A 55,707-nucleotide genomic window follows, 5' to 3' on the forward strand; every position below is an offset into this window, starting at 1 on the left:
GGCCTCATTGCAGGCTGCCGCCAGCAATAGATTGCGCTCGGTACGGCCCTGAAATAGCAGCGAACGCTGCTCGAACTGCAGCGCCAGGGTGCGGAAGTACTGCAGATCCGCGTCTACCTGTGGCGAGCGCGGCGCCGCCACCGGCAGCGGCTGGTGCGGCAAGAAGCCTGTCAGGCGCTTGATAACCAGCCACGCCTGTGCCTCCACCAGCGCAGGCGCGGTATCGTTTAGCTGGCTCATCTCGGCCACCAGCCGGTTGAAGTCGGTCAGCGGCACCTCGCGGCCACTTTCCAGCTCGCTGATCACCAACTCCAGGCGGTCCATGGCCAGCAACAACAGCTGCTCCAGCGCGGCATCAAATGGCAGGCTGCCACTGCGCACGCGGGACAGCAGGTCTTCTGCCGCGTGCACCATGGGTTCCACAAACCCCAGGCGACACAGCCCGGCATCACCCTTGATAGTGTGAAAAAGCCGCATCAATTCTGCCAGCATGCCTGCATCCTGCGGGCTTTGCCGCAAAGCGGCCAGCAAATTGGCTATGCGCGGGGCGTAGTCGTCCAGCGCGTACTGAAAGTCGGAAAAACTTTCTTCATCTTCAATGCGGTAACGATCCATGACGGTCTCCAGAAGCAACGGTCTATAAGCTGCCAGCGTGAATCTACTATAGTGTTTACCCGGCAAAGCCTGATAGCAAATACTGCCAATACTTGGACGCATGTCATGGCACCCCTATCGCCAATGCATTTTTTTTACGCCGGCGCGCAAAAAACACTTGCCGAGGCAATGAAGCACAGGCAGACTGCGTGCTGCAGTTTTTCAAGTCGTGATCTGTCAGTTGTTGTAGTGGCGTTGCCCGTACCACAGTTTGTCATTTCCCTTGATTGACATGCGCTTTTCTCATACTCAACGCTATTCTCATAAGGGAACAGAACATGGCAACCGGTACCGTTAAATGGTTTAACGACTCCAAGGGCTTCGGCTTCATCACTCCGGACAACGGCGGTGACGACGTATTCGCTCACTTCTCCCAGATCAACGCTAAAGGCTTCCGCACTCTGGCTGAAAACCAGCGCGTTAGCTTCGACATCGTTGACGGCCCTAAGGGCAAACAAGCTTCCAACATTCAGCCTCTGTAATTCAGACGCTGGCTGTTACTAGCCTGTAAAAGAAACCCGGATGATCTCATCCGGGTTTTTTGTATTAGCGCATTAGCCGCGGCGACTTATACGCCGCAGGAGCCACCACGTGGAACTCTCACACGACGATATCATCGCCGCCACCCGCAACTGGCTGGAAAAAGCCGTTATCGGCCTGAATCTGTGCCCATTTGCCAAGTCGGTATATGTAAAAGACCAGGTACGCATTGTCATCAGCGACGCCAAAGACCCGGCCACACTGCTGGAACACCTGATGGTCGAACTGCGCCTGCTGGCAGATAGCGAGCCCGAAGAAGTCGATACCACCTTGCTGGTACACCCCTACGTACTGCAGCGTTTTCTGGACTTTAATGACTTCCTGGAGATCGCCGACGCTGCGCTGGCAGACATGGGCCTGGAGGGCACGCTACAGGTTGCCGACTTCCACCCCAAATTCCAGTTTGCCGGCACCACCATCAACGATGTCAGCAACAACACCAACCGCTCGCCATTCCCTACCCTGCACCTGATACGCGAAAGCAGTATCGAGCGCGCCGTAGAGGCGTTCCCGGATGCCGCCACTATCTATGAACGCAATATTGCGCTCATGCAGGAAATGGGCCGCGATGGCTGGGAAGCCTTGAATGTCGGCGCCCCGAAAAGTAAATAAGCCATCAGGACACCATCACGTTTGCGCCTTGGCGCAGAGAATAAAAAAGCCAGCGTATGCTGGCTTTTTTATTCTCTGCCTTACTGGCAGCGGCGTGAATAACCCGATAGAAACTTATTGATTCTGCGGGCACTTGCCGGTGACATTCTGGTATTGAGCCCGAATAAGCGGCATGTCGCGGGCAATATCGCCGCTAGGCTGAAACATACCCATGACACCACCCTGCTTCTTGGCAAAATCCAGATAACCCAGCGCGATCGGCACACCCGCACCACAGGCGATGTGATAAAAGCCGGTCTTCCATTCTGCCACTTTGGCACGGGTTCCCTCCGGCGGAATCGCCACCGCCAGCTGATGGCTGCGATGAAATACCTCGACCATTTGCTCCACCAGCGAATTCTTCTGGCGGCGATCCACCGGAATCCCGCCCAGCCAGCGCATGATCGGGCCCTTCGCACCGGTAAACAGTGTGTGCTTACCCATCCAGTACAGCTTGGCCCCGCCGGCAAAACAGAACATCAGCGTATACGGAAAGTCCCAGTTGCTGGTATGCGGCGCACCGATCAGCACGTACTTCTTGTCGGCGGGGAAAGCACCATGCAGGCGCCAACCCAGCAATCGCAGCATGATCAGGGAAAACCAGCGCAACAGGGTACGCAAGATTGGTGTATCGAATATGGTGGAATGCATTAAAAGCTACCGCAAAGCCAAACGGCGCACTCTATAGCAGCCCGTGCACGTGGTAAATCAGTCATAGAAAAGAATACTCAAACCACCACATTCGATAGATTTTGCCAGACGAATACAACACTTATCCGCTAGATGCCGCGCACAAGTTACGCAACACACAAATGATACTTGCACACTACGCCAGCTCGGCGTAATAAAGCAGTAACGCTAAGCGGTCAGATTGCTAGATAGAGCAGCATCCCTTCAAAGGAGAAGCCGTCATGTCGCAGTATCAGTCCAAGTCTTCGTACTATGAAGTTCGCGCCGAAGTGCGCAGTAACGCACTGGCCGGCAAGCCCATGCCACGCAGCCGCCCTTGTGATATCCGCAACGCAGCCGCCCGCCGCGAGATAGAGCGGCGGCGCATAGAGCGCGAAGCCCGCGAATAAGCTCACCCGCCTCCACCCACACCCTGCTGCACGACCCAATGCAGCAGCAGGTAGTTGTCAACCGTATTGCACGCCATCTGATCGACCATAAAAAAGCGCCCTAAGGGGCGCTTTTTGCTGTCATTTCCTACTCAAAACCTATAAGTCACGGGCTACCTCTTCCGGGCTGGCCAAGGCCGGCTCGCAGGGCAGCCACACGCGAAATGCCGCGCCACCGGCCGCCAGGTTGGCCGCATGAATATCCCCGCCGTAGCGCTCCACCAGGCCGTGGCATACCCACAAACCCAAGCCACTACCTTCCGCCTTGCGCGTAAAGAACGGCGTAAACAGCTGCGCCATATCCCCCGGCGCAATGCCAGGGCCGCTGTCCGACACGGTCAGCAGCACGCCAGCCTGGCCGTCCACACCGGGGCAATCCCGCGTAGCCAGCGATAACATGCCACCTTCCGGCATGGCCTGCAGTGCGTTGAGCAACAGATTGATCAACACCTGCTGAAGCTCGTAACGGTTTACCAGCAAAGCGCCCGCAGCCTGCCAATCCTTGCTGACGGCAACGTGGCTGCGCCCCAGCTGATGGCTGACTAGCACCAGGCTATCCTGGAACACCTCCTCGGGACGCACCTGCTGCAGGTAGCCCGAGTACTCGCTTGGGCGAGCGTACTGCAGTAGCTTGGCCACAATCAGCCGGATGCGCTGCACCTGCTCGTTCAGCAGACGGAACTCCTCCGCCACTGGCAGCCCAGCCTCGCCCAGCAGCTCGCGCATCAGCTCGAGATTGCCCTGCATGACCGCTACCGGGTTATTCACCTCGTGCGCAATGCCCGCCGCCAGCTGGCCAATGGCCGCCAGCTTTTCCGATTTGAACAGTTGCTGCTGCGCCGTCAGCAGGGTCTGGTTGGCCGCAGCCAGTTCGCGCGTGCGCTCGGCCACCTTGTCATCCAGCTCGGCAGCCCAGCGCGTCAGCGCCTGGTTTTGCGACTGGATACGGTCCAGCAGGTGGTCAAAATGGCTGGCCAGCATGGCCAGCTCGTCGTCCTGCGGCAAGCTGCCCACGCGGGCATCCAGCTGCCCCGCTTCCACCTGGCGCATGGTGGCGCGCAGCCGCCCTACCGGGTGGATAACCGACTGGGCAAAACGCCAGCTCACCCAGGCCGCTACCGCCATGGTGATGGCAAACAGCACAAACAACACGGCCAGCGCCATCCATTTGGCCAGCACAAAAGGCTGCTCCAGAAAGCCCACATACAGCATGCCCACCCGCTCGCCACGACTATCCTGCAAGGGCTGATAGCCAGAGACATACCAGTCACCCACTACCAGCGCCCGATCCAGCCATAGCTGGCCATGCTCCAGCACACGGTCGGCTACCGCACCAGACACCCTGGTGCCGGTAGCCCGCCCGCCCTGGGGCAAGGCCACGGTGGTGGCGATACGCACATCACCCAGAAACAGCGTAGTCGAGCCACGGCTACGCTGCGGCAACGAGCCCGGCGGGTAAACCAGATGCTGGATGCGGTCGACAAAGTCCACATTGCGATTCAGCAGCAGCCCCCCCACCAGCGCCAGGCGCCGCCCGGGCACCGCAGCGGCAGCGTGCAGCACCAGCCCGGACAGGCTCTGCTGCTGCAGGCTGGGCCGGGCACCCCGCGTAGGGCGCAGCTCGATGCGCGCCCGCTGCGCCAATGCCGGAGACAGTGCAGCCAACTGCGCCGGGCTGAACGTATCCAGCGCGACACGATTCTGCCCGGCCAGGCCGGCAGCCAGCACGCTGCCATCCGGGTAGACCGGGTGCGGCGTGCCGCGCAGGGAGCTCGCCAACACCTGTTGGCGCTCATCTACCAGCAGCAGGTAATCCAGCGCCAGCGACTGCGCCCGCGACTGCAACAGCGCATCCAGCCCGGCACCGGGGCGACGCCAGGCATCGGCCAGCGCTTCGGAGTTGGCCAGGGCTTCGATATTGCGGCCAACATCACCCTGCACCCGCTCAAAGTACGTGGTTGCCACCGCCAGGTCGCTACGCACCTTGAACACCAGCAGCTCCTGAAAAGCCGCCCCGCCCCAGCCGGCCAGCAACAGCAACAGCACGGGGAACCCCACCACCAGCGGGAACAGCGCCAACGCGACAAAGCGGTTGCGCACCGAGCGGTTCAGCGGCTGCATCAGCCGCTGCCACAGCCGCGCTACTCGCCCCAGGCCAGACATTTGCGCTCCAGCGTCTTGCGCGAGATCCCCAAGCGGCGTGCCGCCTCGGACTTGTTGCCACCACAGGCCGCCAGAATGGCGCGGATATGGCGACTTTCCACCTCAGCCAGGCACTCATCCGCACCGGCCAGGTTGGCCGCAGGCTCGCCAGCCGGGCTGGCACTCCCAGCAGCACGCGTGCACGGCAGGTCGCGCGGTACATAACCCAGAATCAGCGAGCGCTCTACCAGGTTCTTCAACTCGCGCACATTGCCCGGCCAGTCGTACGCAGCCATGGCCGCGAGAATGGCCGGCTCCACCTCTACCGGCTGCACCCCCAGCGCGGGGCTGAGCAGGTCCATAAAGTGCGCGGCCAACTCGGGCAGGTCTTCGGTACGCTCACGCAGCGGCGGCAAGTGCAGCTCCAGCACCTGCAGCCGGTAATATAAATCGGCGCGGAAGCGGCCTGCGGCCACCTCGTCCGCCAGCGGTTTGTTGGTTGCCGCGATCACGCGCACGTCCACCTTGATTTCCTGCTCCGAACCCACCGGGCGGATGCGGCGCTCCTCCAGCACACGCAGCAGCTTGGCCTGGATGGGCAAAGGCAGCTCGCCGATTTCATCCAGAAACAGCGTACCGCCGCGGGCGTAGTAAAACAGGCCATCACGGCTGCCGGTAGCGCCGGTATACGCCCCCTTCACATGGCCGAACAGCTCGCTTTCGATGAGTTCCTGCGCAATGGCAGCACAATTGACCGGCACAAAGCTGGCATTGGCGCGCGGGCTTTGCTGGTGCAGCGCGCGGGCCACCACTTCTTTGCCGGTACCGGACTCACCCTGTATCAGCACAGTAGAAGGCATGGGCGCAAAGCGCTGCAGCAGCGTGCGCAGCTCGGCGATGGCCGGCGAGTGGCCAATAAGGCCGTCGCGGCTGACATGGCTGCGGCTGGCGTGCGAGGCCACCTCGCGGCGCAACACCCAGTTTTCTGCCTCCAGCCGTGCGCGCTCGAAGGCGCGCCTTGCCGAGTTGATCAGCTGCGCCAGCGAAAACGGCTTCAGCAGAAAGTCCGAAGCGCCGGCGCGCAAGGCGTCGATAGCGGTTTCCACGTCCGCAAACGCCGTCATCAGGATGACTTCGCTGTTCACGCCGCGCTCGCGCAGCTGCTTGAGCCAATTCACCCCCGACATGCCGGGCAGGGAAATATCCAGCACGATCAAATCGAAACGCTGCTGCGCTACCAGTGGCTCGGCGTCCTCGACGCTACCGGCGGTATGCACGCTACCGCAGCGCACTTCCAGCGCGCGACGGATGAAGTTCACCATACCCGGCTCGTCATCCACCACCAGCACGCTATAGCTGCCCCATGGCTTGGCCGCATTCTCGGCGGCAGCCGCCAAGGTGTTTTCTTGCTGCAAGACCCTACTCCTTCTGCGGACAAATAGTCGCACCCGGCACAGGGGCATTGGGACTATTTGTCTGGCTTTTATTGCTACCGGCGGCAGGCCGGATAACGTAAAGCCTTGTTTATTCGTGACATAAGCAAAAACCCTATCCCGGGCACGGCAAATGCTATGCCAAGGCTATTGCGCAACCCGGCGTACGTCAAACGAATAGCGATAAAAAGGAGAGTCCGATGGAAGTGAACCGGCGGCAGTTTTTCAAACTCAGCGCGGCGCAAGTAGGCGCCTCCAGCCTGGTAGCCATGGGTTTCAGCCCGGCCGAGGCGCTGGCCGAGGTGCGCCAGTACAAGCTGCTGGGCGCCCGCGAAACGCGTAACACCTGTACCTACTGTTCGGTGGGCTGTGGCCTGATCCTGTACAGCCTGGGTGACGGTGCCAAGAACGCCAAAGCGGAAATCATGCACATCGAAGGCGACCCGGACCACCCGGTAAGCCGCGGCTCGCTCTGCCCCAAAGGCGCAGGCTTGCTGGACTTCATCCATAGCCCCAAACGCCTGAAATACCCGGAAGTACGCGAAGCCGGCAGCAATGAATGGAAGCGCATCAGCTGGCACGACGCGATCCACCGCATTGCCAAGCACATGAAGGCCGACCGCGACGCCAACGTACAAGACAAAAATGCCGACGGTGTGCCGCTTAACCGCTGGCTGACCACCGCCATGCTTACCGCCTCGGCGGGCTCCAACGAAACCGGCATCATCACGCAAAAATTCCTGCGCAGCCTGGGCATTATCGCTACCGATGCGCAGGCCCGCGTCTGCCACGGCCCTACCGTATCGGCGCTGGCGTCTACCTTTGGCCGTGGCGCCATGACCAATAGCTGGGTAGACATCAAGAACGCCGATTTCATCTTGGTGATGGGCGGCAACGCCGCCGAGGCACATCCGGTAGGCTTCAAATGGGCGATCGAAGCCAAGAAAACCCGCGGCACCAAGCTGATTGTGGTGGACCCGCGCTACAACCGCACCGCGGCGGTGTCTGACTTATACATGCCGATTCGCGCCGGTGCCGACATCCCGTTCCTGGGCGGCGTGATCAACTGGCTGATTGCCCACGACAAGATCCACTGGGACTACGTGAAAGCCTATACCAACGCCAGCTTTATCGTGAGCGAAGGCTTTGGCTTTGAAGAAGGCCTGTTCAGCGGCTACGACGAAGCCAAGGGCAAGTACGACCGCAGTAGCTGGGCTTACGAGCTGGACGCCGACGGCAACGCCAAGACCGACCCCACGCTGCAGCACCCGCGCTGCGTGTGGAACCTGATGAAGGCCCACTTTGCCCGCTATACCCCGGAAGTGGTCACCAACCTGTGCGGCACACCGGTAGAAGGCTTTCTGGAAGTGTGCAAACAGCTGGGCGAAACCGCCCGCCCGGATAAAGTGGGCACCATCCTGTACGCACTGGGCTGGACCCAGCACACCGTGGGCGCGCAGAACATCCGCACTATGGCCATGATCCAGCTGCTGCTGGGCAATATGGGCATGCCAGGCGGCGGCGTGAACGCGCTGCGCGGCCACTCCAACATCCAGGGCTTGTCCGACCTGGGCCTGCTGTCCACCTCGCTGCCGGGCTACCTGACGCTGCCCAACGAGAAAGACCACCCCGACTACGCCAGCTACATCGCCAAAACCACGCCCAAGGCGCTGCAGCCTAACCAGTTCAACTACTGGAGCAACACGCCCAAGTTCTTTGTCAGCCTGATGAAGTGGTTCTGGGGCGACAAGGCCAGCGCAGACAACAACTGGGGCTTTGACTGGCTGCCCAAGTGGGACAAGCTGTACGACGTGCTGCACATCGTGGAACTGATGCACCAGGGCAAGATGAATGGCTTCATCGTGCAGGGCTTCAACCCGCTGGCGTCGTTCCCGGACGCCACCAAGGTCACACAGGCGTTCAGCAAGCTCAAATACATGGTGATCATCGACCCGATCGCCACCGAAACATCTACCTTCTGGCAAAACCAGGGCGAGTCGCACGACGTGAACCCGGCCGACATCCAGACCGAGGTATTCCGCCTGCCGTCCACCTGCTTTGCCGAAGAAGACGGCGCCATTGTCAGCTCGGCACGCTGGCTGCAGTGGCACTGGAAAGGCGCTGACGCACCAGGCGAAGCCAAGGGCGACAACGAGATCATCGGCGAGCTGTTCAACACCCTGCGCCAGATGTACCTGCAGGAAGGCGGCAAGGTAGCCGAGCCTATCCTGAACGTGGCCTGGAACTACCGCGACCCGAACGCCCCGAGCCCGGAAGAACTGGCGCGCGAGATGAACGGCAAGGCGCTGGCCGACCTGCTCGACCCGAAAGAAGCCGGCAAATTCCTGGCCAAAAAAGGCGAGCAGCTGCCCGGCTTTGCCGCACTGCAGGACGATGGCAGCACCAGCTGCGCCTGCTGGATTTTCTCCGGCAGCTGGACACAGGCCGGCAACCAGATGGCTCGCCGCGACAACACCGACACCGGCCTGGGCAACACACCGGGCTGGGCATGGTCGTGGCCGGCCAACCGCCGCATCCTGTACAACCGTGCCAGCTGCAGCCCGGCCGGTGCTCCGTGGGACCCGAAACGCAAACTGATTGGCTGGAACGGCGAAAAATGGGCCGGGGCCGACATCCCCGACTTCAAGGCCGACGCCGGGCCGGATAGCGGCATGAACCCCTTCATCATGAACCCGGAAGGCGTAGCGCGGCTGTTCTGTACCGACAAGCTGGCAGATGGCCCCTTCCCCGAGCACTACGAGCCGATGGAAAGCCCGATCGGCACCAACCCGCTGCACCCCAAGGTAGTGAGCAGCCCGGCGGTGCGCATCTTCAAGACCGACCGCGAGCGCCTGGGCACGCACAAGGAGTTCCCGTACGTGGGCACCACCTACCGCCTGACCGAGCACTTCCAGTTCTGGACCAAGTCGGTACTGCTGAACGCCATTGCGCAGCCGGAGCAGTTTGTCGAGATCGGCGAAGCACTGGCAAAAGAAAAAGGCATCGTGCAAGGCGACACGGTGAAGGTCAGCTCCAAACGCGGCTTCATCAAGGCCAAGGCGGTAGTCACCAAGCGACTGATGGCGCTGCAGGTCAACGGCCAGACCGTACACCAGATCGGCATTCCGCTGCACTGGGGCTGGGAAGGCGTGGCGCAAAAAGGCTACCTGACCAACAGCCTGCCCCCTGCCGTGGGTGACTGCAATACACAGACGCCCGAGTACAAATCTTTCCTGGTAAACCTGGAAAAAGCCTGAGGAGCCCCGGAACATGGCACTGCAATCACTTGATATTACCCGCCGCTCCGCCAGCCCCACGGCCAGCCCGCAGGCGCGCAAGACCATCGAAATCGCCAAACTGATCGACGTTTCCACCTGTATCGGCTGCAAGGCCTGCCAGGTAGCCTGTTCGGAGTGGAACGACATCCGCGAGGAGGTTGGCCACAACATCGGCGTGTACGACAACCCTACCGACCTGAGTGCCGACGCCTGGACGGTGATGCGCTTTGCCGAAGAAGAAAGCAACGGCAAGCTGGAATGGCTGATCCGCAAAGACGGCTGCATGCACTGCGCCGACCCCGGCTGCCTGAAAGCCTGCCCGTCGCCGGGTGCCATCATCCAGTACAGCAACGGCATTGTGGATTTCCACCAGGAAAACTGCATCGGCTGTGGCTACTGCATTTCCGGCTGCCCGTTCAACGTGCCGCGCATCAGCAAGAAGGACAACAAGGCCTACAAATGCACCATGTGCTCGGACCGCGTATCGGTGGGCCAGGAGCCGGCCTGCGTGAAAACCTGCCCTACCGGCGCCATCCAGTTCGGTAGCAAGGAAGACATGAAAGACGTGGCCGCCACCCGCGTGGCCGACCTGAAAAACCGCGGCTACGCCAATGCCGGCCTGTACGACCCGCAAGGCGTGGGTGGCACCCACGTGATGTACGTACTGCACCACGCCGACAAGCCGGAGCAGTACTCGGGCCTGCCGAAAGACCCGGCCATCAGCACCACCGTGCAGCTGTGGAAAGGCTGGCTCAAACCGCTGGCCACCATCGGTATTGCCGCAGCCGGCCTGTTCGGTTTCTTCCACTACATCACCGTGGGCCCGAACCGCCCGGACGACGAAGATGAACACGCTGCGGCCAACCCTGCCGCCAAACAGGAGGACAAGGCATGAAAGAGCAACTGATCCAGCGCTATAGCGCGGCCGAACGCATCAACCACTGGATTGTGGCGGTGTGCTTCATCCTGCTGGCGATTTCTGGCCTGGCGTTTTTCTACCCGGCTTTCTTCTGGCTCACCGGCGTATTTGGCACCCCGCAGCTGGCGCGCATCATCCACCCCTTTGTGGGCGTGATCATGTTCGTGGCTTTTGCGCGGCAGTTTTTCCGCTACTGGCACCATAACCTGATCAACAGCGAAGACATCCGCTGGATGAAATCGGTCAAGACCGTGCTGTCCGGCCACGAGGTGGGCGATACCGGCAAGTACAACGGCGGCCAGAAGGGCATGTTCTGGCTGATGTGCGTGTGCATGGCCGTGATGCTGGTGTCGGGCTTCATCGCCTGGCGGCCTTACTTTGCCGGCTATTTCCCGATTCCGGTTATCCGCCTGGCGCTGCTGGCGCACGCCTGGGCCGCTACGGGGCTGATCGCCGGCATTATCGTGCACGTGTACGCCGCGTTCTGGGTAAAAGGCACCATCCGCGCCATGGTGGAAGGCGTGGTGACCCACGCCTGGGCCAAGAAACACCACCCGCGCTGGTACCGTGAAATGACAGGCAAGCAAAAATGAGCTGCGCGCTGCCCGTGCCTGCCGATGACACCCTGCCTGCCAGCCAGTGCCTGCCGGTACTGCGCCTGCAGGCGGGCAGCACGGTGGCCGCCACCGACCAGCTGATTGCCGAAGTGCCCGTGGCCATGGTGTACAACGGCGTCTCGCACGCGGTACTGCTGGCCAGCCCCGCCGACCTGCACGACTTCGCGCTGGGCTTTGCCCTGAGCGAAGGCATCCTGGCCCACGCCAGCGAGCTGTACGACTGCGAGGCCTGGCAAAGCGAGGCCGGCATAGAGCTGCGGCTCGATATAGCCAGCGCGCGCTTTAGCCAACTCAAAGCACGGCGGCGCAATATGGCCGGGCGCACCGGCTGCGGCCTGTGCGGCGTAGATAGCCTGGACGCCGTGGCGCAAACCATCGCGCCCCTGCCCGTGCGGCCAACCTTGCACGCCGACAGCATCGCCCGCGCCGTGGCCGCCCTGCCGGCGCAGCAGCCCCTGCACGCGGCCACCGGTGCCGCCCATGGGGCGGCGTACTGCCACGCCGACGGCAGCATCGTGCTGGTCCGCGAGGACGTAGGCCGCCACAACGCACTGGACAAGCTGATCGGTGCACTGCGCCGGCAGGGTACCGACACCCGCGACGGCTTTGTGCTGGTGTCCAGCCGCGCCAGCTACGAGATGGTGCAGAAAACCGCGCAAGCCGGCATCCCGGCGCTGATCGCCGTGTCTGCCCCCACCGCCTATGCGGCCAGGCTGGCCGGGCAATGCGGCCTGCTATTGGCAGGCTTTGCCCGCCCCGGCCGCCTGGTGGCCTACACCCATACCGAGCGGCTTATTACCGCCCACGCAACGGAAAACAACCATGTTTATTGACGATCTGGCCATTCAGGACACCGCTATTGCGCAGCCGCTACGCCCGCCAGGCCAGCAGGTATTTACCCGCCGTGCCGAGCGCCTGCTCACCCTGGCGCAGGGCCATGCCATGGCCGACTTCCTGCAATGCTGCGCCGCCATCGCACAAGCCCAGCAAGCTTGCCACGACAGCCTGGCAGAACAGGCCGTCAGCAGCACTGCCAGCCTGCGCGACATACTGACCCGTTTGCACCAGGCGCTAGGCCTGGCGCTGGGCGATAGCAGCCACAGCGCCATCCACTGCCTGCTGGCCATGGACGACGACGCCCTGCAAGCACTGGCGACCTCACTGCGTACCGGCACGGCTGCGGCCAACGCTGCCCTGCACGCCGGCCTGCCGCTACTGGGTGCGTCCCTGCAGGTGCAAGCCGTTATCAGCGCCCGCCAGCGGGACCTTGGCCGCCTGCAGCATATCGAGAGCGACCACTGCCCGGTATGCCACGCCCCGCCGGTGGCATCGCTGCTGCGCCGTGGCGACAGCGGCCACGCCGTGCGCTATGCCTGCTGCAGCCAGTGCGCCAGCGAATGGCACGTCACCCGCGTGAAATGCCTGGGCTGCGGCAATACCCGCCAGCTGCAATACCGCAGCCTGGCCCACCGCGACGCCGAGCCGGCCGCCCCCAACCACAAACAGCCGCACCAGCACCGTGCCGTGCAAGAGGCGGAATGCTGTGACAGCTGCCACGGCGAGCTGAAAATCGTGTCCACCTTGCTGGACCCGCTGGCCGAACCCTTTGCCGACGATCTGGCCAGCCTGATGCTGGACATGCTGGCCGGCGAAGCAGGTTACGGCCGCATCGGCGTGAACCCGTACTTTATTGCCGGCGAGGCATAGGTGCCGGTAGCCGCCAGCTAGCTGCACCAAGCAAATGGCCGCACACTATGCGGCCATTTTCATACCTTCCTGGCGGGCAAATACCGCCGGGCATCATCACTCGGCGGGCTTCGCCAGCTTGGCAGCAGCTTGCCAGCGGTAGTAGATATCCCATTCTTCTTCGTGCGTAGGCACAAAACCATGGCGCTGGTAGAAAAGGTTGGCCGCGCTGCCACGCAGGGCGCCCAGGCACAGCGGCAAGCCGGCTGCCGCCGCCTCGGCCTGCAAGTGCTGCAGCACCGCACCGCCTACGCCCTGCCCCTGTAAGCCTGGCAGCACGTACAGGTGGTCCAGATAGTGGCAGTCGGCCAGCTGGCGACGCGCCAGAAAGCCGATGCGCTTACCGGCGCGCGCGATCCAGCGGGTATCCGCTGGCTGAAAGCTGGCGGCCAACCGCGCACGCGCACGCTCGGGGTCGAAGCGGCCGATAGCTTGCAGGCTAGGCCGCATGGCTGCCAGGCGCAGCGTCAGCAGCGCCTCGAAATCGTCAGCAACGCACGGCTGCAGCTGGTAGCCCGCTGGCACGGCATCGTCAGCCAGTGGCTTGCGCATGAACACGCTCAGCGGGTGGTCGGGGTAGTCGCCAAAGGCGGTGCAGCGCGCAAAACCCTGCGCCGTGTAAAAAGCCAGTGCCGCCGGCTGCAACGGGCCGGTTTCCAGCATCAGCGCCAGGCAGCCTGCCGCCCGCGCCTCAGCTTCCAATTGCAACAGCAACTGGCCGGCTACGCCCTGCCCGCGCGCGGCCGGCTGCACGTACATGCGCTTGATCTCGCCGCAATCCGCACCCAATACGACGGCGGCGCAGCCACACGCTACCCCTGCCGCGTCACGCGCTACGGCAAAGCGCACCTGCGGCTGGGCCAGCCCGGTGATGTCCAGCGTATAGCAGGCCTCGGGCGGGTACAGGCCGCCCTGGTAGGCGTCCAGCTCGGCGATGAGGGCGATGATATCGGGCTGGTCCGGGTGTTCGAAGGCGATGTGCATGGCAGGTCCGGCGAGCGAAAGGTTTGCCGCAAATGAAAATGGCAGGGTTTTCACCCTGCCATGCTGCGGCAATACTGGCAAGCCTTAACAGGCTGCCTCCAGCTGGCGCACGCGCTCGAACAGGCACACGGTCGCGGCCATGGCCACGTTCAGCGATTCGGCGTGGCCGGGCATGGGAATGCGCACACGCAGGTCGGCCGCCGCCAGCACATCGGCACTAACGCCGGCGCCTTCATTGCCAAACACAAAAGCCACATCGCCAGCCAGATCCTGGCCGTACAGCGACACACTGCCCTCCAGATGGGTAACCAGCTTGCGCCCCGGCCAGGTGGCCAGCACGGCGGGCAGGTCGGCGGCTTCGTGGATATTCAGGGCAAAGTGCGCCCCCATTCCGGCGCGTAGCACCTTGGGCGAGTACACATCCACACAGCCTTTGGACAGATACACATCGCGCACGTTGGCCGCAGCCGCGCAGCGCAAAATGGTGCCGAGGTTGCCGGGGTCTTGCACGTCGTCCAGCATCACGCACGGCGCGCCGGCGGCGGTAGGCTGCGCTGCCGGGCGGCGGCACACGGTAAGCACCTCGGCCGGCGTGGCCAACGCGGTGACTTTGGCCAGTACCGGCGTGGCCACCAGCACCGCCAGGCGGCGATCGAGCCTGGCTAGCAAAGGCAGCAGCTCGCCGTGGTGCTGCGCGCTTTCGTTCACGTAAACAGCGTCAATGCCCAGGCCTGCGTCGATGGCAGATTGCAGCAGGTGCAAGCCTTCCAGCACCAGCTGGCCGTGTTTGCGGCGATCGCGCGCATTGGTGAGCAGGCGGCCCAGATGTTTGAGTTCATCGTTGGCCGCCGAGGTAAGGGTTTTCTGGAATGTCATGCTTTACAAGGCTATCTGCGACACCCGCGCCACGGTTTCCTTGAAGCGCTGGTAGGTGTCGTCGTCTATGGGTTTATTGCTGCGGAAATTATCGACAAAGAACACGCCCGCCAGCGTGTGGCCGGTAAATACCGACATGCAGGCAAAGGCGCTATCGCCCAGGTGGCCAAAGAACGGGTCTTCGTACTTGCGGGCTAGCTGTGCCCGCGTGGCGGCGGGCGCATGGAAGCTTTGCGGTTTGCTGGCCAGCAGGTTGAAGAAGCTGCCTGGCTCCAGCGATACCGCCAGCTTGCGTATCGGGTCGTGGTCGTCCAGCCCTACCTGGTAGCGCAAGCGCAAGGTATGGCTAGGCTGGTCGTAGCGCAGGAAGAAAATGCGTTCCAACTTGAGGTCGTTGGCAAAGTGGCGGATAGACTCGCGCAGCGCCACATCCAGCTGCTCGGCACTGCTGAGCGTGGATACCGGATTTTGTTTGACCAGGCTGGGGAACGGGCCTTCCATGTACATATAGGCGCGAGCGCTGTAGGTGTAGCCGGTGGCGCGCGGGTTGCGGGCGATTTGCAAAATGGACTGCTGTACCACTTTGTGGGCGTCTTCCGGGCTGCAGCCTATCAGCTTGGCTGCTGCCTCGATACCCACATTCCACTGCGAGCGCCACCAGCCCTGATCCACGCCATTGGCGGTGGCAATGGCCAGCTTGAGCAGCTGCTTGCGGCGGTTGCCCGGGCCGGTGCCCAGGTTGGCCAGCAGGCCGCTTGGCAGCGGCATTTTCTGGATGAACTGCTCCAGCAGTTTGGGGTACTCGGTTTTGAAAACGTCGGACACTTCCTGCAGTAGCGGGCCATGCGGCACGCGGTTGCGGTAAATCAGGTACAGGCAGGCCGGCAGGTTGTACACCAGCGCTGCCAGGAAGCAGTCTTCTACCTTGTAGTCGTCCAGCATGGCCAGCCAACCCTTGATGGTGAAAGCGGCAATGCGGCTGCGCCCCAGCCAGTCGCCCAGTGCGTCCAGCACGTCTTCGTCCAGCTTGCCACGGCTCACTTCCAGAATCGGGATATTGCGGTAGCGGGTGTTGACGGCCTCCAGCCCCAGCATCATCAGCATCTGCTCCACCGTCGGGGTGGCCTCGCTGCGCTGCAGAGCTTTGGACGCGCCCACTACCCGCAGCAAGTCCAGCAGCAGGAAGGGGTCGGACAAAGTGAGGTTGGACAGATCGGAAAAGGCGATCTGGTCAGGGTGCTGACTCATCATCTGGCGAACTTTGACTGCGGTGCCAGGCAGGATAGGCCAGCGGTTTTCAGCCAGGGAAGACAACCAGTTAGCTAGTTCCATGCGGGTGCCGCCAGATCAAGAGTTCTTTTTGCAAAATCCCCCCCAGCGGCAAGCGCTGGGCAGGCTCTTCAGTATTGATAGTGAATGTATTACTAACCAGCCAGCTATTTGTGTGGCATTTGTTTAAAAAATACTGCCACACCTTTTCCATCGGCGCCGGAGAAAGAAAGGCGTGGATCACGTTGTACTGCGCCCAGTCTTGCTGCCAGAAGTTACCGTAGTACAAGCGGGCATTAGCCGGGCGGCCCGCCAGCACATGGCGGCAGTAGCTCCACAGCCAAGGCAGCATGGCATTTTCGACACCGGCTACCTGCACATCGGGGCGCAGCTGCGCCAGGCGCAACACCACGCGGCCATCGCCACTGCCCAGGTCCAGCACGCGGGCACCCTGTGGCAGCCAGGCGGCCAGCACCTCGGTACTTTCGCGGGATGACAGATACAGCGGCACACGCTCGGTAATGGCATTACGTGACACGGCATAAGTGAGCACAAACGCCAGCAGATACACCCAGGGTGGCAACGCCAGCCACAAGGCGGCCAACACCAGCGGGCCCGCCACGGCATGCAGCCAGCGCCCCATGCCTTGCAGGCGCAACAGGCTGGCCAGCAGCAGCGCCAGCGCCGCCTGCAGCCCACTCCACAGTACAGGCTGCGCCAGTGGCGCCACAAAATAGAACACCAGGAGTGCCGCCGTCAGCTGGATCAGCAGGGCACGCAGCAGGGCTGCCAGCATCAGTGCCCGCCTGCGGGCGCCACCGGCGCTACCGCTGCAGCGGCCTCTTGCGGGCTGCTGACCGTAGCATTGCTCAGGTCGGCATCAGAGGAAATCAGGCCATCGCCGCGGATACGCGCCTCGGCGTCTTTGTTCAGGATCACAATGGCAATACGGCGGTTTTCCGGGCTGAACACGTTTTGCTTGTTCAAGGGGTCAGCCGGGCCCAGGCCCACCACGCGCAGGACTTTCTCATCCAGCATACCGCCGGCAATCATCTCGCGCCGCGCTGCATTGGCCCGGTCAGCAGACAGTTCCCAGTTGGTATAGCCGGCATCACTGCCGGAAAAACGGTTGGCATCGGTATGGCCAGAAATACTGATGCGGCTATCGATATCGTTCAGCTCGCGGCCGATGGACTGCAGGATCTCGCGGGTATAGCCCATCGGGGCAAAGCCACCCGACTGGAACATGGGGCGGTTCTGCTCGTCGATGATCATGATGCGCAGGCCGTCGGGCGTCATTTCCATCTTCACCTGGTTCTTGAACTGCTTCATGAATTCGCTTTTGGCCATGCCCTCTTCCAGCTTGGCTTGCAGGCGCTTTTGCAGCTTGTTCAGCTTTTGTGCTTCTTCTTCGGCCTTGGCCGGGTCCGGGTTACCCTTTTTGACCAGGCCGGCAGATTTGGTCAGATCGGTACCGCCCCCCTTGATCACCGAGGTAGACGCGCCTGCACCCTCACCGCCCTGCAAAGCGGTTTTCAGTGGCGATTTGAAGTAGTCGGAGATACCGCTAAGCGTCCCCTGCGAGGTAGAGCCCAACAGCCACATCAGCAAGAAGAACGCCATCATGGCAGTAACAAAGTCGGCGTAGGCAATTTTCCACGCACCACCGTGGTGGCCGTGGCCACCTTTTTTGATCTTTTTGACGACTATGGGGCGTTGTGATTCGTCAGCCATGCTTGCAGCCCTTGTTATCGCAGGTAAACACGGGTGCGGCGCTGGCCAGCTAGCCCGTCGGTATGATTAGACGCTGCCGCAGCTTAAGGCATGCGGCCAACCCTTATCTTACTACATGACTTGCAGCTGCTGTGCTGCCTTGCGGCTGCCGCACAGCATGCACGTAGCGGCAAAACAGCAAAAAACCCGCCGCAGCGGGTTTTTTGCTAGCCGTGGGCGGCTCAGGCCAGGCCTTTTTCTTTCAGCTGGCGCTCGAACTCGGCCATGCAACGCGCGGCCGTGTCGATCATCTGGTCGACCTCTGCCTTGCTGATCACCAGCGGCGGCGCCGACACGATATGGTCGCCGCAGGCACGCATGATCAGGTTATTGGCAAAGAAGATGTCACGGCACATCAGGCCGATCTCGCCCCAGTTGGCGAACAGCTCGCGCGTCTGCTTGTTTTTCACCAGGGTAAACGCCTGGATCAAGCCTACACCGCGAATGTCGTCCACGTGTTCGAACTGGCTGAAGGTTTCGCACCAGCGCTTTTGCATATAGGGGCCGATGTCTTCTTTTACGCGCTGAACAATGCCTTCGTCGCGCAGGGCTTTCACGTTGGCGTGCGCTACGGCGGCGGCTACCGGGTGGCCGCTATAGGTAAAGCCGTGGTTGAAGTCGCCACCGGCAGCCAGGGTACTGGCTACTTCGTCGTTCACGAACACGGCGCCGATAGGCAGGTAGCCGGACGACAGGCCCTTGGCGGTGGTGAAGATATCCGGCTGGAAGCCGAAATGCGTCTGGCCGAACCATTCGCCGGTGCGGCCAAAGCCGCAGATCACTTCGTCGGCCACCAGCAGGATGTCGTACTTGCGGCAGATGCGCTGCACTTCCGGCCAGTAGGTGGACGGTGGCACGATCACGCCGCCGGCACCCTGGATAGGCTCGCCCACAAAGGCGGCTACCTTGTCGGCACCCACTTCCAGGATCTTGTCTTCGATCCAGCGCGCAGCAGCCACGCCGAACTCTTCCGGCGTCATGTCCTTGCCGTGTTTGTAGTACCACGGCTGCTCTACGTGCACGATGCCGGGAATCGGCAGATCGCCCTGCTCGTGCATATAGCTCATGCCGCCCAGGCTGGCGCCACCAATGGTGGAGCCGTGGTAGCCGTTCCAGCGGCCGATCAGGGTTTTCTTCTCTGGCTTGCCTTTTACATCCCAGTAGCGGCGCACCATGCGGATCATGGTATCCACCGACTCGGAGCCGGAGTTGGTGTAGAACACGTGATCGAAGCCCTGCGGGGCCACTTGGGCCAGCAGGTGCGACAGCTCTACCACCGCCGGGTGGGAGGTCTTGAAGAAGGTATTGTAATAAGCCAGCTCGTCCATCTGGCGCTTGGCCACGTCGGACAGGTCTTTGCGGCCGTAGCCGATGTTCACGCACCACAGGCCGGCCATGCCGTCCATGATCTGGTTGCCTTCGCTATCCCACAGGTAAATGCCGTCCGCACGGGTGATCATGCGCACGCCCTGCTCGTTCAGCGAAGCGGTATCGGTAAAGGGGTGCAGGTGGTGAGCGGCATCCATCTCGCGCCAGGCTGCGGTATTACGTTGCTGCGTCATTTCTACTCTCCAGTAAACACCGCCTGCGGTACCAGGGTTGGCCGCAGGCGGTAGCGTGTCGTCGTTATCGTTATGGTGTTACACGTGCAGCAGCAGGAATTTGCGTTCCCACGGGCTGATTACGCGGAAGTACTCAGAGAATTCCTTCTCTTTCATACCTACATACATCTTCACAAAGCGCGGGCCGAGGATCTCGGCGATATCGGTGCAGTTTTTCAGGCGCACCAGCGCTTCTTCGGTGCCATGCGGGAACTGGAACGGCAGCTCGTACGCATCGCTGGACAGCGGGTCGCGCGGCTTGATCTTGTTCACCATGCCCAGGTAGCCGCAGGCCAGGGTGGCGGCCATGGCGATGTACGGGTTCACGTCCACGCCCGGTACGCGGTTTTCCACGCGGCGCGCTGCCGGTGAAGAATGCGGTACGCGCAGGCCCACGGTGCGGTTGTCGTAGCCCCACTCCACGTTGGTCGGCGCGGCGGTGTAGCGCGACAGGCGGCGGTAGCTGTTTACATACGGTGCAAAGAACGGCATGCATTCCGGCAGGTAGTGCTGCAGGCCGCCGATAAAGTGCAGGAAGTCGTCCGAGGTGCTGCCGTCCGGGTTGCTGAAAATGTTCTTGCCGGTTTCGATGCTGGCCACACTCTGGTGGATGTGCATTGCACTGCCCGGCTCGCCTTCCATTGGCTTGGCCATGAATGTGGCATACATGTTATGGCGGAAGGCGGCTTCGCGCACTGTCCGCTTGAACAGGAATACCTGGTCACACAGGTCCAGCGCATTACCGTGCAGGAAGTTGATCTCCATCTGCGCGGTGCCGATTTCGTGAATCAGCGTGTCCACTTCCAGGTTCTGGGCGTGGCAGTAGTCATAAATGTCTTCGAACAGCGGGTCGAACTCGTTTACCGCATCGATGGCGTAGGAGCGGCGGCCGAATTCGGCGCGGCCGGTACGGCCGATAGGTGGCGCCAGCGGAATGTCCGGATCGGGGTTGGGCGACAGCAGGTAGAACTCCATCTCGGGCGCCACCACCGGTGCCCAGCCCTTGTCTTCGTACATCTTCAGTACGCGGCGCAGTACGTTGCGCGGCGCCACTTCTACCGGCTGGCCATCGGCGCGGAAGGCGTCGTAGATCAGCTGGGCGGTAGGGTCGGTGGCCCATGGCACGTAGCGCAGGGTGTTGGGGTCGGGCAGCAGCACCATGTCCGGGTCGGTCAGGTCCAGCATGCTGTCGTCGGGGTAGTCGCCGGTAACGGTCTGGATCAGTACCGCCTCGGGCAGGCGCATTTCCGACTCGGAAACGAACTTGTCTTTCGGAACGATCTTGCCGCGTGCCACGCCGGTCATATCCGGCACAATGCACTCCATCTCGGTAATACGGTGCTCGCGCAGCCATTCAAACATTTGGTGACTCATGATGCATTTCCTCTATTTTCCGGTCTGTGCCGGAAGGTTTTGCCGAGTACACGTCTATTGGTTTCGACGCATACGGCGCTCCCGGCAAGCGTCGCCGAAAGCCTTGAAAATCGCTTGTGAAGCCTTGTTGTCCCAGTATTTCCATTCCGGGTGCCACTGTACGGCGTAGGCAAAACCGGGGGCCTTGTCAAAGCGGTACGCTTCTACCAGGCCGTCTTCGGCCAGCGCCTCGGCCACCAAGCCATCGGCCAGGCGCTTGATGCCTTGCTGGTGAATGGAGTTCACCTGCACGCTGTCACAGCCCAGCCAGCCTTGCAGCCAGCTGCCTGCGGCCAACCTTACCGGGTGCGCCGGGCCGTACATGTGGTCCAGGTCTTGCGTATCCGGCTCGCGGTGGTCGTTCAGCCCCGGCACTTCCTGTACGTGCTGGTGCAGCTCGCCGCCCATCACCACGTTGATTTCCTGGAAGCCGCGGCAGATGCCCAACAGCGGCACGCCTTCTTTCACCAGCATGTCGATCAGCGGCAGCGTGGTAGCGTCGCGCGCCTTGTCGTGCAGCGTGCCCTCACGGCTGGGCGCACCCTGGTAGTGGTGCGGCTCCACATTGGATGGCGAACCCGGCAGCAGAATGCCGTCGACCAGGTCGACAATGGCACGCAGCTGGCTGGCATCGCCCAGCGAAGGGATAAGGATGGCCACGCCACCGGCCCCGCCCACGGCGGCGGTGATGTACTTTTCACCTACCGCGTGAAACGGAAACAAGCCGATCTGCTTGACGTCGCACGGTATCCCGATAATGGGTTGCAACATGATTTCCTCGTTTGTCAGTGCGCTGCCCTGGCTGCAGCCAGTGGCTCGACATAGTCGTAGCCCAGGGCCTGCGCCACAGCAGCGTGGGTTACCTTGCCACGGCAGACATTCAGGCCGTGACGCAGGTGTTCGTTATCCGTCACCGCCTGTACCCAGCCCTTGCCCGCCAGCTCCAGCGCATACGGCAAGGTGGCGTTGGTCAGCGCCATGGTGGAGGTACGCGCTACGCCGCCCGGCATATTGGCCACGCAGTAGTGCACGATGCCATCCACAATATAAGTGGGGTCCTGGTGCGTGGTAGCACGGCTGGTTTCAAAACAGCCACCCTGGTCGATGGCCACGTCCACCAGTACCGCACCCGGCTTCAGGTGCTTGAGCATGGCACGGCTCACCAGTTTGGGTGCCGCGGCACCGGGTATCAGCACGGCGCCGACAATCATGTCCGCCTCGCGGATGCTGTCTTCGATGTTGGCCGCATTGGACATCAGCGTCTTGATGCGCCCGCCAAACACCATGTCTATCTCTTTCAGGCGCGCCAGCGATTTGTCCAGGATGGTGACATCCGCCCCCAGCCCCATCGCCATGCGCGCTGCATTCAAACCTACCACACCACCACCAATCACCACGACACGGGCCGGTGCCACACCAGGCACGCCGCCCAGCAATACACCACGGCCGCCTTGTGCTTTTTCCAGGGCGTGCGCGCCGGCCTGAATGGCCATGCGCCCCGCCACCTCGGACATCGGGGCCAGCAGCGGCAGGCCGCCACGCTCGTCGGTCACCGTTTCGTACGCAATGGCCACCGCACCGGATTCCACCAGCAGGCGGGTTTGCTCCGGGTCCGGCGCCAGGTGCAGGTAGGTAAACAACAGCTGCCCTGGGCGTAACATGCGACACTCCACCGGCTGCGGCTCTTTTACCTTGATAATCATCTGCGCCTGGGCAAACACCTCGTCAGCATGGGCGGCGATGCCGGCACCTGCCTGCAGGTAGTGTTCATCGGTAAAACCTATTGCCAGGCCGGCCTGGCTTTGCACAATCACCTTGTGGCCGGCGGCCACCAATTCACGCACACCGGAGGGCGTAAGGCCCACGCGGTACTCATGATTTTTGATCTCCTTCGGAACGCCGATTAACATAGCTGACTCCTTTGGTGGTGTCGTGAATAATTAGCAGCAATTGTTTAAAAAAATCTACAACAAGCTTGCAGTCACACACTGATTTTGACTATAACTTGCACACCTTGCAAAGAAATTTCGATTTTGCAGCGCAGCAGTGCAGTAAAAAGTGGTCAAAATCCTTATCATCAAACGTCTAAAATTATTAACATTTGGATTGGACAGGAACATATGGATGTTGGTGCACGACTCAGGATGGTTCGCGAACGCATGGGACTTTCCCAGCGCGAACTGGCCAAACGGGCTGGGGTGACAAACGGCACGATCTCGCTGATCGAACAAAACCGTGTCAGCCCTTCCATCAGCTCGCTGCGCAAGGTACTGGAAGGCATGCCAATGACCTTGTCGGACTTCTTCACCTTCGACACCGAGCCGCAACAAGCGCATGTATTTTACACCAGCGACGAATTACCCAACCTGGGTAATGATCAAATCCAGTTGCTGCTAGTAGGTACGGCGCACGAGCGACGCGACATTGCCATCCTGCGCGAGGTATACCAGCCCGGCGCCGACACCGGCCCCGACATGCTGGTACACGAAGGCCAGGAAGGCGGTGTGGTATTGAAGGGGGAGGTAGAAATCACCGTGGGCAGCGACGTACGCGTACTGGGCCCGGGCGATGCCTACTATTTCGACAGCAAGCAGCCACACCGTTTTCGCAACGTTGGCAACGACACCTGTGAGATTGTGAGCGCAAGCTCCCCGCCAACGTTCTAAATCGCCTCCCAAGCGGGGCGAACCCGATACTACAGAGGAGAAACACCATGGCTCGCACCCATGCAGAATGGAAAGCCCTTTCCGGCCAGATCACCATCGAAGGCCGTGCCTTCGTGGATGGCCAGTACGTCACCGCGGCGGACGGGCGCACATTCGACTGTATCAACCCGGCCACTGGCGACAAACTCGCCACCATCAGCTGGGCGGGTACCGCCGAAGTGGAGCAAGCTGTCGCCGCCGCACGGCGCGTATTTGAAAGTAGCAAATGGTCCGGGCTGGCACCGCTGGCTCGCGGCCGCATTCTGAAGCGCTTTGCCGCACTGATCCGCCAGCATGGCGACGAACTGGCCCTGCTGGAAACACTGGACGCCGGCAAACCCATCGGCGACACCACCACCGTGGATGTACCCGGTGCCGCGTATTGCGTGGAATGGTTTGCCGAAGCCATCGACAAGATCGGCGGCGAAGTGGCCCCGGTGGACCCCAAACTGGTGGGCCTGGTATCACGCGAGGCCATTGGTGTGGTAGCCGCCGTAGTACCGTGGAACTTCCCCATCCTGATGGCCAGCTGGAAATTCGGCCCGGCGCTGGCTGCCGGCAATGCCGTGATCCTGAAACCGTCGGAAAAATCGCCGCTTACCGCCATCAGGTTGGCCGCACTGGCGAAAGAGGCCGGCATGCCGGACGGCGTATTCCAGGTACTGCCTGGCGCTGGCGACGTAGGCCAGGCGCTGGCACAGCACATGGATATCGACTGCATCGCGTTTACCGGCTCTACCGGCGTGGGCAAGCTGATTGCCACCGCCGCCGCGCAGTCCAACCTCAAGCGCGCCTGGCTGGAGCTGGGCGGCAAGTCGCCCAATATCGTGCTGGCGGACTGCCCGGACATCGGCCGTGCCGCGCGCACCGCTGCCGGTGCCATCTTCTACAATATGGGCGAGATGTGCACCGCCGGCTCGCGCCTGCTGCTGCACAAAGACATCAAGGACGCCTTCCTGGCCGAGTTCAAGAAAGCCGCCGCAGCCTACCAGCCGGCCGACCCGCTAGATCCGGCTACCAGCATGGGCGCTATTGTGGACCGCATCCAGTACGACAAGGTGCTGGGCTACATCGCCAAGGCGCGCGAGGAAGACTGCGAGCTGGTGTGCGGCGGCAACGCCACCCGCACCGACCAAGGCCTGTTTATCGAGCCTACCGCTTTTGTCTGCCCGCGCCCGGACATGACCATTTGCCGCGAGGAAATCTTCGGCCCGGTACTGTCCATCATCACCTTCAGCGACGTGGAAGAAGCCATCCGCATTGCCAACGATACCGAATACGGCCTGGCGGCCGCGGTATGGACCAGCAACGTCAGCACCGCGCACCAGGTATCGCGCCGCCTGCGCGCCGGTACCGTGTGGGTGAACTGCTACGATGAAGGCGGCGACATGAACTTCCCGTTCGGCGGCTTCAAGCAGTCCGGCAATGGCCGCGACAAGTCGCTGCACGCGCTGGAAAAATACACCGAGCTGAAATCCACGCTGATCAAGCTGTAAAAGCGCCCGCGCCCGACCAAACCAAGCCTGCCGCGTGCAGGCTTTTTCTTTTGCTGCCCGGCACTACCGCACAGACAAAATGTCGCAGTCACTAGCGCCAGGGACAGAAAGTCGCACTGTCGGCGTAAGATATCGGCAGCCTGCGCCGACCAAAGCAGGCAGGCACCGCACCAGCCGTGGCTGCGGCCAACCTTGCCACCTGTAGCCACAGCTGGCAGGCCATTTGCTTAAACATTACCTTACCCAGCACTTACCCACGGGAATGCCCCATGTTGTCAGACCGCTTCGGCCGCACCATCGATTACCTTCGCCTGTCGGTTACCGACCGCTGCGACCTGCGCTGCAGCTACTGTATTCCCAAGGGTTTCAAGGGCTTTGAGGAGCCGGCCAACTGGCTGACCTTCAACGAGATCGAGCGCGTGGTGGCCGCCTTTGCCCGGCTGGGCACCCGCCGCTTTCGCCTGACCGGCGGCGAGCCGCTGCTGCGCCGTAACCTGCCCACCCTGGCCGCCAGCCTGTCGGCTCTACCGGGCGTGGAAGACCTGTCGCTATCCACCAACGCCACCCAGCTGGCCGCCCACGCCCACGCCCTGCACCAGGCCGGCGTACGCCGCCTGAACGTGAGTCTGGATTCGCTGCGCGAAGACTGTGTGCACGACATCACCGGCAGCCACAGCCTGCCCAAGGTGCTGGACGGCCTGCGCGCCGCGCGCGAGGCGGGCTTTGAGCGCATCAAGATCAATATGGTGCCGATCGCCGGTGTCAACGAAGCCGATATCGAGCCCATGGTGGCCTTCTGTATCGAAAACGGCCTGATCCTGCGCCTGATCGAGGCCATGCCCATGGGCAGCACCGGCCAGCATACGCAGGGGCTTAACCTGCAGCACACGCTGGCGCAGCTACAACAGCGCTTTGACCTGCGGCCAACGTGCAAAACCCTGGGCGGCGGCCCGGCCCGCTACTGGGAAAGCGCCGACGGTGGTTTTACCCTGGGCCTGATTACCCCCATGTCGCAGCATTTTTGCGCCACCTGCAACCGCGTGCGGCTGTCGGTAGACGGCACGCTATACATGTGCCTGGGGCAGGAAGAGCGCCTCGAACTGCGCCCGCTGCTACGCGATGGCTGCAGCGACACCGAGCTGGAAGCGGCCATACGCAGCGCCATCGAGCTGAAGCCGGAAAAGCACGAATTCATCGCACAACCACAGCGCGTGGTGCGCTTCATGTCGATGACTGGCGGCTAGCACCCGGCCTGGCCATGCACCGCGCCGGCAGCACCTCAGCGCGCCACTACCACACACCAGCTCCCGGCCGGCACAACCGCCCTTGTGCCGCCACATCCACTACGCAGCGCAAGCGCCACGTCTACTGGCGCGGCATGATTTCCTGACCATGCGGCGCGATGCCACCTGCGTTAGCTGCGACTCACCCATTCAGACACAAGCCCGACGCCCTGGCGGCCAAGCCAGCCCCATTGCAAACCGTGGCATGCAGCAACATCGCCAGGCAATGAAATTCCATAATGGAATGGAAATTATAAAAATGATTCATTTCACGAATGAGCAGCACATCCCTATACTGCAATCACTCTCTGTGTTGTGTTGTGGCTCGTAAGCGCAATGCCCTGAATTTCCTGCCCCGCCCGGCCAGTCCGGCAGCGCGGCAAGCCGAATGGGCACCCTTGATACGAGCATTGTGCCGGCTATATGCCGGCCATTTTTTTGCCCGCTCGCCGCGCAACACCGCCGCTGCGGCCAAGCGGCCAACCCTAGCCTGCCCCGCTTATTAGCGCCTCAAGCCGCGCCAGCGCCGCCGCGTCATTGGCATTGGCAAACCCTGCCTCGTCAAACACCACCTCTACCACCCGCAACCCCGCCAGCCAGCCGCGTATGCTGCGCCCGCCACCGGCCAGATAGGCCGGCACGCCCGCCAAGACACTGGCCCGCAGCAACAGGCACGCCGGCTGCGGGCCCTGTGCCGTGACCGGCATCGCCACATCGGCCTCGCCCAGCGCCGCCAGCAAGCGGGATACCAGGTCCGGTGGCAATAATGGTGTATCGCAAGGGGCGGTTTGCAGCAGTGTCACATGGGCAGGCACGCTCGCTGCCGCGGTAGCCAGCGCCGCCAGCGGCCCCATGCCCTGCCAAGGGGCCGCGTCCGGCCATACCGCGTAGCCGCTCGCGGCGTAGTCGTCCTGGTGGCGGTTGGCACTGATCGCCAGCCAGCCCACTTGTGGCTGCAGCACCTGCAGCACGTGGCGGTATAGAGGTTGGCCGCATAGCGGCTGCATGCCTTTATCCACCCCACCCATGCGGCGGCCTTCGCCGCCCGCCAGCAGCAAGGCGCCAATCATGCTTGCACCGCCTGCGGCCAGGCCAGCGTGCGCTGGCTGACAAAATGGCGCTGGCTGCCGTCTATCGGGTCGGTAAAGGCAATGCTGCGCGCCAGCAGCGCCAAGGGCTGGCTGAAGTCGTCCGCGGCTTTGTCGTGGCGGAATACCGGGTACCACGGGTCATTGGCGATACCGATACCCAGCGCCGCCAGATGCGCACGCAGCTGGTGCTTTTTGCCGGTGGCCGGCTGCAGGCGGTAGCGCGCCCAGTTGTCACGCTGCGCCAGCAGGCTGATAACGGTTTCGCTATTGGGCTCGCCCGCCACCTCCTGCATGACAAACTCGCCCGGCACCTCGGCCAGGCGGCTGCGGTGCAGCCGTGGCAGCGGCAGGTCTGGGCGCCACGGGGCAATGGCTTCGTATTCTTTTTGCACGCTGCGCTGCTCGAACAGGCGCTGGTAGGCCCCCCGGCTGGCGGCATCGATACAGAACACCATGACACCGGCCGTTTCACGATCCAGCCGGTGAATGGGCGATACCTGCTCCAGGCCAGGCTGGCTGCGCAGGCGGGTCAGCACGGTTTCGCGCACGTGCCGCCCGCCGGGTACGCAGGCCAGAAAGTGCGGCTTGTCCACCACCAGCAGGCGCGCGTCGCGATGCAAGATAGCGATATCGAACGGCACCGGTATTTCATGCGCTACTTCGCGAAAGTACCAGATACGCAGGCCGGGCCGATAAGGCGCCACAGGCGCGAGCGGCTCGCCGGCGTCGTTCCACACCTGGCCTGCGGCCAACCTGTGCGCCCAGGCATCCGCCACATGGGCAAAGCGCTGGCACAAGAAAGTCAGCAAGTCGGGCCAGTGGCCCTGTGGTAGCACCAGGCAGCTGGCGGCCACGCCTTGGCGCGGCGGAACGGGAGAGTTAGCGGTGGACATAGTCATAAAAAGTAGCAGGATTCTAGCGACAAATAGCCGCAGCGCCGGCATTTTACCGGATAATGCAGACTTCCCACGCAACAGGCCTACGCCACCCATGAAATCTGCCGCCCTGACCGACCAAGACTACCAGCGCCTGTCCGACACCCTGGCCCGTTTCGCCCCGCAAGGCGCGATGAGCCTGGAAAAGCTGGACGGCTTTTTTGCTGCCCTGCTATGTGGCCCGGAACAGATCAAGCCGGTAGACTGCCTGCCGGCCATCATGGGCGCCGCCTTTGACGACGATGACGCGTTCCACACCCCCAAGGCCATGGAACAGTTTGTGCGCCTGCTATCCGGCCACTGGCTGGACATCGCCCACACCCTGCAGCGCGGCCAGGCTTTCCAGCCCTGGCTGGAAGAAGACGAGCACGGCCAGGTGCACGGTAATGTATGGGCGGAAGGCTTTAGCGAAGGCATGCAGCTGATGCACGCAGACTGGGGCCTGCTGTTCGATGACGAAGACGCCGCCCCGGCGCTGGCACCCATCATGGCGCTGGCGTTCGAACACCACCCGGACCCGGAAATGCGCCCCTTCCTGCACGGCGCCAGCGCCGAGCAGCGCGAAGCCTGGCTGGCCAGCATCTCCGACTCGGTAGCCGGCATTTATACCTTTTTTGCCCAGCTGCGCGCCGAAATGGCCGCCGCTGAAGCAGCAGAAGAAGACGAGTAAGCCATGAGCCAGGCCGCCCTATTCTGGAACCCGCGCTTTGCCGGCGAGCAATACGCCTACGGCAACGCACCCAACGACTTCCTGAAAGAACAAGCACCCAGGTTGGCCGCAGGTAGCCGGATACTGAGCCTGGGCGAAGGCGAAGGGCGCAATGCCGTGTACCTGGCCACGCTGGGGCACCAGCTTACCGCCGTAGACGCCGCCCACACCGGCCTGATCAAGCTGCTGCAGCGCGCGGCACAGCGCAACCTCGCCATTACCGCCACGCTGGCAGATTTAGCCGACTACCCCATCGCACCAGGCAGTTGGGACGCCATCGTATCCATCTTCTGCCACCTGCCACCAGGCTTACGCCGGCAGGTGCTGGCCGACTGCGTCACCGGCCTGGCGCCTGGCGGGCTGTTTATTCTGGAAGGCTACACCCCGCGCCAGCTGGGTTTTGGCACCGGCGGCCCGAAAGACCCCGAGCTGCTGCTGGAGCCAGACACCCTGCGCCAGGAGTTAGCCGGGCTGGAACTGCTGCACTTTGCCGAAGTACAGCGCGAAGTCATCGAGGGCAGCCTGCACACCGGCATGGCAGCCGTATTGCAAATCGTGGCACGCAAACCCGGCCCTACCCAAGCCTGATGCACCTGCCACAATAACGCCCTGCCTTCCCCGGCAGGGCGTTTCTCATCGGCCATTACTGCGCTACCGCCTGATGCCGTGCCAGCAAGGCATCCAGCTGCCCGTTACGATCCATTTGCTCCAGCTGCCGGTCGATCTGGCGTAACAGCAAGCCGGCATCCGGGTAAGCCCGCGACACCATGAAGTGCAGCGGCACCGGCACCAGGCCAGGCAACAACCTGGCTTGCAAACGCCCACCATCCTCGCCCAGCAAACCCAGCAACTGCAGGCTACGCCCGACTTCTACGTACTCGGCAAAACCGCGGCAGCGGCCGGCCTGCATTTTTTTCATCACCAGCAAGTAGCTCGACGAGCCCTCATCCACCTCGTCCGGCTTCACGCCAAAGGGGGCGTAGTTGAAGCCGACCAAGCCACACAAGGGCAAGCCCGGCGCGGCGCCAGGCCATAAAAACAAGGCCGGCCGCAAATGCAGGTAGTGGCGGCTAAACAGGAACTGCCGGGCGCGCTCGGCAGAAAAGGTGGCCCCCATTACTACCTGCACCTGCCGCCCCTGCTCGGCCAGGCTCAGGCAACGGCGAAACGGCAACAACACAAACTCGGGGCGAAACGCACTGGCACTCAAGACGGCATGCAACACGTCAGGCGAGTAGCCCAGCACAGGGCGCGCATTATTATGTTGCGGCGGCCCGAAATAAGATGATGGCGGCCAACCATTGTCGCCGCCACAGGCCACAATACCTGCCGCCGCCGCTACCTTCGCGACCATCAGGCAGAACATAAAGAAAAGCAGCCTGGCCATAATTTCCTTTCTATCGAGAAAGGCAGACTAACAGCGCGCCCGGCCAACAACAAGCACTTGCCAAGGCCAGCACAGCGATACGCAGCATTTCTATAAACCGATATAAAAACAACACCCTGCGCCCCGCGACAAAAAGACGCTTGCCTTTGCTTTTGAATACGTACAAAATCAGAAGCAAGGAGATCACACACATGACACAAGGTGGAAAACGCGAGGGCGCAGGCCGCAAATCACGCTTTGGTGGCGACAAAACCGTTGCCATGCGCGTGCCGGAGCCGCTGAAGCCCGTGCTGGAAGGCTGGCTGGACGAATACCGTAGCCTGCGCAGCCTGCGCGGTAACAGCGCCGGTGATATCGCCCTGCTGGGTGAAGCCCTGAAAAACATGTCGCTACCACTGTTTGCCAGCCGTGTTCCGGCAGGCTCACCCGTGGCGGCAGATGATCTGAAAGAAGCCGATATCGACCTGAACCAGCATCTGGTGCGCAAGCCCGCGTCTACCTTTCTGGTCACCGTCAAAGGCGACTCCATGATCAACGCCGGCATCCACGATGGCGACTTGCTGGTGGTAGACCGCTCGCTGGAGCCACGCAGTGGCAAGGTTGTCGTAGCCGTGATCAACGACGAGCTCACCGTCAAACGGCTGGAACGCTCGGCAGGCCGCATCCGCCTGCTGCCGGAAAACCCGGACTTCAAACCGATAGAAGTACCCGAAGACGCCAGTTTCTTCGTATGGGGCGTCGTGACCAATGTGATTCACGCAGTGGACTGAACAAGGAGCGCAGCATGAACAAGCATAACGACCCGGTAAAAATGATGTTCCGTGACTGGAAGCGCCTGCCACGCGCGTTTCGCGCCGTCATCGAAGGCCAGCCGCAAGTGCTGCTAACGCGTACTGGCCGCAGCTACTACGCCCCTGTCGAGTTTGTCGGCTAGGCGCACCCGCCCTGCCACCCGCCCGTTTGTGGGCGGGGTCATGCGTCGCTAGCCACGCCCCCCAAGCCAGGCTTACCGCCCGGCACCAGAACAAGCAGGGTGCTGCCACGCATCGCAGCCCCAGCCCACCGTGTCAGCCCGCCCCGGCCATGCCGGTGCCATGACAGGCCCGAGTTGGCCACCCCAGCCCCTGCCGAGCCGGCAGGGGCTTTGTTTTGCTCATACCGGCCGCAACAACACTCAGGCAGCCCCCCGCTCGGGGATAAACTCCGGCTGCAACAGCGAAAACTGCAGTAGATCGTGATACTGCCCCAGCCAGAAGCCCGCATGGCGCAAGCGGCCCTCCTCCACAAAACCCAGTTTGCGCGCCAGCTTCAGCGAGGCCGCATTGTCGGGGTGAATGCAGGCATCGATGCGGTGCAACGCCATCTCGCGAAACCCCCAGCCCAACACCGCCTGCAAGGCCTCCTGCATATAGCCCTGCCCCCAGGCCTCACGCCCCAGCTCGTAACCCAGCGTGGCGCGTCGCCAGCCGCGATTCCAGGCAAACAAGCCGCAGGTGCCCAGCAGCGGCCCACCCTGCCGCAGCGCAATACCCCAGCGCGTGCCCGGGTTGGGCAGTTGCCGCCAGCCCTGCCACAGCGCCACGATCTGCGCCATCTGTTCTTCGCTATGTACCGGGTCGGTACCGAACCAGCGCATGGCGTCGGCGTCGGCAAACACCGGGAGCAGCGCCGGCACGTCGTCCGGCCCGATTTGCCGCAGTTGCAGCCGGCGGGTGGTCAACAAGGGGAAAGTATCGGGCATGAAAATCTCGGTATGAAAAGGTTGGCCGCACAGGCAGGCTGCCAAGTGTACCTGAATGCCCGATGACTAAAACATTCGCAACACTGCCGACAAGCCTGCGCCCTGCAAGGCTAGCCAGGCCGCCGCGCCAGCCAAGGCGCGATACCCGCACGTGAACATTGTTTGCCGTACAACATGAAAAACGCCACCCGAAGGTGGCGTGGTCGGCAGCGCTATCAGCGCGGGCGATAGCCCACCAGACCGTAGTACAGAATGAACACGTAACACAGCATGGGCACGCCAAACGAGGCCAGCAGGCTGATATTGTCTGCCACCGTAGCCTGCAGCAAAGGCAGAACGGCGCCACCGACGATGGCCATGCACAGCACACCGGAACCGGCACCGGTCAGCTTGCCCAGGCCGGACAATGCCAGCGAGAAAATAGTCGGGAACATGATGGAATTGCACAGGCCGACTGCCAGCAGGCTCCACATGGCCACTTTGCCACCCAGCAGCATGGCCGTAGCGATCAGCAACACCGACACCAGCGCATTGCAGGCCAGCACCTTGCTGGCAGCAATATGGCGCATCACGGCACTACCGGCAAAGCGGCCAACCATGGCGCAACCCCAGTACAGCGACAGCAGCTTGCCGGCATCGGTCTGGCTCAGGCCACCGACGTCGGGCTGCTCCATCAGGCTCACCAGGAAACTGCCAATACCCACCTCGGCACCCACGTACACAAAGATACCCACGGCGCCCAATACCAGGTGGCGGTGCTGCCATACGCTACCGGCCGGCTGGCCGTCCTGCGCCACCTCATCCTGGATGGCAGGCAGACGCAACATGGCAAAAACAGCGGCAATGGCAAACAGTGTGGCGGCCAGCATCAGGTAAGGGCCTTGCACCGACGCGGCCTCGGCCAGGGCTTTCTCCTGCGCCGACACGCCGGTAATGTGCTGCGTACCGGCCAGAATCAGCATGGCACCCAGCAGCGGGGCCACGGTAGTACCCAGCGAATTGAACGCCTGCGTCAGGTTAAGGCGGCTAGAGGCGGTAGCTGCCGGCCCCAGGCGCGTGACATAGGGGTTGGCCGCCACCTGCAGAATGGTGATGCCGCTGGCCAGCACAAACAGCGCCCCCAGAAATGCCGGATAAGACAGCGTGGCCGCTGCCGGGTAGAACAGCAGGCAACCCACCCCGGCCATCCCCAGGCCGGCGACGATACCACGCTGGTACCCCAGCAGATGCACCAGGCGGCCAGCGGGTAGCGACACCACAAAGTAGGCGGTAAAGAAACTGAACTGGATCAGCGCAGCCTGCACGTAGCTTAGCGAGAACACGCCTTTCAGGTGCGGAATCAGGATATCGTTCAGCGAGGTAATCAGACCCCACATGAAAAACAGGGTGGTGAGTACGGCGAGCGATTTGCCGTGTTGCGTCTCTCCATGCTCGTGCATGTATGTGCTCCGGTGGTAATGGGCGAAGGCGCGCAGTCTAAGTTCAAGTGGCCTTGTACTCGACTGTTTTCAGCGCTTTTTATGCACCCACCGCGATGCAGCAAGCAAGAAGCCATCACAATCAGACACTTGCCGCCCCACCACGACACCGGCGGGCTGGCATTGCCCGCCAAAACCCCGATAGCGCATGTAAGTTTCGAGTAAGAAAACTACAAAACCACTCTGCATGCAGCCAGATTTTCGCCGCCAACCCCACCCGCCACAGTAGGCAAGACGGCGATGACGCCTCATACAGGATGCACCACCGCCGGCACGACACGCCCTTGCCAGCACCCGCGGGACAACCGGGAGCAGCGCAAACGGCTGGCCACGCCCTCTCAACAGCCGTCGCCACGGCTCCGCACACCGGCCGGGCAGCTCAGGCGCTAGCCGCTGGCCGCTGGCCGATACACGCAAACGGTGCGCTTGCCGGCCGCCTTGGCCTGATACATGGCCTTATCCGCCTGGCGCAGCACCTCGTCCACGCCAGGCGCCGCACCAGGTGTAAAGCAGGCCAGGCCAATACTGACCGACACCTGCACGGCGTAGCCCTCGAGCTGCTGCACCTTGCCTAGCTGTGCGGCCAACTGCTGCATGGCCCAAGTGTAATCGTGCTCCCCTACCAGCAGCAGCACAAACTCGTCGCCCCCCATGCGTGCAGCGCACTGCGCCGCCGGCCATTGCTGCAGCTGGCGGGCAATACGCTGCAACAAGGCGTCCCCTGCGGCATGGCCGAAGTCGTCGTTCACCGGTTTGAAACCGTCCAGGTCCAGATAAGCCAGCGCCCAAGGCTGCGATGGCGGTTGCTGCACCCAGGCTTGCAGGCTGGCAATCAGCGCGCGGCGGTTGGCCAAGCCGGTCAGCGCGTCGGTATGCGCCTGGCTCGCCAGCTGCTGGCGCACCAGGTTTTGCTGCTGTGCCAGATGGCGCAAGCGGGTATCGGTGCGCGTCAGCCAGGCCAGGATGGTGTCGTCCTCGGCCGCCGGGGCTGGCTGCTGCTGCGCATCGCCAATGTGCACGATATAGCGGTACAGCTGGCGCAAGCTGCCACCCAGCACGTCCCGGCTATAAGTGCGCATACGCAGCAATAGCAAACACAGGCCTGCGGTTACCAGCAGGAAGACAAAGCGCACCAGCCTGGCCTGCATGGCGGCTTGCTGTACCTCGAACAGCGTACGCTGCTCGATAAGCTGATAAAACTCGTCGATAGGCCGCATGATGCGCGCCTTGTGCTGCATATAGTTTTCGTCGTTCACCTTAAGCAGCGCCTGCGCCCTTAACAGGCCAGCCTGGCCAGGTGGTAGCGCATCGCTACGTGCCACCATGTCCATGGCGGCCAGCTCGATACGAATCAGGCGGTCAGACTGGCGCTTGGCATCCGCCAGGCGGGCAAACTCCTGGCTGGAAAAATGCGCGGCCTGCATCAGCGAAATCAGGCTGGCTTTCTCGCCGGCAGGCTTGGGGCGGTCATTACGCGGATAGACCAGATCCCAGTAGATCTGGTTGTAATGCAAAGGGCGCGGCGCCGTGCCGTCACGAATGGCGATGATCTCGAAAAAGTACTGACGATACTTGGGGTTACCGGTAGCCACATAGCTGCGCACCATGCGGGTAAGGTCATCGGATGACTGGCGCAGCTCGTCGGCCAGCAGATAGGATTGATAGCGACGTTCGTTGGCCTGATCAAGACGCCACTCGGTAAAGACATACAAGGCAAACGTGGCGGTGAAAACGACAAATAGCAATAGAGTGCAGATAAACAGCCATTGCAGGCGATCCAGGTTTTTCTGTGCTGCACTCATGTTATTCCTATCGGCAGCCACCGCCCGCCAAACCAGGCTTAGCCCCAGCTTGCGGCGGCATCACTATCACTGGCTTTGGCATCCACCCAACGGCTGCTGCCATCGATAAAATCTTCACGCTTCCAGAACGGCGCTTCGGTTTTAAGATAGTCCATCAGGTACTCGGCCGCTGCAAAGGCAGCCTTGCGATGGCCGCTCGCCACCAGCACCAGCACAATCTGCTCGCCTGGCGCCAGGCTACCAACACGATGCACCACCCGCACCGCTTTCAGCGGCCAACGTTGCGCGGCGTTACTGGCGATGCGCCCGATCTCGACCTCGGTCACACCGGGGTAGTGCTCCAGAAACAGCGCTGCCAGCGGGGTGGCCGCATCATGCACGCGCACCATGCCCTGGAACGCCACCAGCGCTCCGGCGTCGCCAGCGTGCTGGCGCAAGGCGGCCTCCTCGGCGGCCAGGTCAAAACGCCCGGCCTGAATACTGATATGGCAGTGCATGCTAGCCCCCTGTCACCGGTGGCAAAATGCCCACCTCGGCGCCTGGCGGTATATCGGCATCACCACGCACGATTTGCTGGTTCACCACCAGGCGAAACACCTGGCCCTCTGCCAGGGCCTGCGCCCAGCTATCGCCGCGGGCGCGCAGCTGCGCCAGCAATGTACCGGTACTGCCGCCTTGCCACGGCAACTGCTCTTCACTACACCCTGCCGTGTCTTTCAGGCGACCGAAATACAGTACGCGTATGTTCACTTGTTCTCCTTTAGCCAGCCCAAGACAAAGTCGGCAATGGCATCGATATGGTTTAGCGGCAGGCAGGGTACGGGCAAGTCGAGCACCGTGTCACTGGCTACCGCCATGATATCCGGGTCGCCCGGCTGCAGCAGCGGCTTGCCCAGCGCGGCGCGATACACCTCTATTTTCGGGACAGGCAGCCACTTCTGCCCCTCCAGCACCACCAGGTCTACCGGCTGCAGCCTGGCCAGCTGCGCCTGCAAGTCTGGCGGGGTGGCCAGGTTTTCGTACACTGCCAGGCCTTGTTCGCCCAGCAGCATCACCTGGGCGGCACCGGCAGAGCGGTGCCGGTAGCTATCTTTCCCGGGCGTATCAAAAGCCAGCGAGTGGTGGCTATGCTTGATCACCGACACCTGCACACCGGCCTGCTGCCAGCGCGGCAACAGCTGCTCCAGCAAGGTCGTTTTGCCACTGCCAGACCAGCCGGCCAGGCCCAGTACCGCTTGTTTTGTCATGCTGGCACGCTCACATCAAAGGCCGTCATAGCAAGCTCAACGGCCGGCATGGCGCAGCAGCTGCACGCTGGCCAACCCTAGCCCCGTCATCAGCAAAGAGCCAGCCAGATGGCTGCCGATATGCGCCAGCGCCCAGACCCAGCGCCCCTGCTGCAGCAGCGTCACCGACTCGGCAGAAAAGGTGGAAAACGTGGTCAGCCCGCCCAGAAAACCGGTTACTACAAACAGGCGCCACTCGGGCGCCAGCTGCGGGTTGGCCGCAAAAATGGCCAGCGCCACGCCAATCAGGTAAGCCCCCACCAGGTTGGCCGCCAAGGTACCGGGGGGCAAGGCAGGAAACAGCGTATTCAGGGAAACAGACAGCAGCCAGCGTAGCACCGCACCCAGCGCCGCACCCAGGCTGATAGACAAAATGGCCAGCACGCGCATACCCCGCTCATGAATCAGGCTGCCACTTTAGCCCAGCACGGGCTGCGCCGCCAAGCCAGCAGGCAAAAGCCCTGCTGCGGGGCAACAGGGCTTTTGCTGTGATGCGGCCAACCTTCCGGCGTGCATTTAATCGCGATACACCGCTGGCTGGCCCGTGACGGCAGCCATCACGGCCAGCTGGATATCCTCGGACATCAGCATGGCAGCGTTCCAGTTGGCCACGTGATTCAGGCCATCGGCCACGCTGTGGTCGCGGCTGTAATTGAGTACTTCTTTTGTACCCTGTACCGCCAGCGGCGACTTGGCGGCAATGGCCGTGGCCATGTCCATGGCGGTAGCCAGTACAGCGGCAGCATCCGGCAGTACGCGGTTGACCAGGTGCATACGCTCGGCGTCAGCCGCTTTCACGTCGCGCGCCGTCAGCGCCATTTCGCGGGCATTGCCCTCACCCACCACCCGGCCCAGGCGCTGCAGCGTACCCACGTCGGCCACCATGCCTACATCTACCTCGCGCACACTGAACACGGCGTTCTCGGCAGCCAGGCGGATATCTGCGGCCAACACGATGTCCAGTGCACCGCCGACACAGGCACCATGAATGGCGGCAATCACCGGCTTGCGGCATAGCTCCAGGCTGCTGACATTGGCTTGCAGGCCCAGAATGATGCGGCGCAGCTTGTCGCGCTTGCGGGCTTCGCAGTCTTCCTCGATGGCATTTTGCATGTTCATCAGCATGGACAGGTCAATGCCGGCACAGAAATGCTTGCCATTGCCGGACAGCACCACGGCGCGCACGCCAGGCTCGGCATCGCACCACTCCATGGCCTGCTGCAGCTCTTGCCACATGGTTTCGTTCAGCGAGTTGGCCTTGTCCGGGCGGTTCAGCGCCACGTGCGCCACCGCGCCGTGTTGCGTCAGCTGCAAGGTGGTGTAGCTCATGCTCAGGCCTCCTTGCGCTTCTTGGGCACCCAGGCCCACACCATTTCACACACGATGGGCGATTCGCCGGACTCGTCGGTCACCACCACGTCCACCAGCACATCGCCTTTATCCTCCACAAACATGCGCTGCACCTGCTCGGCGTTCAGCGTGGCAACGGCACGCATATCGCCCTGGGCACGCTTGTAATAGCTGACTTTCATCGACTTGAGCAGCATCAGTTTGTCGTCCGGCACGTTCATGCCCACCACAAAACCCGACGCCGTTTCGGCTAGCAGCGCCATGGCGGCGGCGTGCAGGCCTTTAATGTGGTTTTGTACTTTTTTGCGGTTTTTGACGCTCACCACCATGCGTTCGCGGCCAACCTCCTCGAATACCAGGCCGGCGGTACCCAGAAACGGTACAAATTTGCCGAACATGCGGGTAATGACCCAGGAACGCATACCGGCCGGCAGGCTGGCGGTTTTGTCCACCATACGGCACATACTGTTTTTTGCTGTTGTCATGATTGCCCTTCTCGTGTTGTCGATGGCTGCTCGGGCAGCCTTATAAACGGGGCGAGGGCTACAGCCCCCCGCCTCCTTGATTACGCCTGCGCCATGCCCAGTAGCAGGCGAATTTGCTGCTTTACCTCGTCCAGCGCCGAGCCATCCAGCCGCGCCAGCTGCAGGCTACCCTGCATGGCAGCAAAAACGATGGTGCCCATACCCTCTGCCGTACCGACATAGTGCATGGCACCGGCCGCCTGGCCGCGGCGCACAATCTCGATGGCCCAGGCGCGCATTTCTTCTACAAAGCTGGCCGTGCAGTGGCGCATTTCCGGCGGTAGCGTGTGTAGCTCGGCCGACAGAATGCCGCTGGGGCAGATTTGCTGCTTGTCGTAATAGGTATCCGCCAGGTTGAAATAACGCTCCAGCTGCAGCTGTGGTGACAGCTCGGCCTGCGCGGCCACATAGCGGGCAAAACGGCGGCGGTAACGCTCGATCAGCGCGACGCCCAGGTCGGTTTTCTTGGGAAAATGGTAGTGGATAGCGGCATTGCGCACCCCCAACTCACCGCTAATGTGTTGATAGCTAAAGGCATTGAACCCGCGCGAGAGCATCAGCACCTCGGCCAGGTCCAGGATTTTCTTGCGCGTATCGGTACGGGCATCGGTTTCAGGCTTCATGCCGCGACTCTACTTACTGGTCAGTAAGGTGTCAATGCAGCCACCGCAAGCCATGGACAGGCATGCCGAATACGTTATGATGGAGGCCAAATTGCCAGATGAGACGCGGTAAATTCAATGAAACTCAAGTTCAGCAAAATGCACGGCCTGGGCAATGACTTTGTCGTCATTGATGGCGTAAGACAAACCGTCACCCTGACGGCCGATCGTTTACGCCAGCTGGGTGACCGCCATCTGGGTATCGGTTTTGACCAGCTATTGCTGGTGGAGGCACCACAATCGCAGGAAAACGACTTCCGCTACCGTATCTTCAACAACGACGGCAGCGAAGTAGAACAATGCGGCAATGGCGCCCGCTGTTTCGTCAAGTTTGTTACCGAGCAGCGCCTGTCCAACAAGCGTGCTATTCGCGTGGAAACCGCCCGCGGGGTGATCGTGCCCGAGCTGGGCGAAGGTGGCCTCATTACGGTTGATATGGGTGCGCCGCGCTTTGCACCGCTGGAGATCCCGTTTCTGGCCGAGGGCGATGCCATCACCCACCCACTGCAAGTGGGCGACGAGTCCATCGACATCACTGTGGTTTCCATGGGGAACCCGCACGCGGTACAGGTAGTCAGCCATGTAGATACCGCACCGGTCAGCACCCAAGGCCCGCTGATCGAGCACCACAGCCGCTTCCCCGAGCGCGTCAACGCCGGTTTCATGCAGATCGTTGGCCGCAGTGAAATCCGCCTGCGCGTGTACGAGCGTGGCGCGGGCGAAACCCAGGCCTGCGGCACTGGCGCCTGCGCCGCCGTGGTAGCGGGCATACGCCGCGGCCTGCTGGACAACAAAGTCATGGTGCACACCCGTGGCGGCAGCCTGCAGATAGAGTGGCAAGGCAACGGCCAGCCGGTACGCATGACAGGCCCGGCCGTGACGGTGTTCACCGGCGAGATCGAAGTCTGACCCGCCTGCGGCTGAGGCAGGTCAAGCCCGCCCGCGCAGGCCAGGTGTAAGGTATTTCACCCCGATACTGTTTATTGCAAAGGAGCGCTGTAGTGGATGCTGAAGCCGTTCTGGCCTATCTGGACGCCAACCCGGATTTTCTTTCCGGCCATGCCCAACGCTACGGCCTCAAGCCGGTACAAGACCGCGTGGTATCGTTTGCCGACCGCCAGCTGCTGGACCTCAAAGACCGTAACCGCCAGCTGGAGGCCCGCCTGGCACAGCTGGTACGCCATGGCGAGCAAAACGACCAGACGCTGGCTCGCACCCACAAGCTGAGCCTGGCACTGATGAAAGCGCTGACGCTATCAGAAGTGCACAGCGCCATCCTGCAAGTATTCTCCGAGCACTTCGGTCTGAACCGCGTAGCCGTCAGGCTGTGGCACGACGCGGCGGCCAACACCGAGCTGTACAACGCGCGCCAGGACGTACGCCTGCTGGCTGGCAATCTGTCCGCGCCCTACTGTGGCCCCTACGCCAACGACGAAATCATCAGCTGGTTTCCGGCTGTACCGGTACTGCAGTCGTTCGCCCAGCTGGCGCTACGCGAGGGCACCGAGCCATTCGGCATGGTGGTGATCGCCAGCGATGACGCCCAGCGTTTCACCTTCGACATGCAGACCCACTATCTGGCACAGATGGGCGAGCTGATCTCGCTGGCCATGCTGCGCGCCCTGAAAGCATGAACCCCACCCTGTCCAGCGCCCTGCTGCTATTACCGCTGGTGTTATACACCCTGCACGCCCTGTGGCGGCTGATTGCCAGCGACAGCCTGCCTGCCGTCATGAGCTTTGCCTTGGCTTACCTGACGCTGGGCCTGGTCTGCCGCCTGGCGCTGCCTGCACTCCCCATGGTGCCGGTATGGTTGCCTTTCCTCTACCCGTATGCCTGGGTAGGCGTAGGGGCGCTGCTACTGGCCATGGCCACGCTCAAGGTTGGCCGCAACGGGCTGAGGCTGGAAAGCATCCCGCCGATACTGAGCATTTATGTGCTGTCGCAGCTATGCATGCATGCCGGGGTACTGCTGCTGACCCCGCTGCTGTCCGGCCGCCCGGCGCAAGCCTACAGCATGCTGCCACCGCTGGTCGCCACCGGTGCTTACCTGATCTATCGCCTGTGCCTGAAGCTCTGCCGCCACCAGCCAGCCTTTTCCTGGCTGGCCGTGATGGTATCCACGCTGGCGGCACCGCTGCTGCTGGGCTGGATGGCCGAGCTCAGCGTACCGCTGATGTTGCGGCATTTCTGAGGCAATTCCAGCCATGAAAAAACCCGCCAACCGGCGCAATGCCCGTCAGTTAACGCTGACTGGCGTTTTTTTGATTAGAGGTTTGTTGCGTTGAAGTAAGCTAGTGTGTCCGCGATGCGGACAATGTTTACATGCCGGTTCCGCCCGGCAAACGGGAAAGGGGGCGGATTGCCGCCCCCTTTTCATTCCCCCGCAACCCGGGGCTGCTCGAAACCCCGTCCAAAACGGCACGCCCCAGGCGCCGCCGAACTCGCTCCTCGCTAACGGCTCGGAGCTCAAACAAATCGGCGTCTTAAAACCTGGGACGCACCATTTTGGCCGGCTCGCGCCAACGGGATGGGGCGCCGCACTCACGCCTTACCAATTGATGGCCAAGTACATTCGACTAACTGACTAGCATTAGCCAACTGGCGGGTTTTTCCATGCCTGGGCGGCAACACCATCAGGCTGCTGGGGCTTTCAGCACGCTGCCGTCAGCATCCAGCACGGTCAGGCTTACCGGAATCGCGGCAGCCACACTCTGCGTTACCGTGCAGAAGTCTTCAAAGGTATCCAGCAAGCGCGCCAGCTGTGCCTGGCCGGCAGCCGGCGTCCCGCAGTGCAGCGTCACCGCGATGCCCAGCACCCGCAGGCGGTTTTGCCCATTGCGGCCAATCTCCGCGCTGGCCTCGCAGCTCAGCGGCTCCAGGTTGATACGATACTTGCGCGCGGCAAACAGCAAGCTGGCCGTCAGGCAGTTCGCCACTGCACCAACCAATAGCTGCGATGGCGAGGGGCCGGTATCACCACCCAGCGGCGCCGGCTCGTCGGTCAGCAGTGCATGGCCACCATCGAAATGGTTGTCGAAGCGGTAGTTTTCCAGCTGTGTCAGCGTGACACGGGCATTGCCAGACATGTGCTCTCCTTACCTTACAGCGTGCGCCCCACCACGGCCGCCAATGGCCGCAGCGTCGCCAGCAGTTCATCCAGTGCATCTGGGGTAATAGCCTGCTCGGCATCACACCAGGCTTGCTGCGGGTTGTCGTGTACTTCCAGCAGCAGGCCATCAGCCCCCGCCGCGATAGCCGCGCAGGCTAGCGGCGCTACCAGGCTGGAGCGGCCACCGGCGTGGCTGGGGTCGACCAGCACCGGCAGGTGGGTTTCTCGCTTTAACAGCGGTATGGCGCTGATGTCCAGCGCGTGGCGGCTGGCGGTATCGAAGCTGCGGATGCCGCGCTCGCAGAACACGATGTTGTGGTTGCCGCCCACCGCGATGTACTCGGCAGCCATCAGCCACTCGCTCAGGGTAGAAGCCACACCGCGGTGCAGCAGCACCGGCTTGTTGATGCGGCCAACCTCTTTCAGCAGCTCCACGTTCTGCATATTGCGCGGGCCGATCTGGATCACGTCCACGTCGTACGCCAGAAAGGTATCCAGCTGGCGCACATCCAGCAGCTCGCTCACCATCGGCATGGCCTGGCTACGCGCAGCCTGCTGCAAGTAGTCCAGCCCCGCCTCGCCCACACCCTGAAAAGCATACGGACTGGTACGCGGCTTGTAGGCCCCGCCACGCAGCAACCCGACACCACTGCGGCGCAGGCGGGTAGCCAGTGCCTGCATTTGCCCGGCGCTTTCGATGGCACTGGGGCCGGCAATCAGCTGGATGGCGCTGCCGCCTAGCTGCACGCCACGCACCGACACCACGCTATTGTCCGGTTTGACTTCGCGCGAGACGATGCGGTAGTCCTTCAGCACACGAATAGCACGCTCCACGCCAGGCATGGTTTCGAACATGTCGGCAGACAGCACACGCTCGTCACCCACGGCGCCGATAATGGTGCGCTCGGTACCGCGCGACAGGTGTTCGGCCAAGCCGGCGGCGCGAATCTTGGCCACCACCGCATCGATATCGGCAGGGTTGGCCCGGCCGTGCATTACGATAATCATGCCGCGCTCCGGCTAGATGTTGTCATGCGACAGCCATTTGCCCTCGGGCGCGCCGCGGTAGTGGTTCATGGCGTCCAGCAGGTCGGGCAGATTATCTGCCACCACAAACAGCGCCAGGTGGCTTTCGCGCACAAAGCCTTCGTTAACGCCATGTTTCACCATGGCCAGCAGCGGGTCGAAGAAGCCATCCACATTCAAGAGACCAATGGGCTTGCTGTGTACCGACAACTGGGCCCAGGTCAGCATTTCAAACAGCTCGTCGTAGGTGCCGAAGCCACCTGGCAAAGCGATAAAGCCGCCAGACAGGTCTTCCATCAGCGCCTTGCGCTCGTGCATGGTTTGCGTGACATGCAGCTCGGACAGGCCGTGGTGCGCTACTTCTTTTTCTTTCAGAAAACCCGGGATCACGCCTACCACACGGCCGCCAGCGGCCAGCGCCGCATCGGCGGCCTCGCCCATCAGGCCGATATTGCCACCGCCGTATACCAGGGTAATGGCGCGGGCGGCCAAGGTACGGCCCAGCTCTTGCGCCGCGTGGGTATAGGCCAGGCGGATGCCACTATTGGAGCCGCAAAACAGACAAACGGATTGGATACTCATGGCTTGCTTTCTATCGGGCCACCAGGCGGCAGCCCAGTCATTACAGTACGGCTTGCGGGTAGGCACCCAGCACTTTGACAAACGACGTGCGCTCGCCCAGGCCTTTCAGTGCCTGCGCGATATTGTCGCTGCTGTGGTGGCCTTCCATATCGATAAAGAACACATAGTCCCATAGCCCGGCACGCGACGGGCGCGACTCGAACTTGGTCATGGAGACACCGTTGGCCGCAAGCGGCTCCAGCAGCGAGTGCACCGCGCCCGGGCGGTTTGGCGCCGACACGATAATGGAGGTTTTGTCTTGTGCAGTCTGGCCGACTTCCTGATGGCCCAGCACCAGGAAGCGCGTGGTGTTATTGGGCTCGTCTTCGATATTCTCGGCCAGCTTGGCCAGGCTGTAACGCTCGGCAGCGGCCTGGCCGGCGATAGCGGCGCAGTCGGCGTCTTCTGCGGCCAACCTGGCCGCTTCGGCATTACTGGCCACCGAAATGCGCTCTACATGCGCCGGCAGGTTTTTGTTCAGCCATTCGTGGCACTGCGCCAGCGCCTGGGCGTGGGCGTATACGCGACGGATGCCGTCCATGGCAGGAGTTTTGCGCAGCAGGTGGTGGTGGATGCGCAGCACCACTTCACCACAAATTTTCAGCGGGGTGCTTACCATCAAGTCCAGCGTGCGGCCCACGGCGCCTTCGGTGGAGTTTTCTACCGGCGCCACCACGTAGTCCAGTTGGCGCGACTCTACCAGGCGGAAGGCCTCGTCGATGGACGCACAGGCCACCGTGCGGGCGGCATGGCCGAAATGTTTGAGCGTAGCGAGCTGGGTAAAGCTGCCCTCCGGCCCCAGGTAGGCAATGGACAATGGCTTTTCCAGTGCCAGGCATTCCGACATGATTTCGCGGAACAGGCGCGCTACCGACTCGCCCGGCAGCGGGCCGGGGTTCAGCGTCTTGATGCGGCGCAGCACCTGTGCTTCGCGCTCGGGGCGGTAGATAATGCCGCCACCCTTGATTTCGCCGATGTCACGCGCGTGCTGCGCGCGCTGGTTGAGAAGATGCAGGATATCGACGTCAATCTGGTCGATAGCGTCACGATGGAGCTTGAGGAGGTCTTCAGACACGATTCAGAGGTCTTTCAGGATGACAAATTGGCCTTTTCCGATAGGATAAGTTTCCGCGAGATAGCCATGCGTCGCAAGCACTGCCGCAATAAAATCCGCGCACTCTTCAGCATGCGACAAGGCATTATCCATCACCACTAGACCGCCTGGCGCCAGAATGCGGGTAATTTCCGGCCAATAACCCTGATATCTTGCGCGATCGGCGTCCAGAAACAGCAAATCTACCGACTCGTCGTTAGCATCGGCCAGCAGGGAAAACGCATCGCCAGTACGCAAGCTCACCACATCGTGCAGGCCAAAAGCATCCAGCGTGGCACGCGCCAGCGCGGTTTTGTGCGCAGAGCTATCCACGGTGAGCACCCTGCCCTTGTGGGCTTTTGCAGCCAACCCCAGCCACACGGTAGAAAACCCGTTGCTGGTGCCGATTTCCAGTACGGTGCGCGCACGACGGCTGCGCGATAGCTGATAGAGGAATTTGCCGGTATCCGGCGTGATATTCAGGCGCTTTTCGCGCCGCTCGCTATGGCTGGCGTCAAAGTGCTCGCCCTCCTGCCATAGCTGCTGCAAACGCTGCAGTATCGATGGTGTCAGCATGGCCCACCCCTTTCATTAAGCATACCGGCCTAGTGTAAGGGTAAAGCCACCGCAGTGCAGCGCCATCAGAAACAGCTGGCGATGGTATTGCCCAGGCCCACGATGAAACCGGGCCGGCCATAGGCCCACAAGCCCAGCGACAGCAACGCAAGCAGGCCTGCGGCCAACAGCAGTTTCATGCCTGCGCCCCGGCCGCGGCAACCGGCACCTCTTTTACCGGCAGGTTGGCCGCAGCGGCCATCAACCCCAGCGCAATAGCCATGCCCCACACAATGTCGTAGCTGCCGGTACGGTCGTAAATCAGCCCACCCAGCCACACGCCCAGAAAGCTGCCCACCTGGTGCGAGAAAAACACCGCACCCGACAGCATGCCCAGGTTGCGCACGCCAAACAGGCTGACAATCACGCCATTGGTCAGCGGCACGGTAGACAGCCACAAGAAGCCGATGGCCGCCGCAAACAGCCCCACCGACACACTGGACAAAGGCGCCAGCAGAAAGGCCACAATCACCACGCTACGGGCAAAATAGATACCCGCCAGCAAATACGGTTTGGGGTAACGCCCGCCCAGCTTGCCCGCGGTATAGGTACCACCGATATTGAATAGCCCGATCAATGCCAGCGCCATGCTGGCCACGCCGCCAGCCAGGCCGTGGTCGCGCAGATAGGCTGGTAAGTGCACGCCGATAAACACCACCTGGAAACCACAAACGAAATAGCCAGCCATCAGCAAACGGAACGAGCGCTGCTGCCAGGCCTGGGCAAACGACGCCACCATGCCCTGCCAGATGCTGCCGGTAGCCGCCGGTACCGGCGGGGCATTGCGGTAGGCCCGCGCCATGGGGGCAGCCAAGGGCAAAAGCGCCGCCGCCATGCCGGCCAGAATGAGCAATGCCGGCACCCAGCCCAGGCTATCGATCAGGCCGCGCTCGATGGGCACCATCATGAACTGGCCAAACGAGCCCGCCGCCGCCGTAATGCCCATGGCGCTGGAACGCAGCGCGTCCGGTACCGCGCGCACAATAACACAGAACACCACGCTATAGGTGGTACAGGATAGCGCCAGCCCCAGCAGCAAGCCGGCCGAGCCGGACAGCAGCCAGCCGGTGCTGGACACTGTCATCAGCACCAGACCCAGCACGTATAGCAAACCACCGGCCAGCAATACCTTGCCCGGCCCGTGCCGGTCGGCAAAAGCACCGGCAAATGGCTGGGTGGCACCCCACACCAGGTTTTGCAGACCCAGTGCCAGCGCGAAGGTTTCGCGCGTCCAGCCAAACGCTTGCGTCATCGGCGGCAGGAAAAAACCGAAACCGTGGCGCACGCCCATGCTGATAGACACAATCGCCCCCGCAGCCAGCAACAACAGGGTAAGTGGGGACAAGGTACGCATGGGCTTTCTCCGCAAAGGTAGCTTGCATCATGCGGCAAAGTGCCGCAGCAAAGCCAGCCGCCTGGCCTAAACAGTCTTGTCTGCCAGGCGAACAACGGCAGCCATGGCAAACAAAAACCCCTTCCGCTCAGGAAGGGGCTTGGATTTTGCAGGCCGCACAGGCATGCGGCCAACCTTTGGCGCTATCAGCCGTGCTGGCGGGCAAAATCCAGCATGAAGTGCACCAGCGCTTTCACGCCTTCGATCGGCATGGCGTTGTAGATGGATGCGCGCATACCGCCTACCGAACGGTGGCCCTTGAGCTGCACCAGGCCGTTTTTCTTGGCTTCGGACAGGAACAGGTCTTCCAGCGCTTCGTCTTTCAGGCGGAATACCACGTTCATCTTGGAGCGGTACGGCGCGTCGATATGGCTGTAGTAGAAGCCGTTGCTGCTGTCGATAGCGTGGTACAGCAGGCCGGCTTTCTCTTCGTTACGCGCCGCCATGCCCTTGATGCCACCCTGGGTTTTCAGCCATTTGAACACCAGACCCGCGATATAGATCGGGTAAGTGGCCGGCGTGTTGTACATGGAGTCGGCGTCGGCGTGCACCTGGTAGTTCAGCATGGTGGGCGTTTGCGGCTGGGCGCGGCCCAGCAGGTCTTCGCGCACGATCACCACAGTCAGGCCGGACGGGCCGATGTTCTTCTGCGCGCCGGCGTAGATCAGGCCGAACTTCGACACGTCGATCTCGCGCGACAGGAAGTCGGACGACATATCGCACACCAGCGGTACGCTGCCGGTATCGGGGATGGCGCTGTACTGCAGGCCGCCGATGGTTTCGTTGGAGGTGTAATGGAAGTACGCGGCGTCGGCGCGGCACTGCCAGGTATCAACCGCCGGCACGGTGGCGTAGTGACGGTCGGCACTGCTGGCCACCACGTTAACGCTGGTATAGCGCTTGGCCTCTTTCACCGCCAGACGCGACCAGTGGCCAGTATCCAGCACGTCGATCACGCCGTCGGCCGGCGCCAGGTTCAATGGCACCATGGAAAACTGCTGCGACGCACCGCCTTGCATGAACAACACCTTGTAGCCGGCGGGAATCTGCATCAGCTCGCGCAGGTCTTGTTCGGCGTCGTGGATGATTTCCATGAACTCTTTGCCGCGGTGGCTCATTTCCATCACCGACATGCCGGAGCCGTGCCAGTCCAGCAACTCGGCTTGTGCCGTGGCCAGTACTTCGTGGGGCAGCACTGCGGGGCCAGCAGAAAAGTTGTACACCTTTGCCATGTCAGACCTCTGTCTCTTTGTCTCTGATAATGAAAAAGCCACGCGCGTAGCGTGGCTTGAGTGTCTAGCTACCGGTGCTGAGCAGAAAATGTGCCCGCGCCACCGCTACCGGTTTTTTGCGGTCTTCCTGCCAAGCCTCGATCAGCACGTGCGCTACGCGCTTGCCCTGCTTGGTGATTTCGCACTGCGCGTACAGCGTCTGGGCCTTGCCCGAGCGCAGGTAATCCAGCGAGAAATCAACGATCTTCGGCGCTTCCAGCGATTCGCGATTCCACATCAGGTGCAGTAGCGCGGCGTTTTCCAGAAAGCCGCCAATCAGGCCGCCATGCAGTGCCGGCAAGGTAGTATTGCCAACATTGCGCTCGTAAAACGGCAGCGAAAACAGCAGCTCGCCCGCAGCGTCCTCGCCGCACTCCACACCCATCAGGCGGGCGTAAGGCACGGCAGCAATCACCTCGGCAAAACGCTTTTCGTCACGCAAACGGTCGAAGGTTTCCATGAAATCGCTCATGGTTTGTCCTCCACCTGCAGCATGGGTTTGGGGTTGGAGCCGCGCATGAAGGTGGCCACACCATGGGCAATCGGGTCATCCGGTGAATCGTGATAGCACACGGCACGGGTAAACGCGATCTGGCTGGCCATGCGGTAGCACTCCGCGGTGCAGTAGATGGCCTTGCCAGGGGTGGCCGCTTTCAGGTAATCGATACGCAGATCCAGCGTGGCGATGGTCTCGTAGTCCTGCATATTGGCCGCCACCGATACCGCGCTGGTGGTGTCAACAATGGAGGTAATCACCCCGCCGTGCACCACGCCGGTGGCCGGGTTGCCCACCAGGTCTTCCCGCCACGCCACCCGCAGTGTTGGCTTGCGGCCAACAGTACCCAGATATTCAAAGCCCAGGGTGCGGCAATGCGGCAAGCTGACAAACAGCTCGCCCATTGCCTTCAGCACTTCGGGGTTGGCCGCATCGGCATGACTCATTCAGCCGCGCCCTCGCCCGCCTCGGCTGCCGGTGCTGCTGTGTCGTCTGCAGCCAGCTCGGCATCTGCGTCAGCCTCGCTGCTGTCTTCGCTCTCGGCCACTTTTACCAGGCACACCAGTTTTTCACCGTCGTCCAGGTTGATCAGGCGCACGCCCTGTGCCGAACGGCCGGTTTCGCGAATCTGGTCTACCTTGGTACGGATCAGCACACCACCGGTGGTAATCAGCATCACATCGTCGCTGTCTTCCACCAGGCTGGCCGACACCAGCCCCAGGCCGGTTTTATCGGTGAGGTCCATGGCGATCACGCCCTGGGTGCCACGGCTGGTCTGGCGGAATTCGCCCACGCGGGTACGCTTGCCGTAGCCGCCATCGCTGGCGGTGAGCACCTGCTGCTCGTCGCTATTGGCTACCAGCAGCGAGATGACCTGCTGGCCTTCTGCCAGCATCATGCCGCGCACACCACCGGCAGTACGGCCCATGGCGCGTACATTGGCTTCGTCAAAGCGCACAGCTTTGCCGGCGTTGCTGAACAGCATGACCTGGTCGCTACCGCTGGTCAGGGCTACGCCCACCAGGGTGTCGCCTTCGTCCAGTTTCACCGCGATGATGCCGGCGGTACGCGGGCGGCTGAACGCCTCCAGCGGAGTTTTCTTAACGGTACCGTTGCCGGTGCACATGAAGACAAACGGGCCTTCCACCTTGTCGCTTACCTCGGCGTCGTCGTCCAGCTCCGGCTCGTTACCGGTAAAGGCCTTCACCGGCAGCATGGCGCTGATTTTCTCGCCATCCTGCAGCGGCAGCACGTTGACGATAGGCTTGCCACGGCTGGTGCGGCCGCCTTGCGGCATGTTGTACACCTTGATCCAGTAGCAGCGGCCAAAGCTGGAGAAGCACAGCACGTAGTCGTGGGTGTTGGCCACGAACAGCGTGTTGATGAAATCGTCGTCCTTGGTGGCTGCCGCCTGCTTGCCACGGCCACCACGGCGCTGCGCCTGGTAGTCGCCCACTGGCTGCGCTTTCAGGTAGCCGGTATGCGACAGGGTAACCACCATTTCCTGCGGCGTGATCAGGTCTTCGATATTGATATCGCCACCGAAAGGCTCGATCTCGGAGCGGCGCTTGTCGCCGTATTGCAGGCGGATGGCAGTCAGCTCGTCGTGAATGATCTGGTTGATGCGCTCCGGGCGCGCCAGAATATCGATCAGGTCGAGGATGGTTTCCATGATCTCGCGGTACTCGCCCACGATCTTGTCTTGCTCCAGGCCGGTCAGGCGCTGCAGGCGCAGGTCCAGAATGGCCTGTGCCTGGGCTTCGGACAGGTAGTAGCCGTCTGCGTGCAGGCCCAGGTTGGCCGCCAGACCTTCCGGGCGAGCCTGGCTCTGGTCTACGCGGGCCAGCATGCCTTCCACCAGCTCGGAACGCCACGCGCGGCCCAGCAGGGCTGCCTTGGCTTGCGGCGGCGCTTCGGATGCCTTGATCAGCGCAATGATCTCGTCCACATTGGACAGTGCTACGGCTAGGCCTTCCAGGATATGGCCGCGTTCGCGTGCTTTGCGCAGCTCGAAAATGGTACGGCGCGTGACCACTTCGCGGCGGTGGCGCAGGAACTCGTCAATAATCTGCTTCAGGTTCAGCAGGCGCGGCTGGCCGTCGACCAGCGCTACCATATTGATGCCGAAGCTATCCTGCAGCTGGGTCAGCTTGTACAGGTGGTTCAATACCACCTCGGGCATTTCGCCACGCTTGAGCTCGATCACCACGCGCATGCCGGATTTATCCGATTCGTCGCGCAGGTCGGAAATGCCTTCGATCAGTTTCTCGCGTACCAGCTCGCTGATACGCTCCAGCAGGCGGGCCTTGTTCACCTGGTACGGAATCTCGTCCACGATGATGGCCTGGCGGTCGCCCTTGCCGATGTCTTCAAAGTGCACGCGGGCGCGCATGATGGCGCGGCCACGGCCGGTACGGTAGGCTTCCTTGATGCCGGCAGTACCGTAGATGATGCCGGCGGTAGGGAAGTCCGGCGCCGGGATGATGTCGATCAGCTCGTCGATGGTCATCTCGCTATTGGCCAACAGGGCCAGGCAGCCATCGATGACTTCGTTGATGTTGTGCGGCGGAATGTTGGTGGCCATACCCACGGCGATACCGGCAGCACCGTTGATCAGCAGGTTCGGGATTCGCGAAGGCAGAATCAGCGGCTCGTGCTCGGAGCCGTCGTAGTTGGGGCCAAAATCGACGGTTTCCTTGTCGATGTCAGCCAGCAGCTCGTGCGCAATACGCGCCATGCGGATTTCGGTATAACGCATCGCGGCGGCGTTATCGCCGTCCACCGAGCCGAAGTTACCCTGGCCGTCTACCAGCGGGTAGCGCAGGCTGAAATCCTGCGCCATGCGCACGATGGTGTCGTAGACGGCGCTGTCGCCGTGCGGGTGATACTTACCGATTACGTCACCCACGATACGGGCAGACTTTTTGTAGGCACGGTTCCAGTCGTTCGACAGTTCGTGCATGGCAAACAGCACGCGGCGGTGTACCGGTTTCAGGCCGTCACGCACGTCCGGCAGGGCACGGCCCACGATTACGCTCATGGCGTAATCGAGATAAGAACGACGCATCTCCTCTTCGAGGCTGATGGGAAGCGTTTCCTTGGCAAAAAGCTGGTCGGTCATGGAAATCCGTATCAGAGGCAAAAAATATCGCCCATTCTACCACAAACCCATGTCCGGCAAGCCCTGCCGGCACACCGCCGGCTTGCAAAAATAGCGCAAGCGCTTTTTGCCTTGCATTGCGCGGGCCATGCCATGCAAAAGCCCCCTGGCTTACGCAACAGGGGGCTTCATTTTCCAGGCAGATGCTTAACGCGTGCCGATGTGCAGCTTTTTCTCCAGGCGGGAAATACCCCACGCCATCAGCATGGTCAGCGCCAGGTAGATGAAGGAAATCGTGAGATAGGGCTCCCAGTAGCGCGAATACACGCCTGCCACAGTACGCGCGGCATAGGCCAGCTCGGCCAGACCGATCGCCGACACCAGCGAACTGTCTTTGAGCAGCATGATGGCCTCGTTACCCAAAGGCGGCAGCATGCGACGAAAAGCCTGCGGCACGATGACGAACTTCATGGTCTGGCCGTAGCTCAGGCCAAGCGAGCGCGCCGCCTCCATCTGGCCACGGTCGATGGACTGAATGCCGGCACGGAAAATTTCGGTGATATACGCCCCGGCATTCAGCGTCAGCGCCAGCAGGCCGGACAGAAAGGCGCCGTAGTTCTGACGCAGGTCACGCGCCAGCTCGCCATCGATCAACACGCCATCCACCGGGTGGATCAGCATGGGCATCAAGGCAAAATGCACCAGCAGAATCTGCACAAACAGCGGCGTGCCACGGAAAAACGCGACGTAGGCCGCAGAAGGCCAGCGCACGCCAAATTTCAGCACATACTTGGCCGCGCCATGCTTGGCCTCGGCCAGACGCGCCATCCCCATAAACAGACCAATCAGCGTACCCAACACCACAGCAACAAGGGTAATACCTACGGTCATCTTCGCACCCTCGACAAACAAAGGTGCGTAATCGGCAATCATGCCCCAACGGAAATCCATGCTCTGCTCCCGGCTTTATAAAAAGAAAACGGCGGATCTGCCTGCAGACCCGCCGCTGCCCGTTTTGTTATTTGGCGCCGAAGTATTTATTGAAAATCTGGTCGTACGTACCGTCAGCCTTGATGGCTTTCAGGCCGGCATTCACCTTGCCCAGCAGCTCGGCATTGCCTTTTTTCACAGCAAACCCGTAGTACTCCGGGGCAAAGCTCTTGGTATCTTCTACCGTGGCCATACCATGCTGCGGGTTGTTTTTAACGTAGTTGATCACCACGCCGTTATCACCCACGGCCGCATCCACCCCGCCGGTTTCCAGCTCCTTCAGCGCTAGCGGCATGTTTTCAAAGCGCTTGATATTCGGGTTGGTCTTGCCCAGCAGTTTTTGCACCACTTCATCACCGGTGGTACCGGTCTGCACGGCGACTTTCTTGTTCTTCAGGTCCTGGAAGGTTTTAACATCCGAAACACCTTTGGCCACTGCAATCAGTTGGCGCGCCTCAAAGTACGGATCGGAAAAATCCATGCTCTGCTTGCGCTCGTCGGTAATGGTAATAGCCGACGACAGGATGTCGCGATCGCCCTGGTCTACCGTGGCGAACATCCCCTCCCATGGGGTATTGATGAACTTCACCTTGAAACCGCCCTTGGCTGCCGCGGCACTTAGCACCTCGACATCAAAGCCGACGATCTCGCCCTTGTCAGTCTGGAACTCAAACGGCGCATAGCTGGCATCCGTGCCTACTACGTACTCTTTGACATCCCCCCCGGTAGCCGACGCCTCTGCCATCGGCGCAGAAGCCCCCGCTGCTTCCGGTGCCTTCTGGCCACAACCAGTCAAGGCAAAAGCAGACAACAGCATACCCGCCAGCAATGTTCTTCTCGTTTGTTTCATCCCTAATCTCCTTGATTTCCTGCGCTGAACCCATTTCCTTTTGGGATTGGGCTGCGTGCTAATATAGCAACCCCATACTGGCGCTACAATGCGAAAAACCCCCGGGCCAACTGAACAGAATCATTCAAATGCAATTAACCCGCACCATTGCTTCCATCCTCATCGCTGCCGTGGCATTTTCTGCCACCCCAAGCTTCGCAGAGGGTGAAGACGCCCCGCTTCCGGGCGATTTCCAGCCGGCACCACTACCCAAGCCCCCCAAGGCCAAGCCACTGAACCTGCCACCTGTCAGCCCGACACCAAGCGCCGAGAAAGACAATACGCCCCGCCAAAGCCAAGCTACCCGCAGCAAACCGGCAAGCAAAGCCGCTGCCGGCAGCAGGAAAGTCAGCAAAAACAAGCCACAAGCCAGAAAACCCAGCCGGCAAGCACGCAAGGCCGCACCATCGGCTCGTGTACAAAAATCCGGCAACAAGCGCCCACAAGCCGGCAAAGTGGTGACAAAGCGCCAGAAAACCACGCCACGCAAGGCAAGCAAAGCGCGGCAAAGCGTACGTAGCAAAAAAGCAACGCTACTGAAACCGAAAACCGTGCGCGAGGCAAAACGGCAAAAAACCCGCCAGCGCACCAGCGTGCAAAAAGCGAACAGCCGCAAGGCCCTGGCCAGCAAAAAAGCGGTAAAACACGGCAAGGCCGCAAAAAATACCAAGCAGCATCTTGCCAAGCATAAAAAGTGACGGCATAATTCGCCTTCTTCGCCGGTGTAGCTCAGTTGGTAGAGCAGCTGACTTGTAATCAGAAGGTCGAGGGTTCGACTCCTTTCTCCGGCACCAGATAAAACAAAAGCCCCGCACATCAGTGCGGGGCTTTTGTCATTACGGCTGCCCGTTCGCAGCAAAACGCCCCGCCAAAGCGGGGCGTTGCCACATGCGGCCAAGCTTGCGACTCAGGCTTCCAGCGCCTCGCCCTCTTGCTGCAAGCGCCACATTTCTGCGTAACGCCCGCCCTGCGCCAGCAGCTCGCGGTGCGTACCGCGCTCGATAATATGGCCACCATCCATCACCAGAATGCAATCCGCCTCGGCGATGGTCGATAGCCGGTGCGCAATGATCAGCGTGGTACGGTTGGCCGCAATACTGAGCAGCTCGGCCTGGATGGCCTTCTCGGTACGCGAATCCAGTGCACTGGTCGCCTCGTCAAAAATCAGCACCGGCGGGTTTTTCAGGATGGTGCGGGCAATGGCCACACGCTGCTTTTCGCCGCCAGACAGCTTGAGGCCGCGCTCGCCCACGGTGGTGTCGTAGCCATCCGGCAGGCCCATCACAAAGTCGTGGATATGCGCCGAACGGGCAGCCTCGATCACCTCTTCCCGCGTGGCATCGGGCCGGCCATAAGCAATGTTGTAGTAGATGCTGTCGTTAAACAGCACCGTGTCTTGCGGCACGATGCCGATATGCGCACGCAGGCTATCCTGGCTGAGCTCGCGAATATCGCTACCGTTAAAGCAGATCGCCCCGCTGCTGACATCGTAAAAACGGAACAGCAGGCGCGACAGCGTGGATTTGCCCGCACCGCTCGCTCCCACCACCGCCACGGTATGGCCGGCAGGAATATCAAAGCTGACGTCGTGCAAAATGGTGCGTTTGGCATCGTAGCCAAAGCCGACGCCATCAAAAC

At 61.8% G+C, this 55,707-nt stretch carries 58 protein-coding genes and 1 tRNA gene (2 of these 59 only partly in view); 19 read left to right on the forward strand and 40 right to left on the reverse strand.

Annotated elements, in window-relative coordinates; all coding sequences use genetic code 11:
- Positions 1–615, reverse strand: the 5' portion of a protein-coding gene (locus LCH97_RS04995; RefSeq protein WP_227303739.1) for an HD domain-containing phosphohydrolase. The gene continues 474 nt to the left of window position 1, outside the view; 615 of the gene's 1,089 nt are visible here — the first part of the coding sequence; its start codon is at positions 613–615; its stop codon lies off the left edge, out of view.
- A 317-nt stretch (positions 616–932) separates the two neighbouring features.
- On the opposite strand from LCH97_RS04995, the gene LCH97_RS05000 reads away from it, so the two are divergent.
- Complete coding sequence (locus LCH97_RS05000; protein WP_026107859.1) at positions 933–1,136, forward strand: cold-shock protein; 204 nt, start codon at positions 933–935, stop codon at positions 1,134–1,136.
- 109 nt (positions 1,137–1,245) lie between these two features.
- Positions 1,246–1,806: a DUF1415 domain-containing protein gene (locus tag LCH97_RS05005; RefSeq protein WP_227303741.1), complete on the forward strand. Its 561-nt coding sequence runs from the start codon at positions 1,246–1,248 to the stop codon at positions 1,804–1,806.
- Between the two features lie 114 nt (positions 1,807–1,920).
- On the opposite strand, the gene LCH97_RS05010 is transcribed toward LCH97_RS05005, so the two are convergent.
- On the reverse strand, positions 1,921–2,466 hold the full coding sequence (locus LCH97_RS05010; RefSeq protein ID WP_227303743.1) for a lysophospholipid acyltransferase family protein: 546 nt from the start codon (positions 2,464–2,466) through the stop codon (positions 1,921–1,923).
- Positions 2,467–2,756: 290 nt separating this feature from the next.
- Here LCH97_RS05010 and LCH97_RS05015 point away from each other — a divergent pair, with 290 nt between their 5' ends.
- Positions 2,757–2,924 carry a hypothetical protein gene (locus LCH97_RS05015; protein ID WP_017508347.1) on the forward strand — a complete coding sequence of 56 codons (168 nt, stop codon included), beginning with the start codon at positions 2,757–2,759 and terminating at the stop codon, positions 2,922–2,924.
- Positions 2,925–3,062: 138 nt separating this feature from the next.
- On the opposite strand, the gene LCH97_RS05020 is transcribed toward LCH97_RS05015, so the two are convergent.
- Together LCH97_RS05020 and LCH97_RS05025 are read right to left on the reverse strand one after the other, a co-directional pair.
- Positions 3,063–5,126, reverse strand: coding sequence for a cache domain-containing protein (locus tag LCH97_RS05020; protein WP_227303745.1), 2,064 nt, complete (start codon positions 5,124–5,126; stop codon positions 3,063–3,065).
- Positions 5,105–6,520 (reverse strand): sigma-54 dependent transcriptional regulator, encoded by a 1,416-nt coding sequence (locus LCH97_RS05025; protein WP_227303747.1) that lies wholly within the window; start codon positions 6,518–6,520, stop codon positions 5,105–5,107. The genes LCH97_RS05020 and LCH97_RS05025 overlap by 22 nt, the downstream gene beginning before the upstream one ends.
- Before the next feature lie 218 nt (positions 6,521–6,738).
- Here LCH97_RS05025 and fdnG point away from each other — a divergent pair, with 218 nt between their 5' ends.
- From fdnG to fdhE, 5 genes are read left to right on the forward strand one after another with little or no spacing between them, the layout of a single operon-like run.
- Positions 6,739–9,795 (forward strand): formate dehydrogenase-N subunit alpha, encoded by a 3,057-nt coding sequence (gene fdnG / locus LCH97_RS05030; RefSeq protein ID WP_227303749.1) that lies wholly within the window; start codon positions 6,739–6,741, stop codon positions 9,793–9,795.
- 13 nt (positions 9,796–9,808) lie between these two features.
- The gene (gene fdxH, locus LCH97_RS05035; RefSeq protein ID WP_227303751.1) at positions 9,809–10,711 is read left to right on the forward strand and encodes a formate dehydrogenase subunit beta; all 903 of its coding nucleotides are present in this window, start codon (positions 9,809–9,811) and stop codon (positions 10,709–10,711) included.
- Positions 10,708–11,328 carry a formate dehydrogenase subunit gamma gene (locus tag LCH97_RS05040; protein WP_227303754.1) on the forward strand — a complete coding sequence of 207 codons (621 nt, stop codon included), beginning with the start codon at positions 10,708–10,710 and terminating at the stop codon, positions 11,326–11,328. The genes fdxH and LCH97_RS05040 overlap by 4 nt, the downstream gene beginning before the upstream one ends.
- The gene (gene fdhD / locus LCH97_RS05045; protein WP_227303756.1) at positions 11,325–12,185 is read left to right on the forward strand and encodes a formate dehydrogenase accessory sulfurtransferase FdhD; all 861 of its coding nucleotides are present in this window, start codon (positions 11,325–11,327) and stop codon (positions 12,183–12,185) included. Before LCH97_RS05040 ends, fdhD begins: the two co-directional genes overlap by 4 nt.
- Positions 12,175–13,059, forward strand: coding sequence for a formate dehydrogenase accessory protein FdhE (gene fdhE, locus LCH97_RS05050; protein ID WP_227303757.1), 885 nt, complete (start codon positions 12,175–12,177; stop codon positions 13,057–13,059). The genes fdhD and fdhE overlap by 11 nt, the downstream gene beginning before the upstream one ends.
- 96 nt (positions 13,060–13,155) lie before the next feature.
- Here fdhE and LCH97_RS05055 read toward each other — a convergent pair whose 3' ends face one another.
- From LCH97_RS05055 to ald, 9 genes are all read right to left on the reverse strand, one after another.
- Positions 13,156–14,082, reverse strand: coding sequence for a GNAT family N-acetyltransferase (locus tag LCH97_RS05055; RefSeq protein ID WP_227303759.1), 927 nt, complete (start codon positions 14,080–14,082; stop codon positions 13,156–13,158).
- Between the two features lie 84 nt (positions 14,083–14,166).
- Positions 14,167–14,958 (reverse strand): RNA methyltransferase, encoded by a 792-nt coding sequence (locus tag LCH97_RS05060; RefSeq protein WP_227303761.1) that lies wholly within the window; start codon positions 14,956–14,958, stop codon positions 14,167–14,169.
- A 3-nt stretch (positions 14,959–14,961) separates the two neighbouring features.
- Positions 14,962–16,290 carry a histidine kinase gene (locus LCH97_RS05065; protein ID WP_227303763.1) on the reverse strand — a complete coding sequence of 443 codons (1,329 nt, stop codon included), beginning with the start codon at positions 16,288–16,290 and terminating at the stop codon, positions 14,962–14,964.
- Positions 16,277–17,023, reverse strand: a complete 747-nt coding sequence (locus tag LCH97_RS05070; protein WP_227303765.1) for a class I SAM-dependent methyltransferase — start codon at positions 17,021–17,023, stop codon at positions 16,277–16,279. Before LCH97_RS05070 ends, LCH97_RS05065 begins: the two co-directional genes overlap by 14 nt.
- Positions 17,023–17,961, reverse strand: coding sequence for a flagellar motor protein MotB (gene motB, locus LCH97_RS05075; RefSeq protein WP_227303767.1), 939 nt, complete (start codon positions 17,959–17,961; stop codon positions 17,023–17,025). The genes LCH97_RS05070 and motB overlap by 1 nt, the downstream gene beginning before the upstream one ends.
- Positions 17,962–18,182: 221 nt before the next feature.
- The gene (locus LCH97_RS05080; protein WP_227303769.1) at positions 18,183–19,562 is read right to left on the reverse strand and encodes an aspartate aminotransferase family protein; all 1,380 of its coding nucleotides are present in this window, start codon (positions 19,560–19,562) and stop codon (positions 18,183–18,185) included.
- 78 nt (positions 19,563–19,640) lie between these two features.
- Entirely contained in the window at positions 19,641–20,975 is a 1,335-nt protein-coding gene (locus LCH97_RS05085; protein WP_026107855.1) for a glutamine synthetase family protein, read from the reverse strand.
- A 54-nt stretch (positions 20,976–21,029) separates the two neighbouring features.
- The gene (locus tag LCH97_RS05090) at positions 21,030–21,785 is read right to left on the reverse strand and encodes a gamma-glutamyl-gamma-aminobutyrate hydrolase family protein (RefSeq protein ID WP_227303771.1); all 756 of its coding nucleotides are present in this window, start codon (positions 21,783–21,785) and stop codon (positions 21,030–21,032) included.
- Positions 21,786–21,799: 14 nt separating this feature from the next.
- Entirely contained in the window at positions 21,800–22,924 is a 1,125-nt protein-coding gene (gene ald / locus LCH97_RS05095) for an alanine dehydrogenase (protein ID WP_227303773.1), read from the reverse strand.
- 210 nt (positions 22,925–23,134) lie between these two features.
- Here ald and LCH97_RS05100 point away from each other — a divergent pair, with 210 nt between their 5' ends.
- From LCH97_RS05100 to moaA, 3 genes are all read left to right on the forward strand, one after another.
- Positions 23,135–23,680, forward strand: a complete 546-nt coding sequence (locus LCH97_RS05100; protein WP_026107854.1) for a cupin domain-containing protein — start codon at positions 23,135–23,137, stop codon at positions 23,678–23,680.
- A gap of 47 nt (positions 23,681–23,727) precedes the next feature.
- The gene (locus tag LCH97_RS05105; protein WP_227303774.1) at positions 23,728–25,215 is read left to right on the forward strand and encodes an aldehyde dehydrogenase; all 1,488 of its coding nucleotides are present in this window, start codon (positions 23,728–23,730) and stop codon (positions 25,213–25,215) included.
- A 269-nt stretch (positions 25,216–25,484) separates the two neighbouring features.
- Positions 25,485–26,459: a GTP 3',8-cyclase MoaA gene (gene moaA, locus LCH97_RS05110; protein ID WP_227303776.1), complete on the forward strand. Its 975-nt coding sequence runs from the start codon at positions 25,485–25,487 to the stop codon at positions 26,457–26,459.
- A 524-nt stretch (positions 26,460–26,983) separates the two neighbouring features.
- Here moaA and mobA read toward each other — a convergent pair.
- Together mobA and LCH97_RS05120 are read right to left on the reverse strand one after the other, a co-directional pair.
- Positions 26,984–27,568 (reverse strand): molybdenum cofactor guanylyltransferase MobA, encoded by a 585-nt coding sequence (gene mobA, locus LCH97_RS05115; RefSeq protein ID WP_227303777.1) that lies wholly within the window; start codon positions 27,566–27,568, stop codon positions 26,984–26,986.
- Positions 27,565–28,488 (reverse strand): pseudouridine synthase, encoded by a 924-nt coding sequence (locus LCH97_RS05120; protein WP_227303778.1) that lies wholly within the window; start codon positions 28,486–28,488, stop codon positions 27,565–27,567. Before LCH97_RS05120 ends, mobA begins: the two co-directional genes overlap by 4 nt.
- 91 nt (positions 28,489–28,579) lie before the next feature.
- On the opposite strand from LCH97_RS05120, the gene LCH97_RS05125 reads away from it, so the two are divergent.
- Together LCH97_RS05125 and LCH97_RS05130 are read left to right on the forward strand one after the other, a co-directional pair.
- Entirely contained in the window at positions 28,580–29,194 is a 615-nt protein-coding gene (locus tag LCH97_RS05125) for a UPF0149 family protein (protein ID WP_227303779.1), read from the forward strand.
- 3 nt (positions 29,195–29,197) lie between these two features.
- On the forward strand, positions 29,198–29,821 hold the full coding sequence (locus LCH97_RS05130; RefSeq protein WP_227303780.1) for a cyclopropane-fatty-acyl-phospholipid synthase family protein: 624 nt from the start codon (positions 29,198–29,200) through the stop codon (positions 29,819–29,821).
- Between the two features lie 55 nt (positions 29,822–29,876).
- On the opposite strand, the gene LCH97_RS05135 is transcribed toward LCH97_RS05130, so the two are convergent.
- Positions 29,877–30,620, reverse strand: coding sequence for an ABC transporter substrate-binding protein (locus LCH97_RS05135; protein WP_227303781.1), 744 nt, complete (start codon positions 30,618–30,620; stop codon positions 29,877–29,879).
- A gap of 191 nt (positions 30,621–30,811) precedes the next feature.
- Here LCH97_RS05135 and LCH97_RS05140 point away from each other — a divergent pair, with 191 nt between their 5' ends.
- Together LCH97_RS05140 and LCH97_RS05145 are read left to right on the forward strand one after the other, a co-directional pair.
- Positions 30,812–31,390 (forward strand): LexA family transcriptional regulator, encoded by a 579-nt coding sequence (locus LCH97_RS05140; RefSeq protein WP_017508318.1) that lies wholly within the window; start codon positions 30,812–30,814, stop codon positions 31,388–31,390.
- Between the two features lie 14 nt (positions 31,391–31,404).
- Positions 31,405–31,554, forward strand: coding sequence for a hypothetical protein (locus LCH97_RS05145; RefSeq protein WP_017508317.1), 150 nt, complete (start codon positions 31,405–31,407; stop codon positions 31,552–31,554).
- Between the two features lie 240 nt (positions 31,555–31,794).
- Here LCH97_RS05145 and LCH97_RS05150 read toward each other — a convergent pair whose 3' ends face one another.
- The 10 genes from LCH97_RS05150 to LCH97_RS05195 all read right to left on the reverse strand — a co-directional run bounded on the left by LCH97_RS05150 (position 31,795) and on the right by LCH97_RS05195 (position 39,424).
- Positions 31,795–32,361 carry a GNAT family N-acetyltransferase gene (locus tag LCH97_RS05150; protein WP_227303782.1) on the reverse strand — a complete coding sequence of 189 codons (567 nt, stop codon included), beginning with the start codon at positions 32,359–32,361 and terminating at the stop codon, positions 31,795–31,797.
- A 215-nt stretch (positions 32,362–32,576) separates the two neighbouring features.
- On the reverse strand, positions 32,577–33,800 hold the full coding sequence (locus tag LCH97_RS05155) for a sugar MFS transporter (protein ID WP_227303783.1): 1,224 nt from the start codon (positions 33,798–33,800) through the stop codon (positions 32,577–32,579).
- 425 nt (positions 33,801–34,225) lie between these two features.
- Positions 34,226–35,641 (reverse strand): GGDEF domain-containing protein, encoded by a 1,416-nt coding sequence (locus LCH97_RS05160; RefSeq protein WP_227303784.1) that lies wholly within the window; start codon positions 35,639–35,641, stop codon positions 34,226–34,228.
- A 38-nt stretch (positions 35,642–35,679) separates the two neighbouring features.
- Positions 35,680–36,138: a molybdenum cofactor biosynthesis protein MoaE gene (locus LCH97_RS05165; RefSeq protein WP_227303786.1), complete on the reverse strand. Its 459-nt coding sequence runs from the start codon at positions 36,136–36,138 to the stop codon at positions 35,680–35,682.
- Position 36,139: 1 nt separating this feature from the next.
- On the reverse strand, positions 36,140–36,391 hold the full coding sequence (locus tag LCH97_RS05170; protein WP_227303788.1) for a MoaD/ThiS family protein: 252 nt from the start codon (positions 36,389–36,391) through the stop codon (positions 36,140–36,142).
- The gene (gene mobB / locus LCH97_RS05175; protein WP_227303790.1) at positions 36,388–36,888 is read right to left on the reverse strand and encodes a molybdopterin-guanine dinucleotide biosynthesis protein B; all 501 of its coding nucleotides are present in this window, start codon (positions 36,886–36,888) and stop codon (positions 36,388–36,390) included. Before mobB ends, LCH97_RS05170 begins: the two co-directional genes overlap by 4 nt.
- 36 nt (positions 36,889–36,924) lie before the next feature.
- Positions 36,925–37,317 (reverse strand): fluoride efflux transporter CrcB, encoded by a 393-nt coding sequence (gene crcB / locus LCH97_RS05180; protein ID WP_227303792.1) that lies wholly within the window; start codon positions 37,315–37,317, stop codon positions 36,925–36,927.
- A 126-nt stretch (positions 37,318–37,443) separates the two neighbouring features.
- On the reverse strand, positions 37,444–38,256 hold the full coding sequence (locus tag LCH97_RS05185; RefSeq protein WP_227303794.1) for a crotonase/enoyl-CoA hydratase family protein: 813 nt from the start codon (positions 38,254–38,256) through the stop codon (positions 37,444–37,446).
- Between the two features lie 2 nt (positions 38,257–38,258).
- Entirely contained in the window at positions 38,259–38,762 is a 504-nt protein-coding gene (locus LCH97_RS05190; protein ID WP_038297168.1) for a DUF4442 domain-containing protein, read from the reverse strand.
- Between the two features lie 80 nt (positions 38,763–38,842).
- Positions 38,843–39,424, reverse strand: a complete 582-nt coding sequence (locus tag LCH97_RS05195) for a TetR/AcrR family transcriptional regulator (protein ID WP_227303796.1) — start codon at positions 39,422–39,424, stop codon at positions 38,843–38,845.
- Positions 39,425–39,541: 117 nt separating this feature from the next.
- Between LCH97_RS05195 and dapF the strand changes: the two genes are divergently transcribed.
- The 3 genes from dapF (at position 39,542) to LCH97_RS05210 (ending at position 41,657) form a co-directional block, all read left to right on the forward strand.
- A complete protein-coding gene (gene dapF, locus LCH97_RS05200) occupies positions 39,542–40,372 on the forward strand; it encodes a diaminopimelate epimerase (RefSeq protein ID WP_227303798.1) in 831 nt (276 codons plus the stop codon).
- Between the two features lie 92 nt (positions 40,373–40,464).
- A complete protein-coding gene (locus LCH97_RS05205) occupies positions 40,465–41,097 on the forward strand; it encodes a DUF484 family protein (RefSeq protein ID WP_227303800.1) in 633 nt (210 codons plus the stop codon).
- Positions 41,094–41,657, forward strand: coding sequence for a hypothetical protein (locus tag LCH97_RS05210; RefSeq protein WP_227303802.1), 564 nt, complete (start codon positions 41,094–41,096; stop codon positions 41,655–41,657). Before LCH97_RS05205 ends, LCH97_RS05210 begins: the two co-directional genes overlap by 4 nt.
- A gap of 442 nt (positions 41,658–42,099) precedes the next feature.
- Here the strand turns inward: LCH97_RS05210 and LCH97_RS05215 are convergent, their stop codons facing one another.
- The 13 genes from LCH97_RS05215 to LCH97_RS05275 form a co-directional block, all read right to left on the reverse strand.
- Positions 42,100–42,552 (reverse strand): OsmC family protein, encoded by a 453-nt coding sequence (locus tag LCH97_RS05215; RefSeq protein WP_227303804.1) that lies wholly within the window; start codon positions 42,550–42,552, stop codon positions 42,100–42,102.
- Positions 42,553–42,566: 14 nt separating this feature from the next.
- Complete coding sequence (gene aroF / locus LCH97_RS05220; RefSeq protein ID WP_227303806.1) at positions 42,567–43,583, reverse strand: 3-deoxy-7-phosphoheptulonate synthase; 1,017 nt, start codon at positions 43,581–43,583, stop codon at positions 42,567–42,569.
- A gap of 12 nt (positions 43,584–43,595) precedes the next feature.
- Complete coding sequence (locus tag LCH97_RS05225; RefSeq protein ID WP_227303808.1) at positions 43,596–44,183, reverse strand: TIGR00730 family Rossman fold protein; 588 nt, start codon at positions 44,181–44,183, stop codon at positions 43,596–43,598.
- Between the two features lie 40 nt (positions 44,184–44,223).
- Complete coding sequence (gene pheA / locus LCH97_RS05230; RefSeq protein ID WP_227303810.1) at positions 44,224–45,297, reverse strand: prephenate dehydratase; 1,074 nt, start codon at positions 45,295–45,297, stop codon at positions 44,224–44,226.
- A 3-nt stretch (positions 45,298–45,300) separates the two neighbouring features.
- On the reverse strand, positions 45,301–45,891 hold the full coding sequence (locus LCH97_RS05235) for an O-methyltransferase (RefSeq protein ID WP_227303812.1): 591 nt from the start codon (positions 45,889–45,891) through the stop codon (positions 45,301–45,303).
- 175 nt (positions 45,892–46,066) lie between these two features.
- Entirely contained in the window at positions 46,067–47,284 is a 1,218-nt protein-coding gene (locus LCH97_RS05240; RefSeq protein ID WP_227303814.1) for an MFS transporter, read from the reverse strand.
- A gap of 185 nt (positions 47,285–47,469) precedes the next feature.
- A complete protein-coding gene (gene serC, locus LCH97_RS05245) occupies positions 47,470–48,555 on the reverse strand; it encodes a 3-phosphoserine/phosphohydroxythreonine transaminase (protein ID WP_227303816.1) in 1,086 nt (361 codons plus the stop codon).
- A 64-nt stretch (positions 48,556–48,619) separates the two neighbouring features.
- The gene (locus LCH97_RS05250) at positions 48,620–49,066 is read right to left on the reverse strand and encodes a PaaI family thioesterase (protein WP_227303817.1); all 447 of its coding nucleotides are present in this window, start codon (positions 49,064–49,066) and stop codon (positions 48,620–48,622) included.
- Complete coding sequence (locus LCH97_RS05255) at positions 49,063–49,536, reverse strand: PaaI family thioesterase (protein ID WP_227303819.1); 474 nt, start codon at positions 49,534–49,536, stop codon at positions 49,063–49,065. The genes LCH97_RS05250 and LCH97_RS05255 overlap by 4 nt, the downstream gene beginning before the upstream one ends.
- Positions 49,533–52,211 carry a DNA gyrase subunit A gene (gene gyrA, locus LCH97_RS05260; protein ID WP_227303821.1) on the reverse strand — a complete coding sequence of 893 codons (2,679 nt, stop codon included), beginning with the start codon at positions 52,209–52,211 and terminating at the stop codon, positions 49,533–49,535. The genes LCH97_RS05255 and gyrA overlap by 4 nt, the downstream gene beginning before the upstream one ends.
- Before the next feature lie 186 nt (positions 52,212–52,397).
- Positions 52,398–53,141 carry an amino acid ABC transporter permease gene (locus LCH97_RS05265; RefSeq protein ID WP_147687743.1) on the reverse strand — a complete coding sequence of 248 codons (744 nt, stop codon included), beginning with the start codon at positions 53,139–53,141 and terminating at the stop codon, positions 52,398–52,400.
- A gap of 67 nt (positions 53,142–53,208) precedes the next feature.
- Positions 53,209–54,030, reverse strand: a complete 822-nt coding sequence (locus tag LCH97_RS05270; protein WP_227303823.1) for a basic amino acid ABC transporter substrate-binding protein — start codon at positions 54,028–54,030, stop codon at positions 53,209–53,211.
- Between the two features lie 124 nt (positions 54,031–54,154).
- Entirely contained in the window at positions 54,155–54,739 is a 585-nt protein-coding gene (locus LCH97_RS05275) for a hypothetical protein (RefSeq protein WP_227303825.1), read from the reverse strand.
- Between the two features lie 48 nt (positions 54,740–54,787).
- Between LCH97_RS05275 and LCH97_RS05280 the strand changes: the two genes are divergently transcribed.
- Positions 54,788–54,863 (forward strand) — tRNA-Thr (locus LCH97_RS05280).
- Between the two features lie 113 nt (positions 54,864–54,976).
- Here LCH97_RS05280 and LCH97_RS05285 read toward each other — a convergent pair.
- On the reverse strand, positions 54,977–55,707 hold the 3' portion of the coding sequence (locus tag LCH97_RS05285; RefSeq protein ID WP_227303827.1) for an ABC transporter ATP-binding protein/permease. Its footprint extends 1,063 nt past the window's final position; 731 of the gene's 1,794 nt are visible here — the last part of the coding sequence; its start codon lies off the right edge, out of view; the stop codon is at positions 54,977–54,979.

The sequence above is a fragment of the Vogesella sp. XCS3 genome, assembly GCF_020616155.1.
GTDB lineage: Bacteria > Pseudomonadota > Gammaproteobacteria > Burkholderiales > Chromobacteriaceae > Vogesella.

Excerpts from the sequence above, each read along its gene's own strand:
- LCH97_RS05000 (WP_026107859.1), top strand. The coding sequence starts at position 933 with ATGGCAACCGGTACCGTTAAATGGTTTAACGACTCCAAGGGCTTCGGC.
- LCH97_RS05015 (WP_017508347.1), top strand. The coding sequence starts at position 2,757 with ATGTCGCAGTATCAGTCCAAGTCTTCGTACTATGAAGTTCGCGCCGAA.
- LCH97_RS05020 (WP_227303745.1), bottom strand. The coding sequence starts at position 5,126 with ATGTCTGGCCTGGGGCGAGTAGCGCGGCTGTGGCAGCGGCTGATGCAG.
- fdnG (WP_227303749.1), top strand. The coding sequence starts at position 6,739 with ATGGAAGTGAACCGGCGGCAGTTTTTCAAACTCAGCGCGGCGCAAGTA.
- fdxH (WP_227303751.1), top strand. The coding sequence starts at position 9,809 with ATGGCACTGCAATCACTTGATATTACCCGCCGCTCCGCCAGCCCCACG.
- LCH97_RS05040 (WP_227303754.1), top strand. The coding sequence starts at position 10,708 with ATGAAAGAGCAACTGATCCAGCGCTATAGCGCGGCCGAACGCATCAAC.
- fdhD (WP_227303756.1), top strand. The coding sequence starts at position 11,325 with ATGAGCTGCGCGCTGCCCGTGCCTGCCGATGACACCCTGCCTGCCAGC.
- fdhE (WP_227303757.1), top strand. The coding sequence starts at position 12,175 with ATGTTTATTGACGATCTGGCCATTCAGGACACCGCTATTGCGCAGCCG.
- LCH97_RS05055 (WP_227303759.1), bottom strand. The coding sequence starts at position 14,082 with ATGCACATCGCCTTCGAACACCCGGACCAGCCCGATATCATCGCCCTC.
- LCH97_RS05060 (WP_227303761.1), bottom strand. The coding sequence starts at position 14,958 with ATGACATTCCAGAAAACCCTTACCTCGGCGGCCAACGATGAACTCAAA.
- LCH97_RS05065 (WP_227303763.1), bottom strand. The coding sequence starts at position 16,290 with ATGGAACTAGCTAACTGGTTGTCTTCCCTGGCTGAAAACCGCTGGCCT.
- LCH97_RS05070 (WP_227303765.1), bottom strand. The coding sequence starts at position 17,023 with ATGCTGGCAGCCCTGCTGCGTGCCCTGCTGATCCAGCTGACGGCGGCA.
- motB (WP_227303767.1), bottom strand. The coding sequence starts at position 17,961 with ATGGCTGACGAATCACAACGCCCCATAGTCGTCAAAAAGATCAAAAAA.
- LCH97_RS05080 (WP_227303769.1), bottom strand. The coding sequence starts at position 19,562 with ATGACGCAGCAACGTAATACCGCAGCCTGGCGCGAGATGGATGCCGCT.
- LCH97_RS05085 (WP_026107855.1), bottom strand. The coding sequence starts at position 20,975 with ATGAGTCACCAAATGTTTGAATGGCTGCGCGAGCACCGTATTACCGAG.
- LCH97_RS05090 (WP_227303771.1), bottom strand. The coding sequence starts at position 21,785 with ATGTTGCAACCCATTATCGGGATACCGTGCGACGTCAAGCAGATCGGC.
- ald (WP_227303773.1), bottom strand. The coding sequence starts at position 22,924 with ATGTTAATCGGCGTTCCGAAGGAGATCAAAAATCATGAGTACCGCGTG.
- LCH97_RS05100 (WP_026107854.1), top strand. The coding sequence starts at position 23,135 with ATGGATGTTGGTGCACGACTCAGGATGGTTCGCGAACGCATGGGACTT.
- LCH97_RS05105 (WP_227303774.1), top strand. The coding sequence starts at position 23,728 with ATGGCTCGCACCCATGCAGAATGGAAAGCCCTTTCCGGCCAGATCACC.
- moaA (WP_227303776.1), top strand. The coding sequence starts at position 25,485 with ATGTTGTCAGACCGCTTCGGCCGCACCATCGATTACCTTCGCCTGTCG.
- mobA (WP_227303777.1), bottom strand. The coding sequence starts at position 27,568 with ATGATTGGCGCCTTGCTGCTGGCGGGCGGCGAAGGCCGCCGCATGGGT.
- LCH97_RS05120 (WP_227303778.1), bottom strand. The coding sequence starts at position 28,488 with ATGACTATGTCCACCGCTAACTCTCCCGTTCCGCCGCGCCAAGGCGTG.
- LCH97_RS05125 (WP_227303779.1), top strand. The coding sequence starts at position 28,580 with ATGAAATCTGCCGCCCTGACCGACCAAGACTACCAGCGCCTGTCCGAC.
- LCH97_RS05130 (WP_227303780.1), top strand. The coding sequence starts at position 29,198 with ATGAGCCAGGCCGCCCTATTCTGGAACCCGCGCTTTGCCGGCGAGCAA.
- LCH97_RS05135 (WP_227303781.1), bottom strand. The coding sequence starts at position 30,620 with ATGGCCAGGCTGCTTTTCTTTATGTTCTGCCTGATGGTCGCGAAGGTA.
- LCH97_RS05140 (WP_017508318.1), top strand. The coding sequence starts at position 30,812 with ATGACACAAGGTGGAAAACGCGAGGGCGCAGGCCGCAAATCACGCTTT.
- LCH97_RS05145 (WP_017508317.1), top strand. The coding sequence starts at position 31,405 with ATGAACAAGCATAACGACCCGGTAAAAATGATGTTCCGTGACTGGAAG.
- LCH97_RS05150 (WP_227303782.1), bottom strand. The coding sequence starts at position 32,361 with ATGCCCGATACTTTCCCCTTGTTGACCACCCGCCGGCTGCAACTGCGG.
- LCH97_RS05155 (WP_227303783.1), bottom strand. The coding sequence starts at position 33,800 with ATGCACGAGCATGGAGAGACGCAACACGGCAAATCGCTCGCCGTACTC.
- LCH97_RS05160 (WP_227303784.1), bottom strand. The coding sequence starts at position 35,641 with ATGAGTGCAGCACAGAAAAACCTGGATCGCCTGCAATGGCTGTTTATC.
- LCH97_RS05165 (WP_227303786.1), bottom strand. The coding sequence starts at position 36,138 with ATGCACTGCCATATCAGTATTCAGGCCGGGCGTTTTGACCTGGCCGCC.
- mobB (WP_227303790.1), bottom strand. The coding sequence starts at position 36,888 with ATGACAAAACAAGCGGTACTGGGCCTGGCCGGCTGGTCTGGCAGTGGC.
- crcB (WP_227303792.1), bottom strand. The coding sequence starts at position 37,317 with ATGCGCGTGCTGGCCATTTTGTCTATCAGCCTGGGTGCGGCGCTGGGT.
- LCH97_RS05185 (WP_227303794.1), bottom strand. The coding sequence starts at position 38,256 with ATGAGCTACACCACCTTGCAGCTGACGCAACACGGCGCGGTGGCGCAC.
- LCH97_RS05190 (WP_038297168.1), bottom strand. The coding sequence starts at position 38,762 with ATGACAACAGCAAAAAACAGTATGTGCCGTATGGTGGACAAAACCGCC.
- LCH97_RS05195 (WP_227303796.1), bottom strand. The coding sequence starts at position 39,424 with ATGAAGCCTGAAACCGATGCCCGTACCGATACGCGCAAGAAAATCCTG.
- dapF (WP_227303798.1), top strand. The coding sequence starts at position 39,542 with ATGAAACTCAAGTTCAGCAAAATGCACGGCCTGGGCAATGACTTTGTC.
- LCH97_RS05210 (WP_227303802.1), top strand. The coding sequence starts at position 41,094 with ATGAACCCCACCCTGTCCAGCGCCCTGCTGCTATTACCGCTGGTGTTA.
- LCH97_RS05215 (WP_227303804.1), bottom strand. The coding sequence starts at position 42,552 with ATGTCTGGCAATGCCCGTGTCACGCTGACACAGCTGGAAAACTACCGC.
- aroF (WP_227303806.1), bottom strand. The coding sequence starts at position 43,583 with ATGATTATCGTAATGCACGGCCGGGCCAACCCTGCCGATATCGATGCG.
- LCH97_RS05225 (WP_227303808.1), bottom strand. The coding sequence starts at position 44,183 with ATGAGTATCCAATCCGTTTGTCTGTTTTGCGGCTCCAATAGTGGCATC.
- LCH97_RS05235 (WP_227303812.1), bottom strand. The coding sequence starts at position 45,891 with ATGCTGACACCATCGATACTGCAGCGTTTGCAGCAGCTATGGCAGGAG.
- LCH97_RS05240 (WP_227303814.1), bottom strand. The coding sequence starts at position 47,284 with ATGCGTACCTTGTCCCCACTTACCCTGTTGTTGCTGGCTGCGGGGGCG.
- serC (WP_227303816.1), bottom strand. The coding sequence starts at position 48,555 with ATGGCAAAGGTGTACAACTTTTCTGCTGGCCCCGCAGTGCTGCCCCAC.
- LCH97_RS05250 (WP_227303817.1), bottom strand. The coding sequence starts at position 49,066 with ATGAGCGATTTCATGGAAACCTTCGACCGTTTGCGTGACGAAAAGCGT.
- LCH97_RS05255 (WP_227303819.1), bottom strand. The coding sequence starts at position 49,536 with ATGAGTCATGCCGATGCGGCCAACCCCGAAGTGCTGAAGGCAATGGGC.
- gyrA (WP_227303821.1), bottom strand. The coding sequence starts at position 52,211 with ATGACCGACCAGCTTTTTGCCAAGGAAACGCTTCCCATCAGCCTCGAA.
- LCH97_RS05265 (WP_147687743.1), bottom strand. The coding sequence starts at position 53,141 with ATGGATTTCCGTTGGGGCATGATTGCCGATTACGCACCTTTGTTTGTC.
- LCH97_RS05270 (WP_227303823.1), bottom strand. The coding sequence starts at position 54,030 with ATGAAACAAACGAGAAGAACATTGCTGGCGGGTATGCTGTTGTCTGCT.